Annotated in this window: 62 protein-coding genes and 1 pseudogene (2 of these 63 running past the window's edge); 40 read left to right on the top strand and 23 right to left on the bottom strand. The window is 32.8% G+C overall.

Annotation, left to right across the window (positions count from 1 at the left end; all coding sequences use genetic code 11):
* From ACIQ2J_RS07330 to rsfS, 3 genes are all read right to left on the bottom strand, one after another.
* Window positions 1-13, bottom strand: the start of a protein-coding gene (locus ACIQ2J_RS07330) for an LUD domain-containing protein (RefSeq protein WP_396168064.1). The gene continues 587 nt to the left of window position 1, outside the view; only the first 13 of its 600 coding nucleotides appear in the window; its start codon is at window positions 11-13; its stop codon lies beyond the left edge, outside the window.
* Between the two features lie 113 nt (window positions 14-126).
* On the bottom strand, window positions 127-2,052 hold the full coding sequence (gene ftsH / locus ACIQ2J_RS07335; RefSeq protein WP_396168068.1) for an ATP-dependent zinc metalloprotease FtsH: 1,926 nt from the start codon (window positions 2,050-2,052) through the stop codon (window positions 127-129).
* Between the two features lie 15 nt (window positions 2,053-2,067).
* Window positions 2,068-2,439, bottom strand: coding sequence for a ribosome silencing factor (gene rsfS / locus ACIQ2J_RS07340; RefSeq protein WP_396168071.1), 372 nt, complete (start codon window positions 2,437-2,439; stop codon window positions 2,068-2,070).
* A 93-nt stretch (window positions 2,440-2,532) separates the two neighbouring features.
* Here rsfS and ACIQ2J_RS07345 point away from each other — a divergent pair, with 93 nt between their 5' ends.
* On the top strand, window positions 2,533-3,264 hold the full coding sequence (locus ACIQ2J_RS07345; protein ID WP_396168073.1) for a biotin--[acetyl-CoA-carboxylase] ligase: 732 nt from the start codon (window positions 2,533-2,535) through the stop codon (window positions 3,262-3,264).
* A 93-nt stretch (window positions 3,265-3,357) separates the two neighbouring features.
* Here ACIQ2J_RS07345 and ACIQ2J_RS07350 read toward each other — a convergent pair whose 3' ends face one another.
* A complete protein-coding gene (locus tag ACIQ2J_RS07350; protein ID WP_396168075.1) occupies window positions 3,358-3,750 on the bottom strand; it encodes an SRPBCC family protein in 393 nt (130 codons plus the stop codon).
* Window positions 3,751-3,788: 38 nt separating this feature from the next.
* The gene (pyrE, locus tag ACIQ2J_RS07355; RefSeq protein WP_396168077.1) at window positions 3,789-4,430 is read right to left on the bottom strand and encodes an orotate phosphoribosyltransferase; all 642 of its coding nucleotides are present in this window, start codon (window positions 4,428-4,430) and stop codon (window positions 3,789-3,791) included.
* A gap of 7 nt (window positions 4,431-4,437) precedes the next feature.
* Here pyrE and ACIQ2J_RS07360 point away from each other — a divergent pair, with 7 nt between their 5' ends.
* On the top strand, window positions 4,438-5,022 hold the full coding sequence (locus tag ACIQ2J_RS07360; RefSeq protein ID WP_396168080.1) for an NUDIX hydrolase: 585 nt from the start codon (window positions 4,438-4,440) through the stop codon (window positions 5,020-5,022).
* Here ACIQ2J_RS07360 and ACIQ2J_RS07365 read toward each other — a convergent pair whose 3' ends face one another.
* Window positions 5,023-6,888, bottom strand: a complete 1,866-nt coding sequence (locus tag ACIQ2J_RS07365; RefSeq protein ID WP_396168081.1) for an ABC-F family ATP-binding cassette domain-containing protein — start codon at window positions 6,886-6,888, stop codon at window positions 5,023-5,025.
* Between the two features lie 273 nt (window positions 6,889-7,161).
* Between ACIQ2J_RS07365 and ACIQ2J_RS07370 the strand changes: the two genes are divergently transcribed.
* The 17 genes from ACIQ2J_RS07370 to ACIQ2J_RS07450 all read left to right on the top strand — a co-directional run bounded on the left by ACIQ2J_RS07370 (window position 7,162) and on the right by ACIQ2J_RS07450 (window position 17,896).
* Window positions 7,162-7,410: a hypothetical protein gene (locus ACIQ2J_RS07370; protein WP_396168083.1), complete on the top strand. Its 249-nt coding sequence runs from the start codon at window positions 7,162-7,164 to the stop codon at window positions 7,408-7,410.
* Window positions 7,400-7,699: a type II toxin-antitoxin system RelE/ParE family toxin gene (locus tag ACIQ2J_RS07375; RefSeq protein WP_396168085.1), complete on the top strand. Its 300-nt coding sequence runs from the start codon at window positions 7,400-7,402 to the stop codon at window positions 7,697-7,699. Before ACIQ2J_RS07370 ends, ACIQ2J_RS07375 begins: the two co-directional genes overlap by 11 nt.
* A gap of 41 nt (window positions 7,700-7,740) precedes the next feature.
* A complete protein-coding gene (locus tag ACIQ2J_RS07380) occupies window positions 7,741-7,962 on the top strand; it encodes a hypothetical protein (protein ID WP_396168087.1) in 222 nt (73 codons plus the stop codon).
* Window positions 7,963-8,280 (top strand): type II toxin-antitoxin system RelE/ParE family toxin, encoded by a 318-nt coding sequence (locus tag ACIQ2J_RS07385; RefSeq protein ID WP_396168089.1) that lies wholly within the window; start codon window positions 7,963-7,965, stop codon window positions 8,278-8,280.
* Between the two features lie 13 nt (window positions 8,281-8,293).
* Window positions 8,294-9,454, top strand: coding sequence for a glycosyltransferase family 2 protein (locus ACIQ2J_RS07390; protein ID WP_396168091.1), 1,161 nt, complete (start codon window positions 8,294-8,296; stop codon window positions 9,452-9,454).
* A gap of 95 nt (window positions 9,455-9,549) precedes the next feature.
* Window positions 9,550-10,902 (top strand): dihydrolipoamide acetyltransferase family protein, encoded by a 1,353-nt coding sequence (locus ACIQ2J_RS07395; protein ID WP_396168093.1) that lies wholly within the window; start codon window positions 9,550-9,552, stop codon window positions 10,900-10,902.
* A gap of 143 nt (window positions 10,903-11,045) precedes the next feature.
* Window positions 11,046-11,816, top strand: coding sequence for an exonuclease domain-containing protein (locus tag ACIQ2J_RS07400; protein ID WP_396168095.1), 771 nt, complete (start codon window positions 11,046-11,048; stop codon window positions 11,814-11,816).
* Entirely contained in the window at window positions 11,816-11,992 is a 177-nt protein-coding gene (locus ACIQ2J_RS07405; protein WP_396168097.1) for a hypothetical protein, read from the top strand. The genes ACIQ2J_RS07400 and ACIQ2J_RS07405 overlap by 1 nt, the downstream gene beginning before the upstream one ends.
* A gap of 115 nt (window positions 11,993-12,107) precedes the next feature.
* Window positions 12,108-12,719, top strand: a complete 612-nt coding sequence (locus tag ACIQ2J_RS07410) for a fumarylacetoacetate hydrolase family protein (protein ID WP_396168100.1) — start codon at window positions 12,108-12,110, stop codon at window positions 12,717-12,719.
* Entirely contained in the window at window positions 12,719-13,063 is a 345-nt protein-coding gene (locus tag ACIQ2J_RS07415; RefSeq protein ID WP_396168102.1) for an Hpt domain-containing protein, read from the top strand. Before ACIQ2J_RS07410 ends, ACIQ2J_RS07415 begins: the two co-directional genes overlap by 1 nt.
* A gap of 227 nt (window positions 13,064-13,290) precedes the next feature.
* Window positions 13,291-14,541, top strand: a complete 1,251-nt coding sequence (locus ACIQ2J_RS07420) for a CinA family nicotinamide mononucleotide deamidase-related protein (RefSeq protein WP_396168104.1) — start codon at window positions 13,291-13,293, stop codon at window positions 14,539-14,541.
* A gap of 74 nt (window positions 14,542-14,615) precedes the next feature.
* A complete protein-coding gene (rpmB, locus tag ACIQ2J_RS07425) occupies window positions 14,616-14,852 on the top strand; it encodes a 50S ribosomal protein L28 (RefSeq protein WP_396168107.1) in 237 nt (78 codons plus the stop codon).
* A gap of 27 nt (window positions 14,853-14,879) precedes the next feature.
* Window positions 14,880-15,062 carry a 50S ribosomal protein L33 gene (rpmG, locus tag ACIQ2J_RS07430; protein WP_035126304.1) on the top strand — a complete coding sequence of 61 codons (183 nt, stop codon included), beginning with the start codon at window positions 14,880-14,882 and terminating at the stop codon, window positions 15,060-15,062.
* A 45-nt stretch (window positions 15,063-15,107) separates the two neighbouring features.
* On the top strand, window positions 15,108-15,260 hold the full coding sequence (locus tag ACIQ2J_RS07435; protein ID WP_396168109.1) for a DUF4295 domain-containing protein: 153 nt from the start codon (window positions 15,108-15,110) through the stop codon (window positions 15,258-15,260).
* A gap of 116 nt (window positions 15,261-15,376) precedes the next feature.
* Complete coding sequence (gene ftsY, locus ACIQ2J_RS07440; protein WP_396168111.1) at window positions 15,377-16,357, top strand: signal recognition particle-docking protein FtsY; 981 nt, start codon at window positions 15,377-15,379, stop codon at window positions 16,355-16,357.
* Between the two features lie 34 nt (window positions 16,358-16,391).
* Window positions 16,392-17,624: a hypothetical protein gene (locus ACIQ2J_RS07445; protein ID WP_396168113.1), complete on the top strand. Its 1,233-nt coding sequence runs from the start codon at window positions 16,392-16,394 to the stop codon at window positions 17,622-17,624.
* A gap of 83 nt (window positions 17,625-17,707) precedes the next feature.
* Window positions 17,708-17,896, top strand: coding sequence for a hypothetical protein (locus tag ACIQ2J_RS07450; protein WP_396168115.1), 189 nt, complete (start codon window positions 17,708-17,710; stop codon window positions 17,894-17,896).
* 9 nt (window positions 17,897-17,905) lie between these two features.
* On the opposite strand, the gene ACIQ2J_RS07455 is transcribed toward ACIQ2J_RS07450, so the two are convergent.
* Entirely contained in the window at window positions 17,906-18,994 is a 1,089-nt protein-coding gene (locus tag ACIQ2J_RS07455; protein WP_396168117.1) for a serine hydrolase domain-containing protein, read from the bottom strand.
* Window positions 18,995-19,097: 103 nt separating this feature from the next.
* Between ACIQ2J_RS07455 and ACIQ2J_RS07460 the strand changes: the two genes are divergently transcribed.
* Complete coding sequence (locus ACIQ2J_RS07460) at window positions 19,098-19,517, top strand: hypothetical protein (protein ID WP_396168120.1); 420 nt, start codon at window positions 19,098-19,100, stop codon at window positions 19,515-19,517.
* Window positions 19,517-19,813: a DUF721 domain-containing protein gene (locus ACIQ2J_RS07465; protein WP_396168122.1), complete on the top strand. Its 297-nt coding sequence runs from the start codon at window positions 19,517-19,519 to the stop codon at window positions 19,811-19,813. The genes ACIQ2J_RS07460 and ACIQ2J_RS07465 overlap by 1 nt, the downstream gene beginning before the upstream one ends.
* A gap of 158 nt (window positions 19,814-19,971) precedes the next feature.
* Here ACIQ2J_RS07465 and ACIQ2J_RS07470 read toward each other — a convergent pair whose 3' ends face one another.
* From ACIQ2J_RS07470 to ACIQ2J_RS07480, 3 genes are all read right to left on the bottom strand, one after another.
* Entirely contained in the window at window positions 19,972-20,391 is a 420-nt protein-coding gene (locus ACIQ2J_RS07470; RefSeq protein ID WP_396168124.1) for a nucleoside-diphosphate kinase, read from the bottom strand.
* A 66-nt stretch (window positions 20,392-20,457) separates the two neighbouring features.
* Complete coding sequence (gene bshC / locus ACIQ2J_RS07475) at window positions 20,458-22,047, bottom strand: bacillithiol biosynthesis cysteine-adding enzyme BshC (protein WP_396168126.1); 1,590 nt, start codon at window positions 22,045-22,047, stop codon at window positions 20,458-20,460.
* 50 nt (window positions 22,048-22,097) lie between these two features.
* Window positions 22,098-25,643 carry a T9SS type B sorting domain-containing protein gene (locus ACIQ2J_RS07480; RefSeq protein WP_396168128.1) on the bottom strand — a complete coding sequence of 1,182 codons (3,546 nt, stop codon included), beginning with the start codon at window positions 25,641-25,643 and terminating at the stop codon, window positions 22,098-22,100.
* A 167-nt stretch (window positions 25,644-25,810) separates the two neighbouring features.
* On the opposite strand from ACIQ2J_RS07480, the gene ACIQ2J_RS07485 reads away from it, so the two are divergent.
* The 11 genes from ACIQ2J_RS07485 to ACIQ2J_RS07535 all read left to right on the top strand — a co-directional run bounded on the left by ACIQ2J_RS07485 (window position 25,811) and on the right by ACIQ2J_RS07535 (window position 37,077).
* On the top strand, window positions 25,811-27,991 hold the full coding sequence (locus tag ACIQ2J_RS07485; protein WP_396168130.1) for a B12-binding domain-containing radical SAM protein: 2,181 nt from the start codon (window positions 25,811-25,813) through the stop codon (window positions 27,989-27,991).
* Between the two features lie 80 nt (window positions 27,992-28,071).
* Window positions 28,072-28,587 carry an ankyrin repeat domain-containing protein gene (locus tag ACIQ2J_RS07490; protein WP_396168133.1) on the top strand — a complete coding sequence of 172 codons (516 nt, stop codon included), beginning with the start codon at window positions 28,072-28,074 and terminating at the stop codon, window positions 28,585-28,587.
* A gap of 5 nt (window positions 28,588-28,592) precedes the next feature.
* Window positions 28,593-29,357: a T9SS type A sorting domain-containing protein gene (locus ACIQ2J_RS07495; RefSeq protein WP_396168135.1), complete on the top strand. Its 765-nt coding sequence runs from the start codon at window positions 28,593-28,595 to the stop codon at window positions 29,355-29,357.
* Between the two features lie 111 nt (window positions 29,358-29,468).
* Window positions 29,469-29,873, top strand: coding sequence for a hypothetical protein (locus tag ACIQ2J_RS07500; RefSeq protein ID WP_396168137.1), 405 nt, complete (start codon window positions 29,469-29,471; stop codon window positions 29,871-29,873).
* 7 nt (window positions 29,874-29,880) lie between these two features.
* Complete coding sequence (locus tag ACIQ2J_RS07505) at window positions 29,881-30,753, top strand: DUF5777 family beta-barrel protein (RefSeq protein ID WP_396168139.1); 873 nt, start codon at window positions 29,881-29,883, stop codon at window positions 30,751-30,753.
* A gap of 13 nt (window positions 30,754-30,766) precedes the next feature.
* Entirely contained in the window at window positions 30,767-31,108 is a 342-nt protein-coding gene (locus ACIQ2J_RS07510; protein WP_396168141.1) for a hypothetical protein, read from the top strand.
* Window positions 31,109-31,134: 26 nt separating this feature from the next.
* Window positions 31,135-31,668, top strand: a complete 534-nt coding sequence (locus ACIQ2J_RS07515) for a YceI family protein (RefSeq protein ID WP_396168143.1) — start codon at window positions 31,135-31,137, stop codon at window positions 31,666-31,668.
* A 341-nt stretch (window positions 31,669-32,009) separates the two neighbouring features.
* Complete coding sequence (locus tag ACIQ2J_RS07520) at window positions 32,010-32,495, top strand: biotin/lipoyl-containing protein (RefSeq protein WP_396168146.1); 486 nt, start codon at window positions 32,010-32,012, stop codon at window positions 32,493-32,495.
* Between the two features lie 95 nt (window positions 32,496-32,590).
* Entirely contained in the window at window positions 32,591-34,033 is a 1,443-nt protein-coding gene (locus ACIQ2J_RS07525) for an acetyl/propionyl/methylcrotonyl-CoA carboxylase subunit alpha (protein WP_396168212.1), read from the top strand.
* A 138-nt stretch (window positions 34,034-34,171) separates the two neighbouring features.
* Window positions 34,172-35,713, top strand: coding sequence for an acyl-CoA carboxylase subunit beta (locus ACIQ2J_RS07530; protein WP_396168148.1), 1,542 nt, complete (start codon window positions 34,172-34,174; stop codon window positions 35,711-35,713).
* A 185-nt stretch (window positions 35,714-35,898) separates the two neighbouring features.
* Window positions 35,899-37,077 carry a LysM peptidoglycan-binding domain-containing protein gene (locus ACIQ2J_RS07535; RefSeq protein ID WP_396168150.1) on the top strand — a complete coding sequence of 393 codons (1,179 nt, stop codon included), beginning with the start codon at window positions 35,899-35,901 and terminating at the stop codon, window positions 37,075-37,077.
* Here ACIQ2J_RS07535 and ACIQ2J_RS07540 read toward each other — a convergent pair.
* Both ACIQ2J_RS07540 and ACIQ2J_RS07545 read right to left on the bottom strand, forming a co-directional pair.
* Window positions 37,055-37,765 (bottom strand): response regulator transcription factor, encoded by a 711-nt coding sequence (locus tag ACIQ2J_RS07540; RefSeq protein WP_396168152.1) that lies wholly within the window; start codon window positions 37,763-37,765, stop codon window positions 37,055-37,057. The genes ACIQ2J_RS07535 and ACIQ2J_RS07540 overlap by 23 nt on opposite strands.
* An 18-nt stretch (window positions 37,766-37,783) precedes the next feature.
* Complete coding sequence (locus ACIQ2J_RS07545; RefSeq protein ID WP_396168154.1) at window positions 37,784-39,037, bottom strand: sensor histidine kinase; 1,254 nt, start codon at window positions 39,035-39,037, stop codon at window positions 37,784-37,786.
* Window positions 39,038-39,261: 224 nt separating this feature from the next.
* Here ACIQ2J_RS07545 and ACIQ2J_RS07550 point away from each other — a divergent pair, with 224 nt between their 5' ends.
* Window positions 39,262-39,675 (top strand): DUF1573 domain-containing protein, encoded by a 414-nt coding sequence (locus ACIQ2J_RS07550; protein WP_396168156.1) that lies wholly within the window; start codon window positions 39,262-39,264, stop codon window positions 39,673-39,675.
* Between the two features lie 77 nt (window positions 39,676-39,752).
* Here the strand turns inward: ACIQ2J_RS07550 and ACIQ2J_RS07555 are convergent, their stop codons facing one another.
* Entirely contained in the window at window positions 39,753-40,247 is a 495-nt protein-coding gene (locus tag ACIQ2J_RS07555) for a hypothetical protein (protein ID WP_396168159.1), read from the bottom strand.
* A 43-nt stretch (window positions 40,248-40,290) separates the two neighbouring features.
* On the bottom strand, window positions 40,291-41,592 hold the full coding sequence (rimO, locus tag ACIQ2J_RS07560) for a 30S ribosomal protein S12 methylthiotransferase RimO (RefSeq protein WP_396168161.1): 1,302 nt from the start codon (window positions 41,590-41,592) through the stop codon (window positions 40,291-40,293).
* A gap of 280 nt (window positions 41,593-41,872) precedes the next feature.
* On the opposite strand from rimO, the gene ACIQ2J_RS07565 reads away from it, so the two are divergent.
* A complete protein-coding gene (locus ACIQ2J_RS07565) occupies window positions 41,873-43,177 on the top strand; it encodes an NAD(P)/FAD-dependent oxidoreductase (RefSeq protein WP_396168164.1) in 1,305 nt (434 codons plus the stop codon).
* 131 nt (window positions 43,178-43,308) lie between these two features.
* On the opposite strand, the gene ACIQ2J_RS07570 is transcribed toward ACIQ2J_RS07565, so the two are convergent.
* Window positions 43,309-44,373, bottom strand: a complete 1,065-nt coding sequence (locus ACIQ2J_RS07570; RefSeq protein ID WP_396168166.1) for a DUF3810 domain-containing protein — start codon at window positions 44,371-44,373, stop codon at window positions 43,309-43,311.
* Between the two features lie 85 nt (window positions 44,374-44,458).
* Here ACIQ2J_RS07570 and ACIQ2J_RS07575 point away from each other — a divergent pair, with 85 nt between their 5' ends.
* The 3 genes from ACIQ2J_RS07575 to ACIQ2J_RS07585 are packed head-to-tail and all read left to right on the top strand — an operon-like array spanning window position 44,459 to window position 46,532.
* Complete coding sequence (locus ACIQ2J_RS07575; RefSeq protein ID WP_396168168.1) at window positions 44,459-44,692, top strand: DUF433 domain-containing protein; 234 nt, start codon at window positions 44,459-44,461, stop codon at window positions 44,690-44,692.
* Window positions 44,692-45,033, top strand: coding sequence for a DUF5615 family PIN-like protein (locus tag ACIQ2J_RS07580; RefSeq protein WP_396168170.1), 342 nt, complete (start codon window positions 44,692-44,694; stop codon window positions 45,031-45,033). The genes ACIQ2J_RS07575 and ACIQ2J_RS07580 overlap by 1 nt, the downstream gene beginning before the upstream one ends.
* A gap of 35 nt (window positions 45,034-45,068) precedes the next feature.
* Window positions 45,069-46,532, top strand: coding sequence for an aminoacyl-histidine dipeptidase (locus tag ACIQ2J_RS07585; protein ID WP_396168172.1), 1,464 nt, complete (start codon window positions 45,069-45,071; stop codon window positions 46,530-46,532).
* A 234-nt stretch (window positions 46,533-46,766) separates the two neighbouring features.
* Here the strand turns inward: ACIQ2J_RS07585 and ACIQ2J_RS07590 are convergent.
* The 6 genes and pseudogenes from ACIQ2J_RS07590 to ACIQ2J_RS07615 form a co-directional block, all read right to left on the bottom strand.
* Window positions 46,767-47,066: pseudogene (locus ACIQ2J_RS07590) on the bottom strand (type II toxin-antitoxin system RelE/ParE family toxin).
* The gene (locus tag ACIQ2J_RS07595) at window positions 47,059-47,307 is read right to left on the bottom strand and encodes a type II toxin-antitoxin system ParD family antitoxin (RefSeq protein ID WP_396168174.1); all 249 of its coding nucleotides are present in this window, start codon (window positions 47,305-47,307) and stop codon (window positions 47,059-47,061) included. Before ACIQ2J_RS07595 ends, ACIQ2J_RS07590 begins: the two are co-directional and overlap by 8 nt.
* 270 nt (window positions 47,308-47,577) lie before the next feature.
* The gene (locus ACIQ2J_RS07600) at window positions 47,578-48,105 is read right to left on the bottom strand and encodes a hypothetical protein (RefSeq protein WP_396168176.1); all 528 of its coding nucleotides are present in this window, start codon (window positions 48,103-48,105) and stop codon (window positions 47,578-47,580) included.
* 93 nt (window positions 48,106-48,198) lie between these two features.
* Window positions 48,199-48,747, bottom strand: a complete 549-nt coding sequence (locus ACIQ2J_RS07605; protein ID WP_396168178.1) for a PepSY-associated TM helix domain-containing protein — start codon at window positions 48,745-48,747, stop codon at window positions 48,199-48,201.
* Between the two features lie 4 nt (window positions 48,748-48,751).
* A complete protein-coding gene (locus tag ACIQ2J_RS07610) occupies window positions 48,752-50,938 on the bottom strand; it encodes a TonB-dependent siderophore receptor (protein WP_396168180.1) in 2,187 nt (728 codons plus the stop codon).
* A 538-nt stretch (window positions 50,939-51,476) separates the two neighbouring features.
* The gene (locus ACIQ2J_RS07615) at window positions 51,477-52,310 is read right to left on the bottom strand and encodes a DUF6929 family protein (protein WP_396168182.1); all 834 of its coding nucleotides are present in this window, start codon (window positions 52,308-52,310) and stop codon (window positions 51,477-51,479) included.
* Window positions 52,311-52,605: 295 nt separating this feature from the next.
* Between ACIQ2J_RS07615 and ACIQ2J_RS07620 the strand changes: the two genes are divergently transcribed.
* The 3 genes from ACIQ2J_RS07620 to ACIQ2J_RS07630 are packed head-to-tail and all read left to right on the top strand — an operon-like array spanning window position 52,606 to window position 55,224.
* Window positions 52,606-53,997: an MATE family efflux transporter gene (locus ACIQ2J_RS07620; RefSeq protein ID WP_396168214.1), complete on the top strand. Its 1,392-nt coding sequence runs from the start codon at window positions 52,606-52,608 to the stop codon at window positions 53,995-53,997.
* 48 nt (window positions 53,998-54,045) lie between these two features.
* A complete protein-coding gene (locus tag ACIQ2J_RS07625; RefSeq protein ID WP_396168185.1) occupies window positions 54,046-54,951 on the top strand; it encodes a prohibitin family protein in 906 nt (301 codons plus the stop codon).
* Between the two features lie 45 nt (window positions 54,952-54,996).
* A complete protein-coding gene (locus tag ACIQ2J_RS07630) occupies window positions 54,997-55,224 on the top strand; it encodes a hypothetical protein (protein WP_396168187.1) in 228 nt (75 codons plus the stop codon).
* Window positions 55,225-55,257: 33 nt separating this feature from the next.
* Here the strand turns inward: ACIQ2J_RS07630 and ACIQ2J_RS07635 are convergent, their stop codons facing one another.
* Window positions 55,258-56,022, bottom strand: a complete 765-nt coding sequence (locus tag ACIQ2J_RS07635) for a CDP-alcohol phosphatidyltransferase family protein (protein WP_396168189.1) — start codon at window positions 56,020-56,022, stop codon at window positions 55,258-55,260.
* A 93-nt stretch (window positions 56,023-56,115) separates the two neighbouring features.
* A protein-coding gene (locus ACIQ2J_RS07640; RefSeq protein WP_396168191.1) for a COX15/CtaA family protein crosses the window boundary here: on the bottom strand, window positions 56,116-56,427 show its 3' end. The gene runs 708 nt beyond the window's last position; only the last 312 of its 1,020 coding nucleotides appear in the window; its start codon lies off the right edge, out of view; it ends in the stop codon at window positions 56,116-56,118.

Here is a 56,427-nt window from a genome sequence, read left to right on the forward strand (position 1 = left end):
TAAAAAGACTCATAATAGTATATAAAATTCTTTATTTTTCACTTGAAAACTTTCAAAGATAAAAAAATCTTAATTCAAAAGCATTTTTTGAATTAAGATTTTTAATAATTTATTATTTTATATAAATTAAAGCTTAGTATCTAGATTTTCTTCCTGAGCTATTTGATAGGGTCTTTTACCGAAAATGGTTTCTAAATCGTCTTTAAAAATCACTTCTTTTTCAATAAGAATATCGGCAAGAAGCAATAATTTGTCTTTATTTTCTTTAAGGATTTCAATAGCTCGTTGGTATTGTCCTTCAATTAAAATAGAAATTTCTTTATCAATTGTCATCGCAGTATCCTCTGAATAAGGTTTGTTAAAATTATACTCTCCTTGACCAGACGAGTCATAATAAGTAACGTTTCCTAATTTTTCATTCAAACCATAAATGGTTACCATTGCACGTGCTTGTTTGGTTACTTTTTCTAAATCGGATAAAGCTCCAGTTGAAATAGTGTCAAATACTACTTTTTCGGCAGCACGACCACCCATAGTAGCACACATTTCGTCCAACATTTGATCTGGACGAACAATTAAGCGTTCTTCTGGCAAATACCATGCGGCACCTAAACTTTGTCCTCTAGGAACAATTGTAACCTTAATAAGCGGCGCTGCGTGTTCTAGCATCCAACTTACAGTTGCGTGTCCCGCTTCATGAACAGCAATAGCTCTTTTTTCGGCTGGAGTAACAATTTTATTTTTCTTTTCTAATCCACCAACAATACGGTCAACGGCATCCAGAAAATCTTGTTTATCTACAGCAGTTTTGTTATGACGAGCAGCAATTAAAGCGGCTTCGTTACAAACATTTGCAATATCTGCACCAGAGAAACCAGGAGTTTGTTTGGCTAAGAAATCAGTATCCAAACCTTCTACTTTTTTAAGTGGAGCTAAATGTACTTCAAAAATCTCTTTACGTTCTCTAATATCTGGAAGATCTACATAAATTTGTCTATCAAAACGTCCTGCACGCATCAGAGCTTTGTCTAAAACATCGGCTCTATTGGTAGCAGCAATTACAATTACGTGGGTGTTGGTTCCAAAACCGTCCATTTCAGTAAGTAATTGGTTCAGCGTATTTTCGCGTTCGTCATTACCGCCCGACATACTATTTTTCCCTCTAGCACGACCAACCGCATCAATCTCATCAATAAAGATGATAGATGGCGATTTTTCTTTGGCTTGCTTGAATAAATCTCTAACACGAGAAGCACCAACACCAACGAACATTTCCACAAAATCAGAACCGGATAAAGAGAAAAAAGGCACTTTAGCTTCACCAGCAACTGCTTTAGCTAGTAAGGTTTTCCCGGTTCCTGGAGGTCCCACTAAAAGTGCTCCTTTAGGGATTTTACCTCCTAAAACAGTATATTTTTCAGGGTTTTTAAGAAATTCTACAATTTCTTGTACTTCTTCTTTAGCACCTTCTAATCCAGCAACATCTTTAAAAGTAGTTTTAACTTCTGCTTTTTCGTCAAACAGTTTCGCTCTTGATTTTCCGATGTTGAAAATTTGACCACCACCACCAGCGCCACCAGACATTCTTCGCATAAAATACAGCCAAACACCAATTAATAGGAGCATTGGAAGAAATCCTACAAGCAACTCCGACCAATCACTTTTAAGTTTAAAATCGTAGTCTTTCAGTTTACTATCCGTTTTGGCTTTAATTAATTTGTTTTCAAAATTTTGCGCATCGGCAATTTCAAAAGTATAATGAGGTCCTTTATTTACTCCGCCAAAAAGAGGGTCCTTAGCAACTTTACTATTAGATTTATCTTTTAAAGCAGCAGCAGTAAGATAAGCTTCTGCTTGCACTTTATTAAAAACAATTACTTTCTCAATTTGACCACTATTTAATAGTTCATCAAATTTGGAAGATGAAATTTTTGTAGGATCTTGTAAATTAGTGCTACCAAATATGTTTAAGAGTATAAACATAAAAATAATAGCTCCAGAGATCCACCATGGACTAAATTTCAAACCACTTGGTTTTTTGTTGTCTGACATTATTTGCTTTGCTTTTTAGTTTTTATTTTCTATCGAAGTAATTTTAGCATCTCCCCATAGACCTTCAATATTGTAGTATTCGCGAATTTCTTTTTGAAACACATGTACTACAATACTTACATAATCCATCAATACCCATTCGGCATTTCCGGTACCTTCAATGTGCCAAGGTTTGTCTTTAAGTTCTTTGGAAACTGTTTTTTGAATCGAGTTCACGATTGCATTTACTTGTGTGTTGGAAGTACCGCTGCAGATTACAAAATAATCACATACGGCATTGTTGATAGCTCTTAAATCAAGAATTTCAATATCATTTCCCTTTACTTCTTCTATTCCTTTTATGATGTTTGTTAACAATACATCAGTACTCACAGTCTTTTTTGTCATCTAAATTTTATATAATTTGCAAAGGTATCAAAAAATGTGCTTATTTTTGATGCTTAACATAAGTTTAAGTACCAATTTAATAAAATACCTCGCATGTCAATAATCAAACTCAATGCCATAGATTCTACAAATGATTTTTTGAAGGATCTTTCCCGAAATCAGTTATTAGATAATTTCACCACTGTTGTTGCACAAAAGCAAACCAAAGGCAAGGGTCAAATGGGAGCTACTTGGGATTCAGAAGAGGGTAAAAACTTAATTATGAGTATTTTGGTGAAGGATATTTTACAAAATGTAGATGAAATTTTCCATCTCAATGTTGCCATTGCTTTGTCTGTTCTTCAAGTTTTACAAAATTGTAAAGTACCTAATTTAAGCGTGAAATGGCCTAACGACATAATGTCAGACCACAAAAAAATCTGTGGCATATTGATTGAAAACAGTTTTAAATCGGACACAAAAATAGAATCGATAGTAGGAATAGGTTTAAATGTGAACCAACAACAATTCGAAAATCTCCCAAAAGCTTCTTCAATGTTGGTAATAACCAATGCCGAATTTGATTTGGATATTATTTTAAATAAAATTATTTTTCAAATTAAGAAAAATTGCAGTTGGATACTCTCTAACCAATCGGATAAATTATGGCAAGAATACCACCAGCATTTATTTAAAATTAATGTACCGATGGCTTTTGAAGATGCTAATTTAAACAAATTTATGGGAATTATTAAAGGCGTTTCCCCTGAGGGAAGATTAGAAGTTGCAGTAGAAGATGATTCGGTGAAAAGTTTTGGTATTAAAGAAGTTCAAATTTTGTTTTAAGTATGATTTTAGTTAGATAGAAAAACCTCGTAATTATTAAATTACGAGGTTTTTTTGTATGAAATTGGGTTGTTATTACAAAGCAATCACAACTTATAATTTATGCATATTTTCCGCCAAAGTTTCAATAAATTTAGAAATTGGACCTTTAATCATCATTGCCATCATCGGATTAAAATCCCCCTCAAAATCTAATTTCACTTCGCTAGAATTTTCTGAAATAGCATCTATAGAAGCAATTAATGAAAAAGGTAGTTTTTCGCTAGCAGCATTCAAAACCACTTTCGAATTTGGAATTCCTTCTTTCATTCGCAATTTAATTTCGGGCATACCTTTCAATCCAAAATTGAAAATGTCTTCTCCAAGAACTTCAAATTTAGCAATGTTTTCAGGCATTAATTTTTCAAAATTCTTTACATCAGACAAAGCATTATATAAATATTCTGCCGATTTTTCAACGGTAACTTTTGGGCTTTCTAAGTTCATTTTTTATGTCTTAATTCTTAATACTTTTATCTTGATACTTAAACATTCCAAGTGGATGGACTTTTACGCCATTCTTGTAAGGTTACTTGTTCTTCTTCGGTAATGTATTTTTTTTCTACAGCTAATTCCAATAGATGCTCGTAATTACTTAAAGTATTCAAAGTTACATTAGCATTTTTAAAGTTTTCATCGGCTACTGCAAATCCGTAAGAGAAAATAGCAATCATTCCTTTTACATTGGCTCCTGCTTCTTTCAAAGCTTCTACAGCCATCAAGCTGCTATTTCCTGTAGAAATTAAATCTTCAACAACGACAACATTTTGACCTTTCTGTAAAAAACCTTCTACTTGATTTTGTCTTCCGTGCTTTTTTGCTTCCGGTCTAACATACACAAAAGGTAGCCCTAATTCTTCTGCAACGAGTATTCCTATACCTATTGCACCTGTTGCAACGCCAGCAATAACGTCGGGTTTTCCATAAATTTCAGTTATTTGTTTAGAAAATTCATCGCGGATGTAATTTCTAATCGCTGGAAATGAAAGAGTTAAACGGTTGTCGCAATAAATAGGGGAGTTCCAACCTGAAGCCCACTTAAAAGGATTTGACGGATTCAATTTAATTGCATTTATTTGTAAAAGCAATTCGGCTGTTTTTTCGGCTGTTTTTTTATTAAAAATCATACTGCAAATGTATAAAGTTTTTGTGAATGACAAACCACTTTTTTTAACAAATGAAGTCGCTAAAGAAACCGACTTTCAATTGTTCTTACTTGAAAGTGTCGATATTGAACAACTTATTGTTAAAATGTTCAATAATAAGATTAAAAAAGCCTATTTGTATTATCCGGATGAAAAGGAAATTCTTAATAAAGTAAAAGAAAAAATTCCTGTTAAAAAAGCTGGAGGAGGCTTGGTTTACAACCAAAAGCGGGAAGTATTATTCATTTTTAGAAACGGAAAATGGGATTTACCCAAAGGCGGATGCGACAAAGGTGAAATTATTGAAGATTGTTCTATTCGTGAAGTAGAAGAAGAAACCGGGGTTCAAAATTTAATAATCACCAAAAAACTCCAAAAAACCTATCATGTTTTTAAGCGATATGGCGTTTACAGACTCAAGATAACCCATTGGTTTGAAATGACAACCACATTTGAGGGAACTCCAATTCCGCAAGAAAATGAAGGTATTGAAAAAGTTGCCTGGCTCAATCCAGAAGAAATTAAGCAAGCTTTGAAAAATTCGTACGAAAACATCAAGTTGTTGTTTGAATAATTACTCCATTTTAGAACTCAATTCAAACCAACGTTCTTCTTTTTCTTCTTTCAAATGAATTACTTTTTGCAATTCAATTGCTTTGGCTTCAATTTCATTATCCGCCACTTTACCATCCGAAAATAATTGTTCGATTTGTTTCTTTTGGAATTCTAAATCTTTAATTTCCTTTTCAATTTTGTTGAATTCTTTTTGCTCATTAAAATTCAATCCAGCCGAAATGGTTTTGGCTTGCTTCCAATTTGTCTTTGCGAGGGACGAAGCAATCTCTTTATTTGCAGGCTCAGCCGAATCTTCGTAGGCTCTAAAATCAGAATAATTTCCCGGGAAATTTTCTATAATTCCGTCGCCTCTAAAAACAAATAAATCATCTACAATTTTATCCATAAAATATCTGTCGTGCGAAACCACAAGCAAGCATCCAGGAAAATCCAATAAGAAACTTTCTAATACATTCAAGGTCACAATATCCAAATCGTTGGTTGGCTCATCCAGAATCAAGAAATTCGGATTCTGAATCAAAACCGTACATAAATACAACCGTTTCAATTCGCCACCACTCAATTTCTCAACATAATCGTATTGTTTTTTGCTATCAAAAAGAAAACGCTCTAACAATTGCGAAGCTGAAATCAATTTTCCTTTCATCAACGGAATATATTCTCCGTATTCTTTAATAATATCAATGACACGTTGTCCTGGTTTTGGATTGATACCGCTTTGGGTGTAATAGCCAATTTTAATTGTATCTCCCGTAATCACTTTTCCAGAATCGGTAGGAATGGTTTGCGTCAATAAATTTAAGAAAGTCGATTTTCCGGTTCCGTTTTTACCGATAATTCCAATACGTGCACCACGTTGAAAATCAAAACTAAAGTTCTCTAAAATCTTTTTATCGCCAAACTTTTTCGAAATCTTATGCAATTCAATAATCTTGCTTCCAAGCCGTTCCATGTTGATTTCCAGTTCCACCACATTTTCTTTTCTTCTACTTTCTGCTTTTTCTTTAATCACATAAAAATCATCTTGACGCGATTTCGATTTGGTCGTTCTTGCCTTAGGTTGACGTCGCATCCAAGCCAATTCCTTAACAAAAAGGTTTTGTGCCTTGTCTACACTGGCATTTTCGGAGGCTATTCGTTCTTCTTTTTTCTCTAAATAATACGAATAATTTCCTTTGTAACTGTATAATTTTCCGTTGTCCAATTCGATGATTTCGTTACAAACACGTTCCAAAAAGAAACGGTCGTGCGTGACCATAAACAACGTAATATTTTCTTTTGCAAAATAACTTTCCAACCATTCAATCATCTCCAAATCCAAGTGGTTGGTAGGTTCATCCAAGATCAATAACTCTGGCCGATTGATTAAAATAATGGCTAACGAAAGGCGTTTTTTCTGTCCACCCGACATATTTTTGACCTTCAATTTGAAATCTTCCAATTTCAATTTGAATAAAATTTGCTTGAATTGGGTCTCAAAATCCCAAGCATTTAATCGATCCATATCGTCAAAAGCCAACTGATAGGCCTCGCTGTCGTCTGGGTTTTCTAGTGCTTTTTCATAGCGTTCAATAACATGAAGAATCTCATTATCACTTGCAAAAATACTTTCCTCCACCGTCAATTCATCCTGCAATTGCGGCACCTGCGATAGAAACGCCATCTTAATTTCCTTCCGCATCACCACTTGCCCAGAATCGGGTTCGTCTTCCCCGTTAATGATTTTCATAATACAGGTTTTCCCCGAACCATTTTTGGCAATAAAAGCAATTTTTTGGTCTTTATTAATTCCAAACGAAATGTCCTTAAACAAAGTTCTCTCGCCAAAGGATTTCGATATATTTTCTACTGAAAGGTAATTCACAAGTGTAATTTTTTTGCAAAAGTAGGTCATTGCGAGGTACGAAGCAATCTTTTCTAATTTTACCTCTTTTTGAAGCGAATGGCTTGGGCTTTATTTGTAAAGGCAATTCCCGCTTTCCGTTTCAATCTGTCATTGCGAGCTTGCGAAGCAATCTCACAATACCAGGATTTCCACTGCAATCGGGGCTAGCAGGAAAGGTTGTTGCTTTTTTGTTATAATTTCCAAAACACAAAACAATAAAATTTGTATATTTGATTATCAAATTCATTTGCAATGGAAAATTCTAATAAAAAATACCCAAAAACAGATTTTATTTCTAAAGTGGAAGAGCCTGCTTTGGAATATTTTAAGATTGAAAAATTAGTACCATCCTCTTCCAATGAAGAATGGGATGCTTTGCCTGAGGTTTTAAAAAAACTACTAGAAAAAGGTTTAAAAGAATCGGACCAAGATTTAGGAATTTCTCATGAAGAGATGATGAAAAAAGTTAAAGCAAAATATCCTTTAATTGATGGAATATAAGATCAAATGGTTAAGCAATGCTTCTTTAACTTATTTCGATGAAATTGATTTTATTTTTGAAAAATGGAACTACAAAGAAGTTCAAAAATTCATTCTTTTAGTAGAGGATAATCTAAAAAGATTATCTGTTAATCCCAAAATTGGAATTCCCATAAAAAATATGTTTAGACTTGTTTTGTCAAAACAAACTACTCTTTTCTATACTATTCAAGAAAAAGAAAAAAGAATTGACTTGATTATTTTCTGGAACAATTCGAAAAATCCTGATGGCTTAGTTAGGTTGCTTTAATACTATAAAATTTGTATATTTGACTATCAAATTCAATTGCAATGGAAAATTCTAATAAAAAATACCAAAAACCAGATTCTATTTCTAAAGTAGAGGAGCCTGCAACTGCTTATAATTTAGAAAGTAAAACAGTAGAGGATTTTGAATTACATCCAGTTTTAGTGAAATTAATTGAAATTGGAAAAGCACAAAGTGAACAAGGTTTAGGCAAACCTCATGCTCAAGTAATGAAAGAAATGAAAAAAAGATATAATCTATCTTAAATGGAGTATTTGATTAATTGGTTGCCATCTTCTGAATATACTTACATTAAAGAAATGGAATTTATTTTAGAAAAATGGAATTTAAAAGAGGTTGATAAATTCACTGATTTAGTTGAAAGAACTATCCTTAAACTAAGTAAAAATCCTAAAATTGGTATTTATAGAAAAGATATGAATACCTATTCATTAGTTATTTCCAAACAAACAACTTTGTTTTATGACATCCTTGAAAATAAATCTCAAATTGACTTAATAGCCTTTTGGAATAATAAACAAAACCCAAAATATTTTGACACTTTTATTAAGTTAAATCTTTGATTATATTTGTCCAATGCAATTATCCGTAATCATTCTTAATTATAATGTGCGCTATTTTTTAGAGCAATGCGTTTTAAGTGTCCAAAAGGCACTCGAAGGGATTGATGGCGAAATAATTGTAATTGATAATAATTCGTCCGATGCTAGTTGCGCCATGATGCAACAGCGATTTCCTAATGTGAAACTCATAGCAAACAAAGAAAACCTAGGCTTCCCAAAAGGAAATAATATAGGAGTAGCCCTAGCCAAAGGCGAATATATTTGCATTTTAAATCCCGATACGGTTGTTGCTGAAGATACTTTTCAAAAAATATTAAAATTTGCTAACCAAAAAATAGTTAGTCAAACTCTCCCTTCGGGGGATGGGGGGCTTGGAATAATTGGTTGCAAATTAATCGATGGCACTGGAAATTTTTTACCCGAAAGCAAACGCGGCATCCCAACACCCTGGGTTGCTTTTACCAAAATTTTTGGATTGTATAAAATTTCTCCTTTTTTTGGAAAATATTATGTCCAACATTTATCTGAAAATGAATCGGGAGAAGTAGAAATTCTTGTTGGTGCTTTAATGCTGATGAAACGCGAATTGTATAATAAAATTGGCGGCTTCGACGAAAACTGCTTTATGTATTCCGACGATATTGATTTAAGTTATAGAGTGCTGCAAGAAGGAAAATCCAATTACTATTTCCACGAAACTACTGTAATTCATTATAAAGGAGAAAGCACCGTTAGGGACGGAACGTATATGAACCGCTTTCAAGAAGCGATGAATTTCTTTTATAAAAAACACTTTAAAGTTTCGGTTTTCTTTTCGATTTTCATGAAAATTGGAATCGTTTTCTTTTCCTTTGTGAAAATGTTTCAAGGAAAAGTAAAAGAAAAAGGAAATCCTGAAAATTATAGTCTAGTTTCGGAAAGTTCTAGTAAATCAGAATTAATCCATCGATTAGAAAAGAAACTAAATAGTAAATTTACTGATACCATAATAGAGGGAAAACGAACCGAATTTGTAATCGACTTAAATTCAGTCTCCTTCCAACAAGCAATTCATTTCATGGAAACCAATAAGAAAAAAAATTATACATTTAAATTGCTTCCGCCAAATTCTAATTTCATTATTGGAAGTAATAGCAGTAATGATAGAGGAGAAGTAATATTAGTGAAAGAATAAAAAAATAGCGAAAAATTATATAATTCTTGATTAAACCTAAAAATAATCATTAATTTTGCAAACCAAATAACGAAACACAACTTTAGTTTAAAGATATGGCAAAGTTCGAATTGAAATTACCCAAAATGGGAGAAAGCGTTGCAGAAGCAACCATTACCAACTGGTTAAAAAAAGTAGGTGAATCTATTGCTGCTGACGAAGCCGTTCTAGAAATCGCTACTGACAAAGTAGATAGTGAAGTGCCAAGTGAAGTTTCTGGAACTTTAGTCGAAATTTTATTCCAAGTGGATGATGTGGTTAAAGTGGGTCAAACCATTGCTATTATTGAAACTGAAAGCCCTTCAACACCCGAAGCGGGAGCCCAAAGCGACGTAAAATTGAACGTTTCTGAATCGGTAAAAAATATAGAAAGTATAGATGCAAGATCTTCTGAAGTTGTTTCTGCTACCCCTTTGGGGGCTGGGGGGCTTCCAGCCGATTTCTCTGCATCCGATAAATTCTTTTCACCATTAGTAAAAAACATTGCTAAAGAAGAAGGCGTTTCTATTGCCGAATTAGAAAGTATTTCTGGTTCTGGAAAAGAGGGTCGTGTTACTAAAGAAGATATATTAAAATTTGTTGAAAGTCGAAAGTCGAAAGTCGAAAGTCAACCCTCCCAACCTAATACCCAAAACCCAAAACCTAATAGCCAAAGCGAACAACCTACAACCTCTAAAGCCCAACCCATTTCTGTAAATGGTGGCGATGAAATTGTAGAAATGGACCGTATGCGTAAGTTGATTTCAGGCTATATGGTGGCTTCCGTACAAACCTCGGCGCACGTTCAATCGTTTATTGAGGTGGATGTTACGAATATTGTAAAATGGAGAGATAAAGTTAAAACTGCTTTTGAAAAACGCGAAGGTGAAAAATTAACTTACACGCCAATTTTCATGGAAGCAGTTGCCAAAGCATTAAAAGATTTCCCAGGAATGAATATTTCGGTAGAGGGCGATTATATCATCAAAAAGAAAAATATCAATTTAGGAATGGCTGCAGCATTGCCAAATGGAAATTTAATTGTTCCTGTAATTAAAAATGCCGATCAATTGAACTTGGTTGGAATGGCTAAAGCCGTGAACGACTTGGGAAATCGCGCTAAATTAGGTAAATTAAAACCAGACGATACCCAAGGCGGAACTTACACAGTTACTAACGTTGGAACTTTCGGGTCGGTTTTTGGAACGCCAATTATCAACCAACCACAAGTAGGTATTCTTGCGCTTGGTGCTATCCGTAAAGTGCCAGCAGTGATTGAAACTCCAGAAGGAGACTTCATCGGAATCCGTCAAAAAATGTTCTTGTCGCACAGTTACGACCATCGAGTTGTTGATGGCGCACTTGGAGGAAGTTTTGTAAAACGTGTTGCCGAATATCTTGAAGCATTTGATGCAAATAGAGAATATTAATTCTGATAAACCAGAATAATTCATTATAAATCAACCCTTTCAATTTTTTGAAAGGGTTTTTCTTTTTTTGTTAAAATAAAAAACCAAAAAATCGATTATCCGTAACCACAATATTTTATATTTGTGACTAAATTATTTTTAAAATGGAATTAAAATTAAACCGACCTATTTGTTTTTTTGACTTGGAAACGACAGGAATTGAAGTAGCAAAAGATAGAATTGTAGAAATCTCTATTTTCAAAGTTTTTCCTAACGGAACTACCGAAAGCAAAACTTGGTTAGTAAATCCAACCATCCCAATTCCGCCTCAAACAACCGCTGTGCATGGTATTACTGATGAAAAAGTAGCCAACGAACCAACCTTTAAAGAATTGGCTTCCCAAGTGCACAACATGATAAAAGACTCCGATTTAGGAGGCTATAATTCCGATAGATTTGACATCCCGCTTTTGGCCGAAGAACTCCTTCGTGCTGAGGTAGATTTTGATATGAAAAACCGAGTTTCGGTAGATGTGCAAACTATTTTTCATAAAAAAGAAGAACGCACTCTTAGTGCTGCCTTGAAATTTTATTGCGGAACTAACCTTGAAAATGCGCATTCTGCCGAAGCCGATACCATGGCAACTTATGAAATTTTAAAAGCGCAATTAGACCGTTACGACGATTTAGATAACGATATGAAATGGCTTTCAGAATATACAACCCGTAAAAAATCAGTTGATTTTGCTGGGTTTATCGCCTTAAATAAGGAAGGAAAAGAAATTTTCACCTTCGGAAAAAACAAAGGACAATTAGTAGAAGACATTCTTGAAAAAGAACCCGGATATTATGGTTGGATTCAAGGAGCTGATTTTCCGTTGTACACCAAAAAAGTTTTAACAGCTATTAAATTAAGAAAACTAAACACGAAATAGTGGAAAGCAGGAAGTTGGAAGAGGGGAGTTGGAAGAGGGGAGTTGGAAGATGGAAGATGGAAGATGGAAGATGGAAGATGGAAGATGGAAGATGGAAGATGGAAGATGGAAGATGGAAGACAGGAAAAAGGTCGAAAGCATTAAGCAAAACCCAAAACCTAACACCCAACACCTAGCATCAAGGACCTAAAACCTAGAACCAAGAACCTAACACCCAAAACCTAGCACCAAGGACCTAAAACCTAGAACCTAAAACCTAGAACCTAAAACCTAGAACCTAACACCTACAAAATGAAAATCATCTGCATCGGTAGAAATTACGTGAAGCATATCGAAGAACTTCAAAACGAACGCCCAGAAGAACCGGTCGTTTTTTTGAAGCCCGATTCGGCAATTCTTTTAAAACAGCATCCGTTTGTAATTCCAGAATTCAGCAATGATGTGCACCACGAGGTGGAAATTTTAGTCAAAATAAATAAAGTAGGAAAATATATTGAATCCAAATTCGCACATAATTATTACGATGAAATCGGACTAGGAATTGACTTTACAGCCCGCGATTTACAAGCCAAATTAAAAGAAAAAGGACTTCCTTGGGAAAAAGCCAAAGCCTTTGACGGCTCGGCAGTTATAGGTGATTTCTATCCTAAAAACGACTACGATTCGCTAGAAAATATGGAATTCAAATTAGTTAAAAACGGAGAAATTGTGCAGTTAGGAAACACGAGCCACATGCTCTGGAAAATAGACGAATTAATCGCGCATATTTCACAGTTTTTCACCCTTAAAAAAGGCGATATTATTTTTACAGGAACACCCGAAGGCGTTAGTGCTGTTAAGCCAAACGACATCCTAGAAGGATTTATAGAAGACAAAAAATCATTTAGAATACAAGTGAAATAATGGCAATAAATTACAACCTTTCTAAAGTTCATGCAATTTCCGATAATGACCCCGATTTTGTATTGGAAATTGTGCAGTTATTTGTAACCGAAATTCCCAAAGATTTCAAACAAATGGAATTGGGAATTAAAGAAAAAGACTACAAACAAGCCTATGCTTTTGCTCATAAAATCAAGCCATCCCTAGATTTATTAGGCATGTTAATTGCTTATGATGAAATTCTTCAGGTGGAAGCCTGGACTAAAGCCAAAGGCAAAAGAAGAGAAATTGAAGCAACCTGCGAAAGCATTAAAAAGCAATTAGAAAAAGCCATAAAAGAAATAAAAAAAGATTTCGAAGTTTAATTATTTGAAGCGAATGGTTCGGGATTTATCAGTAAACCATTTTCCTGCCGCCGTTGCAATCTGCCATTGCGAGGAACAATGCAATAAGATACACTTTTTTGTTTTCGCAATGTCAGGATTTCCACTCTAGCAGGGCTAGGCAGCAAACCACTTTTATATTTGTTTTAATTAAACCACAACTAAATCATAGTAACTTAGCGCCTCCGCTACTTAGCATCTAAAAAAAAATGAAAGCAACTATAGTAACCATTGGCGACGAAATTCTAATCGGACAAATTATTGATACCAATTCGGGGTTCATAGCCAAAGCTTTAGATCGAATTGGAGTCCAAACCCACGAATTGCTTTCTATTAGCGATGACAAGCAACACATCTTAGACACTTTTGCATCTTTGCAAAACAAAGTCGACTTTGTGATAATAACAGGTGGCTTAGGGCCTACCAAAGACGATATCACCAAACACACCTTTTGCGAATATTTCAACGATACTTTGGTAATCAATAAAGAAGTAGAAACCCATGTAATTGAACTAATTGAATCGGTTATGAAGCGACCGGCTTCGCAGATGAATAAAGATCAAGCGTTGGTTCCTTCCAAATGCCAAGTACTTTTTAATAAATTTGGCACCGCACCTGGTATGTGGATGAAAAAAGAAAATACCGTTTATATTTCGTTACCCGGAGTTCCTTATGAAATGAAGTATATCGTGGAGAACGAAATTATCCCAAAAATTGTAAACGAATACAAGCGGCCTTATATTTTGCATAAAACCATAATGACTTACGGGCAAGGAGAAAGTTTGGTTGCCGAGCGTATTGAAGATTGGGAAAATAGTCTTCCAGAATACATAAAACTAGCCTATTTGCCAGCACCAGGAAGAGTACGTTTGCGCTTAACAGGAAGAGGAACAAACAAAGAACTCCTCGAAAATACCATAAAAGACAAGGTGCAATCATTAGCCAAAATCATTGGCGATATCATTGTTGGATTTAATGAAGATGAAACTATTGAAGTAGTTTTAGGTCGATTATTATCCCAACAAGGAAAAACCATTGCCACTGCCGAAAGTTGCTCAGGAGGTAAAATTGCACAAGAATTAACTTCGGTTACAGGTGCTTCCAATTATTTTAGAGGAGGCGTAGTGACTTATGCTACAGATACAAAGGTTTCGATTTTAGGAGTTTCGCCAAAAACTATCGAAGAATTTTCGGTAGTAAGTGCAGAAGTTGCCACCGAAATGGCATTAGGTGTACAAAAACTGATGAAATCCGACTATGCAATTGCCACAACTGGCAACGCAGGACCTTCCAAAGGAGACGCAGATGCAACCCTTGGAACCGTTTTTATTGCATTAGCAACTCCAAACGGTATTTTAGTGGAAGAATTTAATTTTGGCCAACCACGTGAAAAAGTGATAGATAGAACTGTAAATAAAGCATTTGAACTATTACAAAAAGAAATTTTAAAAAATGTCTAATATTTTTTTGGCTATAAGGTTTCTTTTTTGTTTCTTTGCACCCTCGATTTGAATAACGATAAAAGATAAGCATAATGTCAAGAGTTTGTGACCTTACAGGTAAAAGAGCGATGGTAGGAAATAATGTTTCTCACGCAATGAACAAAACTAAGAGAAAATTTTCTGTAAACTTAGTTAAAAAACGTTTCTTTCTTGCTGAAGAAGACAGATGGGTTACTTTAAGAGTAGCTGCTTCTACAATTAAAACAATTAATAAAAATGGATTAGCTGCTGTGTTGAAAACTGCAAAAGCTAATGGATTTATAAAATAATTCCAAATCCAATTAAAATAAAGTAAGATGGCTAAGAAAGGTAATAGAATTCAAGTAATTTTAGAATGTACTGAGCACAAAGGAACTGGTCTTCCAGGAACTTCTCGTTACATTACAAACAAAAACAAAAAAAACACTCCAGACAGATTAGAGATTAAGAAATTTAATCCAATCTTAAAGAGAATGACTGTTCATAAAGAAATTAAATAATTAGACATTTTTACATTTGTAAAAATTTCAATACTCATTTGAATCATGGCAAAAAAGACCGTTGCAACGTTACAGACAGCTTCTAAGAGATTAACAAAAGCTATTAAGATGGTGAAATCTCCTAAAACAGGTGCATATACTTTCGTAGAAAGCATTATGACTCCAGAAGAAGTGGATACTTTCTTACAAAAGAAATAATTCCAATAAATAAATTATATCTAAGCTGCTTTCTAACGGAAGTAGCTTTTTTATTTTTATATTTGTAACTAGTTTTATCCAACAGTAATTATATCATTAAACCATAAACTACTATTATGAGTTTTTTTAAAAAAATATTTTCTTCCGAAAAGAAAGAAACTGCCATTACCGAGCAGGCTAAAGAGACTTTAGATAAAGGTTTAGAGAAAACTAAAACTTCCTTTTTTTCTAAACTTACCAAGGCTATTGCTGGGAAATCTAAAGTAGATGATGAGGTTTTAGATAATCTAGAGGAAATTCTGGTTTCTTCAGATGTTGGCGTAGCAACTACTTTAAAAATCATAAAACGAATTGAAGAACGAGTTTCTACCGATAAATATTTAGGAACAGACGAACTGAATTTGATTCTTAGAGAAGAAATTTCAGGGCTTTTATCCGAAACTAAATCGGGAGAAGAATCCGAATTTAAGATACCAGCTGATAAAAAACCATACGTTATAATGGTCGTTGGAGTTAATGGCGTTGGAAAAACTACTACCATTGGAAAATTAGCCTACCAATTTAAAAAAGCCGGATATAATGTGGTTCTTGGTGCTGCCGATACGTTTCGTGCCGCCGCCATAGATCAATTACAAATATGGGCAGATAGAGTAGGCGTGCCAATTGTAAAACAACAAATGGGTTCTGACCCTGCATCGGTTGCATTTGATACGTTGCAAAGTGCGGTTTCTCAAAATGCCGATGTGGTAATTATTGATACCGCTGGAAGGTTGCATAATAAAGTTGGCTTGATGGGGGAATTGTCTAAAGTGAAACGTGTGATGCAAAAAGTGACTCACGATGCCCCTCACGACGTTCTTTTAGTTTTGGATGGTTCTACTGGGCAAAATGCTTTTGAACAAGCAAAACAATTTACTGCAGCAACTGAAGTTTCGTGTTTAGCAGTAACTAAACTAGACGGAACCGCTAAAGGCGGTGTGGTTATTGGAATTTCCGATCAATTTCAAATTCCGGTAAAATATATTGGTGTTGGTGAAGGAATTGAAGATTTACAAGTGTTTAACAAATATGAGTTTGTAGATAGTTTCTTTAAATAGAAACGAATAGGTTATTTAATTAAATATAAAAATTATGAAATATTGTTTTTTTTTACTTTCTTTTTTTGTGTCTTATTCTCAAATTAATTACAAACCGTCTTATTATGTTTCTAAGGATGGAAAAAAAATAGAAGGATACGTTTTAGATTCCAATATTATTGGTAACGACTTTATATTATTTAAAAAAGCTATTTCAGACATTGAATCTAAGATTAATATTGTGGATTTTTCTGAATTGGTTGTAGATAATCAAGAAAAATATATTTCCACTAATATTGATTATACTATTAATAGATTAAATGAATCATCGCTTACTATCAATGAAGATATGCAGCCAAAATATGCTAGTAAATTTCTTCTATTAAGGGTTTTAGTAGAAGGTGAAGTTTCTTTATATACGACAGAAATTCAGGAATCTGCTTTTTTTTATGTTAAGGAAATTAATTCGGAAAAATTAATTAATTTAGTATATTATAAATACAGAAATAGTGATAATGAAATTGATGAATATAATCCTTTTAAAAGACAATTGTTTAAATTAGCAAATTGTGGTCCTGATTCAAGTTTTGTTAGATTTAATTCTTTAAAATATTTTGAAAAGGATTTAATTAAAATAATCAATGATTTTAATGTTTGTAAACAAGGAATTACTAACGATTATTCTATTAAAATAAAGAAAAATAAATTAAAATATTACTTTTTAGCGGGTGTTAAGAGAAAAAATATTTCCTTTGATAAATCAACAAACTTTTTAGGACAAATCCCAGAAAACACATTTTATTCTCCTACTATTGGTTTTGAAACTTCTATATTATTACCAACTAAAAGTAATCAATTTGAAATATTTTTTAGAGTAGAATTTGATAGGATTAATTATAATTCAAGAACAGAAACCCCTTATCCTAATTCAAATTTAACAATATTATATGAAGAAATAAAGTTTAAATCCAATTTTATTGGATTTATTGTTGGTACAAGATATTCTTTTAATAAATCTATTTTTATTAAAGGAGCTACTGGTCTTTCCGTTCCTTTTTCGGATGATTTTCGTTATTTTTCGGTGACTGTACCTGTTTGGGATACTTATAAAAAATTGGATTTAAATTCCTCACTAAATTTCAATTTGGGTTTAGGATATTTAATAAATAAAAAATATTCATTAGAATTTAGTTATTCATCTGCTTCTAGTTATTTAAATTTTACTAATTTCAATAATAAAGTCTCTAGTTTGGATCTTATTTTTAGATATTCTTTGAATAATAAATAGAGTTTTTTTACTATTGTATTAATTTCTATATATTAGGGTTTTACTATTTATAGGTTCAGTAAATTTATTTTAAATAATAGACTATGAATAAATTTTTATCTTTTTTTAAGACGGCTTCTCCGTTGCTTTTACTTTTAATAAGTGCTGGAGTTGAGGTTTTAGCCAAAATCATTGAAACTAAATTTCCAACAATTGCTATGGGTTTGCAATTGCTTACTTTTATGGTTTTTATTTATGCCTTAATAAAGTTTTTCAACTCTAAGTTTCAATAGATATAATACTTATTGGTACAAAGCATTTATTTTTTGCCAAAGCATGTCGTCAAAATCAGAAAGCGCCATATTTGAGGCATCTGCAGGATTTCCCATTCGAATAACAACCATTTTCCGACTTGGAACTACATAGATTTTCTGATCATCTTTTCCTAAAGCCATAAACATATCGGTAGGCCCATGCGGAATAATACTTCCGTTAAATTGGTATTGACTTTGCGGTAAATGGTAACTCGATTTCCCGTTCAACCACCATAAATACCCATACGATTGGTTGATAGTTTGAGAAGTTGATGTGGCAGAATTAAAATAGGTTTCATTTATTATGGTAGTTCCATTCCATTTCCCATTATTTAGAGCTAATAAACCAAAACGCGCCATACTTCGAGTTGTACTGAAATAAACCTTCAAACCCAAATTTACACTTGTTCCAGTATACCAAAATCCCGAAGTTTCCATTCCTATTTTATCTCGTAACTTGGTATTGAAATAATTGTTCCAAGATTGTCCAGAAGCTTGTTCAACTACATCTTGTAGTTTTACATACACATTGTGGTATGCCCATCGTGTTCCTGCATTGGCAACATACTGAAGATTGGAAGGTGAAACATCATCTCCCAAAGTGTCATCTAAACCAGAATTCATAGACAATAGGTTTTTGCAAGAAATTAAATTTTCTTTTGCTAATGGAATGCTCGTCCATCCAGTTCCTATATAATCAGAAACTTTATTATTAATATTTAAATATCCTTCTTGTTCTGCAATACCAGTAACAGTAGATGTAAGTGTCTTTCCAGCACTATTCCATTTCCAAAGTGTTGAAGCGGTATGACCATTGAAGTAGTTTTCCATTACAATTCTACCATTTACCAATAGGATAAATGACTTTGAATTTTTTAATTGCAAATAATCCAATAGCGGTTGCACGGCAATTGCATTCCAACCCAAATCAGAAATGGATTTGGTTTCCCAAGTACTGCTTCCATCATTTGGAGGGAAATACATTGCTTCTTGTGGAGGAGAATCGCAACCACATTCTTTTTCAGCACATCCTAAAACAAAAAAGAGTAATAGTAGTAAAGGAAAATATCTTTTCATAACTTTTGGTTTCGGTTAGTACTTATCAAATTTTAAAACGTTTAATCAAAAATACTTTTTTATTCCTTAAAATTAATTGTAATTTTATATTTTATTTTTAGATATGAAAAAATTCCTTCCCCTTTTCTTTTTTAGTTTGTTGTTAGTTGCTTGTAAGCGTTCCGTTTCGGATTCGGATATTGCCAAAATAAATGGCTATTGGGAGATTCAAAAAGTCGAACTTCCGCAAGGAGGTAAGAAAGAATATAAGATTAATGAAACCATAGATTTTTTTGCTGTGAAAGACAACAAAGGCTTTCGCCAAAAAGTAATGCCGCAATTGGATGGTACTTATTTGACTAACAATATTAAAGAAAACCTTACTGTAACTAATAAAGACGGTGTTTTTTATGTAAATTACACTACCAATTTTGGTAAATGGCAAGAGGAAATAGTCGAACTAAAAGATAGTATTTTGGTCTTAAAAAACAAAGAAAATTTAGAATACCATTACAAACGCCAAATTCCTTTTTCAATAAAATAATGGCAAAAAGACAAAGTAACGAGAGTTCCATATCCGAGGTGTTACAGCATTTTATCCAACAAAATAGGCTAGAAGCTGGGATGGATAAAATTGATGTTGAGCAAGCCTGGAAAAACCTTATGGGAAACGGAGTAAATAGTTATACCCAAGAAGTAATTTTAAAAGGAAGTACATTATATGTCAAACTAACTTCGGCAGTTTTACGAGAAGAATTAGGATATGGCAAACAAAAAATCATCACCATGCTCAACGAAGAACTTCGTAAAGAAGTGGTGAAAGATATTGTTTTGAGATAGGTAGGCAGAAGATGGAAGATGGAAGATGGAAAGCAGATGGAAGAACGCAGAATAAAAATATTCATAAAAAAAAATCCCATTTCTATTAAAAAATGGGAATTTATATTTTATATAAACTGCTCACTAAAAACGGAGCACTGAGCACCGAATACTGAATACTAAAACTGCTCTCTTCCAGCAAAATGGAAAGCACCTTCGATAGCAGCATTTTCATCAGAATCAGATCCGTGAACTGCATTTTCTCCAATAGAAGTTGCGTATTTTTTACGGATAGTTCCTTCAGCAGCATCAGCAGGATTAGTAGCACCAATTAAGTTTCTAAAATCTTCAATTGCATTTTCTTTTTCAAGAATTGCAGCAACGATTGGTCCACGAGACATGAATTCAACTAATTCACCATAAAAAGGTCTTGCAGCGTGAACAGCATAAAATGCTTGAGCATCAGCAACCGTAAGTTGTGTTAATTTCAAAGAAATAATTTTGAAACCACCTTCTGTAATCATGTTTAAAATTCCACCGATGTGTCCGTTCTCAACAGCATCTGGTTTAATCATTGTAAATGTTCTATTTGTAGCCATTTTGTTTTTTGTATTAAATTCGGTGCAAAAGTAATATATTTTTTACGATTAGCAAGAGAGTAAAGGCTATAAAGTGATAACTTTAAATTCTTGGTCTAATGGTTTTAATTCGGACAGTATTTTGGTTAGAAAAGAGGTCCCATATTCTAAGTAAAATTCACTAAAATTCGCTTTGCGCTCTTGTAAACTTTGGTTCGGAAAAATCTCATTTTGCAATGCTAAAATACGTTGCAAATGATCTTTATGGATTCGTTTTTCGGCTTTTAATAATCGTTTTTCTAGATTTTCCAAACCTTTTATTTGTTTGGTTTCTTGTGCTTTTACTGATCCAGAAAAGGATTTATCAGTTTGGTTAGCAATTGCATATAATGCTTCAAATTGTTTTTTTAGAGCCTCTTTTTGTTCCGAAAAATCAATAATAAACTTTGAAAATTCTTTTGTTTTTTGGTCAAATAATTCTTGTTGGTTTGCAAACAAATCGGCATAACTCAACTCAAGTTTGTCTGCCTTTTCAGCTTGTTTAGAAGTAATTGTTACAACGGAATTCCGCAGCAACAGCATCGGAAAAGTAACGTTGTTGGCATCAAAATTTGATTTTAATTCCAACCAATACGCCAATTCGCCACCACCACCAATATAACATAAATTAGGTAAAACAACTTCTTGGTATAAAGGTCTTAAAATCACATTAGGACTAAATTTTTCTGGATGATTTTCTAATTCTGCTAGGATTTCGGTTTTTGTAAAAGTAGTATTGGTATTATTGACTTTATATATTCCGTTTTCTAAAATAATACGTTCGCGTAAGTTGTCATCTATATAAAACAGATTAATTTCACGTGGATTGACCTGTATTTTATAATCGGATAATTGGGTAGCAGTTTCAGTTACTTTCTGAAAAGAAGTTTGGTGCAGCAATTCCTCTTTTACATAGGGAATAAATGTTTTTTTCAACGCAACTGAATCCCCGTCCAAAATAACTAAACCTTCTTCTTTAAATAATTCATTGGCTAAATAGCGCGTTGCATCTGCCAAATTTTCGTGTTCAAAATAGGACTTCTCAAATAAATCATGCAAATATTTTGCGTTTTCACTTACTCCTAAATCCTTTAAGAAGTCTTTTACTGCCCCTTCTGGGGTTGGGGGGCTTAATCTTCCAACAGGACCAAAACTTTCTCTTTTCCATTGGATTTTTTTATTTTTGAAATTAAAATAATTAATCTCTTCAAAATCGTGGTCTTCGGTTGCCATCCAATAAATAGGGACGAAATCTTGATTTGGATATTCCTTTTTTAATTGCTTGCAAAGGTTTATGGTAGAAACAATTTTGTAGATAAAATACAAAGGTCCTGTAAATAAATTCAGCTGATGTCCCGTAGTTACAGTGAAAGTATTCGAATTATTTAAAAGTTTAATATGATTTTTGGTAGCATTTGAAATTTCAAAATTAGAATATTGTTTATCAAGTTCAGAAACTAAAATTGTTCTATTTTCTAGTGGAAAATTCTCTTGCTTTTTTTCAGTTTGCTCTTTAAAATTTTCCAATTTTGGAAAACGATTGTACAACGACTTTAGTTCGGACTTCTCATCCAAATAATCAACGATTAATTTGGTGAAATATCCCGATTTTTGATAGCTTATACAGTCGCTTGGCATGTTGTATTTTTTTTGTAAAAATACTCAAAATTAAATGAACTGAATTTGGTTTAACGTTTTAAAGCAAAATGCGCTCTGTGTTCTTTTCCATTTTCTCTATGTACCACAAACCAATAATCATCGGAAGGCATTTGTTTTCCATTGTAATTTCCATCCCAACCTGCAGAATTTGATTTTAAAGTGGTTATTAGTTTTCCATATCTATCCAGAATAGAAACGGTTAAATTAGGTTCTGTTTGTGAGAATTTAATTCTCCAAAAATCATTAATTCCGTCGTTATTTGGAGTAAAGTATTGTGGGTAATTTAGTAAAAACACTTCTCTTCCAACTATTCCACAACCATTTTTATCCCGAATAAAAATAGTATAGATTCCAACTGTTAGGTTTGTAAAAGTATTACTATCTTGAAAATGGACTCCGTCAATTGAATATTCCCATACACCAATTCCTGTAACATTTGCAGTAATAATATTTTCATCATTAGTCCAGTCAAATGTTTCAATACTAGTAATTGTAGCATAGTTAGATAAAAATATGGTAAAATTTTTGGTAGTGGAACAAATCAATCCAGCGGAATGGTTTTCTGTAACTGTAACCCAATAATTTCCAGGTTGATTGATTGTAATATGTTCTGTTGTTTGTCCTGTTGACCATAAATAACTTGCAAAACCAACGCCAGCATAAATAATAACATTTTTATCCACACACAAAGGATAATTGTTTTCCATTTGAATTATTGGTGAATTTATTAAGTTAATTTTTAATTGTGCTACTTTATAACATCCAGCCGCCGATATTACTCTAACGAAAACTGTAGTATTTGTATTCAAGATTGAATAAGATGCAAAATTTGCTATCTGGTTGGCAAATATTTGATTTTCAGCTCCCGATAAAGTCGTGTAATATTCAAAAGTATAATTGGTTGATGTAGAAATTAAATTATCATTATATTGAGTCAAATCAATATTTTCTTTACCGTCATTTAGATCGTCACATTCCGTTGTTTGATAATCACTTGGTGTTGGAATTGGTAAAAAAGTATTATAAATATAAGCCGTATTTATATTTGTGATACAACTTGGATTTTTCTTTACAACGATGTCATAATTTTCACCACCAATTAAATTTGCCAAAACATTATTCGAAGACCACGTTACACCACCATCAAAACTGAATAAATCTCCTGGAGTATCAATAGTAATTGATCCATATTTCCCACAGCCAGGTTGATCTATGGTGTATTCTGGATATAAAGAAGAGAAGTCTTGTAAATACAGAAATACATAATTTGACTCACAATTTATTCCATTTCTGACCTTAATATAAAAGTATCCAGAACTTAGATTACTCAATGTAGGATTTGTAGTCCAACTTGAACCGCCATCAAAACTAAACTCTGTTGCCGAACTAGTTATTGTTATACTTCCATTATTTGCACATTCTGGATTTGTAAAAATAAATATTGGATCGGGCAATACCACATAATCAAGGTTGACATAAATATAATTAGAAGTGCAACCTAAGCTACTTTTAATCATTACATAATAGGTTCCAGAATTCAAATTGCTAAATGTTGGGCTTGTTTGCCAAGTATAGCCGCCATCATAACTATATTCATCAGCTACTGTTGTAATTGTTATTTCTCCAGTTGTTCCACAAAGTGGTTGAATCACGGTAAAAATTGGATCTGGTAAATAATAGGTATCTAAAAAAACATATTCTGGTAACGAATTACAATTTACGGCATTTCTAAACATAATAATATAATATCCAGAAGGTAAATTTATAGTTGGACTATTTTGCCATGTTATACCATTATCAAAGCTATATTCATTTGCAACAGTAGTTATTGATATACTTCCATCTACACCACAAGTAGGATTTACTTTGGTGTAAGTAGGTGATTGATTGAGTGAAAAAGTATTAATGTATACATATTGACTGTAGGATTCACAGCTAAAAGATTCTCTAATTTTTATAATGTAATAACCTGGAGTAAGATTTGTTGCAGTTGGATTGGTAGTCCATGTTGTGCCATCATCAAAACTATATTCAGATGCTGTTGTTGTAATAGTAATAGAACCATTTGTTCCGCAAGTAGGTTGAACAGTTTTATAGGCAGGATAATCAAGATAAACAGGATTAATATATACCGTTTGTGACGCCGATTGACAACCAACAGCATCTTTTATTTTAATTTGATAATAACCAGGAGTTAAATTATTTGCTGTAGGATTTGTAGACCAACTAGCACCACCATCAAAACTATATTGTGTTGCAATTGGTGAAGTTATTGTAATAGAACCCATCATGGTACATGTTGTTGGTTGTGTTACTACATAATTGGAACCATTTAAAAGCTGGGGTAGGGATAATAATATACCATTAGCAGAAGAAATACAACCATTTGGGGATTTAATTTTAATTAAATAAGAACCCACTGGCAATAGCGATTTTATTGGGGATGTTTGCCATGTAACGCCATTATCAAAACTATATTCTAATGCAGGAGTAGTTATAGTTATTGTTCCAGTTGATGTTATGCAATTGGGTTGAATAGTTGTATAATCTGGTGGAGGAATTGTATTGTTTACAGTTATTCTAGAACTAATAAAACAGTTTGCGCCGTCAGTTACTTTTACTGAATATTGACCTAAATTGGAAGCAAACGATTGCACACTATAAGTACTATTTGTAGCTCCTACAATTGCAATTCCATTAAAATACCATTGGTAAGTTATTGCAGGGCTAAAAGTTGTTGTTAAGTTAGCAGTTAGAACTAAATTATTATCACAAAAAAATCCAGCTTGACTAATATTTACTCCAAATGCAGCCGATTTATTTAGCAATAAATTATCAAAATAAAAAAAAGGAGCATAACTTCCATTATCCCAATTGTAATTTGGTGGTAATTGGCATGGACTACCCAAAATTATAGTGTTTATATTTGCTGTTGGAGTGAAAAATATATTTAATACACCCCAATTTCCAATAGGTGTATAATTTGCTTTTCCTAAAATTATCCAGCTAGAGTCATAATTTGTTGGACAACCAGTTGTTGACAATGGAAAAGTGGTACACACTTGTCTTCCATACAAAACAATGTCAATGGGGCCATAATCAATAACACCACCATTTCCTAAACTAACATTATCAGTTGCTGGTTTAGAAGCAATATTGAAAGTCAACTGATAGTTAGTTCCAGCAATCATGGGAGTGGTAAGACAGGCTCCAAGATATTCTTGCCACCCTTCGGCGAAAAATGTTCCTACGGCAGCATTTCCATCTGGAAACGGAGTCATTCCGGCATTATTCAAATAGCCACAGGAATTGAAATAATCTGTTGTTGGAGTTGTTGCTTGTTGCCATTGCGAAGAGTTGTTTAATTGTGAAATATTAGTAGGACAAAAAGTATAGTTTTCAAAGGATGGATTGGGTATAATTGATGGAATAGAAGTACTTGGTCCGCAACTGCAATCAGGATCGTTTAAATCAATTTTACCGTCACCGTCATCATCGATTCCGTTGTTGCAATTCTCTTGTGCAAATGCAATAAAACTTATAAAAAATAAGGAAATTAGTAATAGTTTTTTCAAGGTTGTTAAATATAAAGATTTTTTGTTTTATAATTTTAAGTATATAAATTTATAAAAAGTTGGTAAACCATACAAATAATCTTTCATGTATAATTGAAGCTATTTAATAACCAAGAAATAAATTTAAAATAAATTTTAAAAAAACTTACTTTTGTAAAAACATTTAATTGAAAGACATCCTTTTATTAACGCCACCCTTCACCCAATTGAATACTCCTTATCCGGCTACGGCATATATTAAAGGGTTTTTGAAAACAATAAATGTTTCTGCTTTTCAAATGGATTTAGGCATAGGAGTTATCTTACAATTGTTTTCTAAAAAGGGAATAAGTACCTTAATTCCAAAAGAGGAAATTGAACATTACTCTACAAATAGCCAACGAATTTTTGCATTAAAAGACGAATATATAAAAACAATTGATTCGGTGATTTCTTTTTTGCAAGGAAAAAATCCGTCTATGGCGCGTCAAATATGTAGTGGAAATTTTCTTCCAGAAGCTTCTCGGTTTGCACAACTTGACGATATGGAATGGGCATTTGGAACTATGGGAATGCAAGATAAAGCCAAACATTTGGCTACTTTATATCTTGAAGATTTATCCGATTTTATTGTAGAATGTGTTGATGAGAACTTTGGTTTCAGTCGTTATGCCGAACGTTTGGGTAGAAGTGCTAACTCGTTTGACGAATTGTATTCCCATTTGCAAAAAGAACCTACCTATATTGACAGAATTACTTTAGAAATTCTAAACGAACGAGTGGCAGAAATTCAACCCAAATTGGTGTGTATTTCGGTTCCTTTTCCAGGAAATTTATATAGCTCTTTTCGTTGTGCACAATTTATAAAAACTAATTTTCCAAATATTAAAATCGCTATGGGTGGCGGTTTTCCTAATACTGAGCTCAGGGAATTAAAAGACGAACGCGTTTTTGAATTTTTTGATTTTATTTCTTTAGACGATGGAGAACTTCCATTAGAGTTGCTAATTTCTAATGTTCAAAATCCAAATTCCAATGAATTCAAGAGAACTTTTATCTTGGAAAATGGAAAAGTTACTTACAAAAATAATTCCACCAAACCCGATTACAAACAAAGCGAAGTAGGCACTCCCGATTATTCGGATTTGCTTTTGGATAAATACATTTCAGTTATTGAAATAGCCAACCCTATGCATAGTTTGTGGAGTGATGGCAGATGGAATAAACTCACTATGGCTCATGGATGTTATTGGGGAAAGTGCACTTTTTGTGATATTTCTTTAGATTATATCAAATTATACGAACCTATTGCTGCTAAAACTTTAGTAGATAGAATGGAAGAAATGATTGTGCAAACGGGCGAAAATGGATTTCATTTTGTAGATGAAGCAGCACCTCCAGCCTTAATGCGGGAAGTTGCTTTAGAAATTATCCGACGAAAATTAGTGGTTACTTGGTGGACCAACATTCGATTTGAAAAAAGTTTCACTGCTGATTTATGTGTTTTACTGAAAGCATCCGGTTGTATTGCCGTTTCAGGTGGATTGGAAGTTGCTTCCGACCGACTTTTGAATTTAATTAAAAAAGGGGTTACCGTAGAGCAAGTTGCTCAAGTTACCAGAAACTTCACCGAAAGTGGCATTATGGTGCATGCCTACTTAATGTATGGTTATCCTACCCAAACCATTCAAGAGACTATAGACAGTTTGGAAATGGTGCGTCAAATGTTTGAATTAGGAATCCTACAATCGGGATTTTGGCATCAATTTGCAATGACAGCGCATTCTCCTGTTGGAATGTTTCCCGAAGAATTTGGTGTAATTCCAGAAAAAAACAAGATTACTTTTGCTAATAATGACATTAATTTTAAAGATAAAACAGGAATTGATCATGATAAATTTAGTTTTGGATTAAAAAAATCGTTGTTCAATTTTATGCACGGAATCTGTTTGGATTATCCGTTGCAAGATTGGTTTGAATTTAAAATTCCGAATACTAGAGTTCTTCCCGATTATATTGTTTCTTGTTTAGAAAAAGAATCCGATTTCAATATAAAACCTTCCGCTAAAATTATTTGGATGGGAGGTAAGCCAACTATTACTACCTTTACAAAATCTAAAAAAGGGCAATCCTGGCAAATGATGCAACTAACTTTTCAGACTAAATTAGACACTTTTGAAATTTCTGTAGATACAGAAAAAGGTCTTTGGTTGTTAAAAATGTTAGAATTTCTTTCTGTGAATAATGAAAATTCTTACACGTTTTCTAGGCTAAAAATCAATTTCGAAACTAATTTTGAAGACTTCGAATTGTTCTGGTATTCCAAGCCAGTATTGCTTTTGCAACAACATGGTTTATTGGTTTTGTAATAAATCAACCAAAAAAAACTAATTTTTTTTTTGATAAATTGTATTTTTTATTTATTTTTATACACGTTAATCCATAAAAAATGAAGTACATTATTATTATTATTTTTATTCTTAATTCTAATGCGATAATTTCGCAACAAAAGAATTGTTTTGATATTGCAAGAAAAGGAACGCTTAACGAAATGATTATAGAGTATAATAAAAACAATAAAGTTATTGATTCTGTGGATACTAATTCTTCTAGTATGTTGATTCTTGCTTGTTATAGAGGCAATGATGATGTTGCGAAGTTTATGGTACAGAAAAAAGCTAATTTAGATTATAGTAGTGATAATGGAACAGCTTTGATGGCTTGTGTTGTTAAAGGAAATCTTGTAATGTTGGAGTTTTTGTTAAAAAATAAAGCTAACCCTAATTTAACAGATGCTAATGGAATTACAGCACTAATGTATGCAGTACAGTTTCAAAATAAGGAAATAGTTAAATTACTATTAGAAAATAATGCAAATAAAAACTCTAAAGATAAACAAGGTAAAACAGCTTTCGAATATGCTGTTTTTTCAAAAAACGAATTAATTATTAATCTTTTAAAATAAAAACTATGAAAAAAATTACCATTTTATTATTGTCGCTTGTTTGTTTTTCGGGAGTCTCCCAAAGTAAGTCAACAGGAGTTATTAATTTAACGACTAATATGACTGCCAATTTCACACTAAACAATACCACATCCAAAGTAAGTTTAGTACTAACCGGACCTTCCGATAGATGGTTTTCAATAGGATTAGGTGTTTCTTTAGGTTTTGGAATGGGTAGTGGAGATTTACTAGTTTATACTACAACATTAACAGATAGAAATTATGTTGGGACTATAACTCCTGCAACCGATGCAAGTCAAGATTGGACTACTGTTTCAGATGTTGTACTTTCTGGAGTGCGAACATTAACGTTAGAACGTTCCTTAACGAATACTGATATGAACGATTTTCAATTGCCTTATGCAACAACTAATTCTATAAATTTAGCTTGGGCTCGTTCAAGTGGAGTATCTACATCACTAGCAAACCACGGAGGTACAAATAGAGGATTTGCTTCAGGAACATTTACAGTATTGGGTTCGGATAAATTTTCTCTAGAGTCTTCAACTATTTTTCCAAATCCTTCCAATGGAAGTTTCACCATAAAAACTAATTCTAGTTTATCAAAAGTAAATGTTTACACGCAAACAGGTGCTTTTGTAAAAACAATTGAAGTAAGTAACGATTCAAAAGATATTGACGTAAGTATTAGTGGTCTTTCAACTGGAGTTTATTTATTAGAATTGAAAAATGATTCTGAAAAGTCTTGGAAGAAAGTTATTATAAATTAAAAAACAGTTTTATTTAAATTAAGTTAAAATTTATTTTAACTTTTTAAAATTTTATTAAATTTGGCGTGTAAACGCCATTTTTATTTTGTATAATATTTTTAATATAAAATCATGAATAAAAAACAAAAAAAAATAATTGTACTAATTTTTTTATTGTTATTGCTATTAACTGTAGGATTTTTCTCTGCCCGTTATTATGCTTACCATGGTGGTAAAAGAGATGTTCAGACAGAACAAACTGCTTTCACATTAAAGACTAAAGATATTCTTGCAGAGTTCACAACTAATGAGGCAGCTGCTAATAAAAAATATCTCGAGAAACCAGTTGCAATTTCTGGTGTAATAACTTCGATTAATGATAAAGAAGTAATTATTGATGAAGTTGTGGTTTGTGGTTTTACAAATGCTGACGCAACTTTAAAAAAAGGACAAACCATTAGTGTTAAAGGTCGTGTTATTGGTTATGACGACTTAATGGGTGGCGTAAATATGGATCAATGTTCAATAAATAAATAAATTTAAAATGAAATTACCTAAAATCACCTTTTCCGTTTTCTTTCTTTTTTGTTTTGGATTTGCCAATGCACAAGACGATTTGATGAACGAATTAAATACTACCAAATCAGATAAAAAAGAAATTACTTCTGCTGCATTTAAAGCTTTACAAGTTGCAAACATGCAATCTACTAAGCTACCTGCTCAGGGAGATTTTTATTTTTTAGTATCCCATCGCTTTGGTGATTTAACGGATGGAATTAACAACTTTTTTGGATTGGACAACGCTTACACAAAATTAGGAGGTATTTATGGAGTTACTAATTGGTTATCTATTGGAGTTTCAAGACATACTCATGATAAATTATATGAAGTTGCTTTAAAGTATAAATTAGCGAATCAAGAAGACGATGGTTTTCCTGTAACAATTGTTGGATATAATACTATGGACATTAATAGTTCTAAATTAGAAGTTATTTATCCAGAAATTAAATTTAATAATCGTTTGGCTTATTCAAATCAACTGATTGTTTCAAGGAAATTCTCAAATACTTTTTCTGCAGAATTAACGCCAATATTTATTCATAAAAACTTATATGATGCTGATAAAGAAGCTAAAAAAAACACCTTTTTATTAGGAACAGGAGTTAGATATAAACTAACAAAAAGATTAAGTTTGAACCTTGACTATGCAGCTAGATTAAATACTCCAGAAGGTTATACTTCACCTTATCATAATCCAGCAACATTAGGATTAGATATAGAAACTGGTGGCCACGTTTTTCAATTAGTAGTATCTAATAGCCAAGCTATGAATGATGTTTCTTATTATACAACAGGAAGTGGAATAGTTGGTGGAAAACAAATTTTCTTTGGATTTAATATGTATAGAGTTTTTTAAAAAAAAATAAGTTATGAAAAATATTAAAATAATTTTAATTACCATATTCGGTGGATTTCTTTTTGTTTCCTGCGATTCCGCTACAACGCAAGATCTTTCGCCAATAGTTATAGCACCAAAATATACGGCTAATGTTAAGCCTGTTTTTTCTGCGAACTGTACAGGTTGTCATTCAGGAGGAAGTCAACCGCCAGATTTAGACTCCTACACAGCAGTTAAAGACGCAACTTTAAATGGAAATGTTGTATGTAAAATTTCGGGTTCTTGTGGGGCTATAATGCCACCAAGCGGTGCTTTGCCTCAAGCCACAATTAATTTGATTAAAACATGGAAGTCTAATGGATGTCCAGAATAATTTTTTGATTTAAAAAACAAATAACTATGAATAAAATAATTGTAACAATAGTATGTTTCGTTTTCTCATCTGTAGTGTTTTCACAAAAAATGATTACACGTTCAGGAGAAATAAAATTTGATGCAACCTATTCTGGAGCTATAGATCCAGTTATTGGAACCAACAAGACGGTTTCATCAATATTTGATAAAGCAACTGGAGAGCTTGTTATTCAAGGATTAGTAAAATCCTTTAAGTTCAAATTGCCATTAATGGAAGAGCATTTTAATGAAAACTACATGGACAGTGACAAATTTCCAAAAACTAGCTTTAAAGGAAAAGTTGTAAACTATGATGGAAAAAATGGCACTTATGATGTGGAAGGTGATTTAACCATTCATGGGGTTACGAATAAAGTAAAAACCAAGATAATAATTTCAAGTAACGGAAGTAAATTAGTAATTTCAGGAAATTTTGTAGTAAAATTAACCGATTATAAATTAGAAGTTCCTGCATTGGCTAAAAGAACTCTTTCAGAAACTGCTAAGGTGTCTATCAAATTAGAATTGGAGAATAAATAAAATTTTAAAATGAATATATTTGAAAATAAAGTTTAGTATGCTTTTCTTACTTTACCAAACCAAATTAATATTTTATAAAGAAGCCAGATAATGGCTTCTTTTTTGTTTTTATCATTTATATTATTAAAAGAAGAAGCCATATCTATTCTCCTCTGTTTAAAAGATGCTGTGGATAAGTTAAATAATTAGAGGTAACTTATATTCTAGTTTTGTTTAAAATAAATTCCACAGTTTGTTTTTAAAATTGTATTAAACTATACCAATTAAGCAAATTACTGACAATTATCAGTTACGAAAACGTTTTCTTTTGCTAGATTTGTAACAAATTAAATATTTTATTTATGAGTAATTCGTATAAACTTTCGGTTAATCAGGCTACTACTTTTGATTTTACCGAAAATGATCTAGAAAATCTCGATGCTGTAAGCGTTGGAAACGAAAAATTCCACGTGTTAAAAAACAGTGTTCCCTATAAAGCAGAAGTTGTTTCTGCAGATTTTCTTGCCAAAAAATATACCATAAAAGTCAACAACAACACTTATGAAGTTGCAATCTCCAATCCTTTAGATTTATTAATCAAAAGTATGGGTATTGAACGTGGCAGAACCAAAGTGGTAAATGCAATTAAAGCACCAATGCCTGGGTTGATTCTAGAAATTAGTGTTTCTATTGGTCAAGAAGTTAAAGAAAATGATCCTTTATTAATTTTAGAAGCGATGAAAATGGAAAATAGTTTCCTTTCTCCTCGTGATGGAATCATAAAATCTATTGCAGTTTCTATTGGAAACGCTGTAGATAAAGGACAGTTGTTGATAGAATTCGAATAGAAAATAAGTTTCAAGTTTAACAATATTAAACTTGAAACCTGAAACAAAAATTTAATACACGAGATTGCTTCGTACCTCGCAAAACCATGAAAAACATAACCAAAATATTAGTTGCCAATCGCGGTGAAATTGCCATTAGAGTAATGAAAACCGCTAAGAAAATGGGCATAAAAACCGTAGCAGTTTTTTCAACTGCCGATAGAAATGCACTTCACGTAAAATATGCGGACGAAGCTGTTTGTATTGGGGAAGCTGCCTCAAGCCAATCCTATTTGAGAGGCGATAAAATCATAGAAGTTTGTAAAGAACTTGGAGTAGATGCAGTGCATCCGGGCTATGGTTTCTTGAGTGAAAATTCCGCTTTTGCAGAAGAATGTGAACGAAACAATATCATTTTCATCGGACCAAAATCGAAAGCGATTGAAATGATGGGAAGCAAATTAGCGGCTAAAGATGCCGTTATGAAATACGATATTCCAATGGTTCCTGGTATTGACCACGCCATTACCGATATTGAAGAAGCTAAAAAATCGGCTCGGGAAGTTGGTTTTCCTATCTTGATTAAAGCTTCTGCTGGTGGTGGTGGAAAAGGAATGCGTGTAGTAGAACGCGAAGAAGATTTTGTTTCTCAAATGGATAGAGCCATTAGCGAAGCAACTTCTGCTTTTGGCGATGGTTCTGTTTTTATTGAAAAATACGTTACCAAACCGCGTCATATCGAAATTCAAATCATGGCCGACAGTCATGGAAATGTATTATATATTTTTGAAAGAGAATGCAGCATCCAACGCCGCCACCAAAAAGTGGTAGAAGAAGCACCTTCCTCTATTTTAACTCCAGAAAAACGAAAAGAAATGGGAGAAGCTGCTGTAAAAGTAGCCCGTGCATGTGATTATCTTGGCGCTGGAACCGTAGAATTTTTGATGGACGACAAACATAATTTCTATTTCCTAGAAATGAATACGCGTTTGCAAGTAGAGCATCCAGTTACCGAAATGATTTCTGGTTTGGATTTAGTTGAATTGCAAATTCGTGTTGCTCGTGGTGAAGAATTACCAATGAAACAAGAAGATTTAGTAATTCACGGTCACGCTATGGAACTTCGTGTTTATGCCGAAGATTCTATGAATGATTTCTTACCAAATGTTGGTTTCTTAAGCACCTACCAGTTGCCAGAAGGCGAAGGAATTCGCGTAGATAATGGTATTGAAGAAGGTATGGATGTGCCAATTTATTACGATCCAATGTTGTCTAAATTGGTTACCTACGGAAAAACCCGTGAAGAAGCAATTGCTTTAATGATAAGTGCGATCGATAATTATCATGTAGAAGGCGTTGCAACAACTTTACCGTTTGGAAAGTTTGTTATGGAACACGAAGCATTCCGTTCAGGTGATTTTGATACTGGTTTCGTAAAAGCATATTATGACGCTGAAAAACTTAAATCAAAATTAGACACCGAAGCCGAAATTGCAGCATTGCTTGCTTTAAAACAATATGTTGCTGATAAAAAAGTTTTGCGATTACCTATTGAGTAAAGAATATAGACAAAAGAATATAGAAAAGAGATAATAGAATAAAGAATATAGAATAAAGAATAAAGAAAAAAGACGTGATGTAACGATTTTAGAGTCTTTTTTCTTTTCTCTATTTTCTTTTTTCTTAAAAGAAAAAAAATGGAAGATAAAATTAAAATATTAAACGATAAAATTGCTCTTGCCAAATTAGGTGGGGGTGAAAAACGAATAGCATCCCACCATGCCAAAAAGAAATTAACGGCTCGTGAGCGTGTAGAATATTTAATGGATGAAGGTTCTTTTGAAGAAATAGGGATGTTGGTTACCCACCGAACTACCGATTTTGGAATGGAAAAAGAAATCTATTATGGCGATGGTGTGGTTACAGGTTACGGCACAATTAACGGTAGAGTGGTATATGTTTTTGCACAAGATTTTACCATTTTTGGAGGTTCCTTATCCGAAACCCACGCTGAAAAAATTTGCAAAGTGATGGATATGGCTCTTAAAAGCGGAGCTCCAATGATTGGATTGAACGATTCAGGTGGTGCACGTATTCAAGAAGGGGTTCGTTCACTAGGAGGTTATGCCGATATTTTTTACAGAAACGTACAATCTAGTGGAGTGATTCCACAAATATCTGCTATCATGGGGCCCTGCGCTGGTGGAGCGGTTTATTCTCCTGCCATGACCGATTTTACGATGATGGTAGAAGGCAATAGTTATATGTTTGTTACTGGTCCGAACGTGGTTAAAACCGTTACCAACGAAGAAGTAACTTCGGAAGAGTTGGGTGGTGCTAGCACGCATTCCACCAAGTCTGGAGTGGCACATATTACTTCTCCTAACGGAATCGAATGTTTGGAAGACATAAAAAAGTTATTGAGTTACATGCCTCAAAATAATAGAGAAACTACTCCAAAATTACCGTATGTAACCAAAGATGAAGTTCGGGCTAAATTAGATACTATCGTTCCAGATAATGCTAATAAACCTTACGACATGCACGATGTTATTGAAAATATTATCGACGAAGATTCCTTCTTTGAAATTCATAAAGATTTTGCAGAAAATATCATTGTAGGATTTGCTCGTTTAGGAGGAAGAAGTATCGGGATTGTGGCTAACAATCCTAAATTTTTGGCAGGTTGTTTGGATGTGAAAAGTTCTATAAAAGCAGCACGTTTCGTTCGTTTTTGCGATTGTTTCAACATTCCGTTATTGGTTCTAGAGGATGTACCAGGTTTCTTACCAGGAACCGACCAAGAATGGAACGGAATTATTGTTCATGGAGCCAAACTATTATATGCTTTTAGCGAAGCAACTGTGCCCAGAGTTACCGTTATTACTCGTAAAGCCTATGGTGGAGCGTATGATGTAATGAACTCCAAGCACATTGGTGCTGACATGAATTTTGCTTGGCCAAGTGCAGAAATTGCTGTTATGGGAGCCAAAGGTGCTTCGGAAATTATCTTCAAAAAAGAAATTAGCGAAGCAACTGATCCAACAGCAAAATTGTTAGAAAAAGAAGCAGAGTATGCCGAGTTATTTGCCAATCCTTATACTGCAGCACAACGCGGATTTATCGATGAGGTAATTTTGCCACACGATACCCGAAGAAAATTACTTAAAGCATTTAGTATGCTAGAAAATAAAGTAGTAGATACTCCAAAAAGAAAACACGGAAACATTCCGTTGTAATAACTTTTTATAAATTGAAAAACCGTCTTATTGCAAAATGTGACGGTTTTTCCATTCTTTAATACCACCGAATTCCAAGTGTTTAAATTAAAATTAAGTTAAAAAACCTACTTAAAGCCTGTTTTTTTTCGTAATTTGTACCTCCTTAAAAAGTACTCAGTAGTACTTTAGAATAAAATAGTACCATGAAACGCATCCATTTAATTTTAGTATTGAGTCTTTTTTTTAGTATATCTTCTTTTTCGCAAAAAGTAATTAAACATAAGATAAAATCAGGTGAATCTATATTGGGTTTAGCTATTAAATATGGTGTTAGTGAAAAAGATATTTACGAATTAAATCCGAAAACAAAAGGTGCCTTATTACAATTGAATCAAGAGCTTCGCATTCCGAATAAAAAAAATAAAGAAAAAGAAAAGCCTTCTAAAAAAGACAAGAAAGAACTGCTTGCAGAAAAAAATAAGAAAAAAGAAATTACTCCAGTTGTTAAAGAAATACATGAAGTGTGTGTAGATCCTGCGGATGTTACAATTACACATATTGTGCAGTCTAAAGAAACTTTATATAGCCTTTCTAAACAATATGGAATAACGATGGAGGCTATCTGTGAGCTAAACCCAGAGTTAAAAACTAGCAATTTAAAGAAGGGGGCTAAGTTGAAATTTCCAAATAAGGAGGCTGTTATTCAAAGTAATAAAGATGCTAATGCGGTTAATCAAAATGATGCAATAGTTTCTATTACCAATGTGGTGCATAAAGTGCTTGCCAAAGAAACATTATATGGCATTTCTAAAAAATATGGTGTTTCAATTGCTGATATTGAAAAATTAAATCCAGGTATTGAAAACGGACTTCCAGTTGATTACTTATTGATGATTAAAAAAGGAGTGCATAAAGCTCCCGAAGAAACCAAAGATTTTATTACAAACCTTCCTAAAGAAGAAGAGGAAGTAAAAGATATACCTGCGGGAAATGCAATTAAAGCTGATTATTTAATTCGAAAAGCATCCGAACATTTAGGTACTCGTTATCGAAGTGGAGGCACTACAAGTGCTGGATACGATTGTTCGGGCTTGATGTTTGCAACGTTTCAAAATGTAGACATGACTTTGCCAAGGTCCTCCCAAGAAATGGCTAATTACGGAATAAGAATTAACCGATCACAAGCCCAAAAAGGAGATTTAATATTTTTCGCCACTTTTGGTGGGCGAAGAGTAAGCCATGTAGGAATGGTTACCGAAGTGGTTGACGGAGTAATAAAATTCATTCATTCCTCAACCGGTTCGGGTGTTATAGTTTCTTCTCTAAACGAATCCTATTATTCTAGAACTTTTGTACAAGTTAATAGGGTTTTGTCGGAATAAATTGAGTTGGATCAACATTGAATTTAAAACCTATTCCATGAAGATTTTCAATAGATATTCCTTTTTCAGTTGCTAGAATTTTGCGTAAGCGCGAAATAAATACATCCAAACTTCTTCCCATAAAATAATCATCGTCACCCCAAAGTGATTTTAAGATTTCTTCTCGTTTTAGTACTATATTTTTATTGTCTAAGAAAAACTTTAGTAAGTCAGATTCGCGTTGGGTTAACGATATTTTTTCAGTATCGGTAAACACTAAATAATTTTTACTGTCAAATTGGTATTTGCCAACAGTATAGTTGGTATTTGGAGTGTTGCTCTTTTTGGAACGTTTTAAAAATATTTCAATTTTAAGCACTAATTCCTCAATGCTAAATGGCTTTACCAAATAATCGTCGGCACCAAGGCGTAACCCTTTAATTCGGTCTTCTTTCAAAGTTTTTGCCGATAAAAAAAGTATTGGAACTTCAGTGTTTTCTTTACGAATGTTTTCGGCAAGTTCAAAACCATCCATTTTTGGCATCATAATGTCCAAAATACAAACGTCAAAATTATCCTTTTTAAAGGTTTCTAATGTTGAATTTCCATCCGAACAATGAGTCACATTATAGAACTGCTCTAAATTGTCTTTAGTAAGAAACGCAAGGGTTTCATCGTCTTCGGCATAAAGAATTTTATATTTTATCATAGGTTTAATTTTGCCTCATTAACTTGGAATAACAATAGAAATTGTGATTCCATTTTCTTTATTATTACTAGCAAATAGTTTCCAATTGTGTTGGGTACAAATCTTTTTCACATAATATAAACCTAGTCCGAAACCATTAATTTCATTGCTCTTGGTACTCGGAATTCTATAAAATTTATCAAATATAAAACTTAAATTTTTATCAGAAATTCCAATACCATTATCACTAAATTCAATTTTTATTAGACTATTTTCTTCTTTTAGACTGATTGTTATTTGAGGATTTACATCGCAATATTTAATTGAATTATCCAATAAATTATACACAATATTTGTAAAATGAAATGCATCTGCTTGAATGGTAATGTCTTTAATAGCATTAATTTTCACATATAAATTAGGATGTTTTAATTGCATATTTTCCACCACCTCTTTTAGAATCGGAACTATTGAAATTTCTTTCAAATCCATTTTCATGGGCGTATTATCCGATTTTGCAATATTTAAAATCTGTTCAATATGACTGTTTAATTTAGTGCTTTGGTGGATTATAATTTCGGTATATTTTTTTAGTTTAGTATCCTCTATAATTGGTTTTTGTTTGTTCAAATAATTAGAAGCGAGTAGGATAGAGGATAAAGGCGTTTTAAATTCATGTGTCATGTTATTGATAAAATCCCGTTGCAATTCGGAATATTTTTTTTGTTGGATAATAGTGTAAATCGAATAAACATATACCAATAAAATTACGATTAATGCAAATGAAAGAACGAACCAAAACCGTAAAGAACTAAATAGGTAAGTGATTTCGTTTGGAAAACGAACGGCAAAATAATAAACAAGATTTTTATGCTTAGGAAAATAAACCGTTCTTTTTTCTGGCGATTTCTCGGTAAAAGAAATGTAGTTGCCATAGACCATTTCGTCACTTTGACAGTTGTACATTGCATATTCAAAATCGGTGGTGATATTGAATTTTGCGAATTCTGTTTTTAGATAGTATTCTAGAATTTTTGGTTCAAAATCATTTTCAACATTTACAATATAATAATCATTAGCAATTTTCTTAATAGGATTTTCAGAGGGTAATTCACTATTAGTTCCTTGATACAGTTTTTTAACTACTTCCAATAAAGCAATATGCGTTTTTTGAGAAAACTTTTTCTCCTCTAAATTAAAAGCTTCTTTAGTCCATAATAATTGTGCAATTAAGATTCCTATAGTTGCTACAAGTCCTAAAACAATTATAATGTTGAGTTTTTTAGTTTTCATGTTTTTGCGTGGCACAAATAAATCTAGTCATTAATTTAAGATAGTTATTGTAATTTCACCATGTAATATTACTAAAAAAAAGTTTAAAATTAAGCCATTAACAAGTCGTTAACAAACATTGGATACCGCTTAACAAAGGTGTAGTTGGTATTGATTTACTTTTGTATTGTTCCAATCGGTGAACACAATCAATAAACGAATAGTAATTAAAAAAAATCAAAATTATGAAAAATTTAAAAATTTCAATCTTGGCATTAACTTTAGGTTTAATGTCTTTTTCAGTGGTTCCAAATCACAAAAATACTACTGTAAAAACAGTTATTACCTCTCCAATTTCTTGGAAAATTGAAACTATTGATGTTGGACAAATTCCCCAAGGGACTCCAAAACTAATTGAATTTGAATTTAAAAATACAGGTAAAACCGCAGTTAAAATAACTACTGTTCATGGTTCTTGTGGTTGTACAGCAACCGATTATACTAAAGAAGCTATTGCTCCGGGAAAAACTGCCATAATAAAAGCAACTTATAATGCAGCAAATATGGGTGTTTTTACCAAAACAGTTACCGTTACATCCAGTGCAGAAGAAACTCCAAAAGTTTTGACTTTTAAAGGAACGGTGGTTGCCAAAGCATAAATAATAAAAGGTTGTTTCAACAAAAAAAACTCCTAAACAATTAAGATTAGGAGTTTTTTAATTTCATAGAAAAAATATTAATTTCTATTCGACATTCTGTATTTTTCCATTCGTTCTTTCCTGTCATCAATATATTTTTTATACTTGGCTTTTTGTTCGGCATTAAGAAAAGTATTTATTGTTCTATCGGTTTTTTCGTTAATTGCATCTACTTCTTTTATTTTATCTTCATTAGAACTTTCTGCTTTCATTACAGCATAAATACTCTTTGAACTTGCTTCAATTTCTTTTCTAATAACAATAACTTGAAGATCATCTAAACTCAAGTCTTTAGTAAGTTTTTCAATGCTTTTATTAAGATTTTCAGTTCTTTCTTTTTCAATATCTTCCGGACTTTTAGTGGTAGAATTTCTGTTACCCATGCCTTGGTTGTTCATTCCGTTCATCCCACCGCCCATGCCACGATTCATTCCACTACCTCCATACATTCCACCATTACCATATTGAGCAATTGATGTAGTACATGTAAAAACAAAAAGTCCAATAAATAAGTAAAATTGTAATGTTTTCATTTTTAGTTTTTTTAAAGATATAAAAATAATAAAAAATTAATAATTAAACAGGTTCTCCGTATAAATCATATTCAGTAGCATCTGTAATTTTTACATTAACAAAATCACCAGTCTTTACATAGAATTTGGAAGCATCAATTAACACTTCATTATCCACATCGGGGCTATCAAATTCGGTTCTTCCAATAAAGTGTTCGCCTTCTTTTCGATCGATAACACATTTAAAAGTACGCCCAATTTTTTCCTGATTCAAATCCCAAGAAATCTGCGATTGCAAATCCATAATTTCAGCAGCACGCGCTTTTTTCACCTCCTCAGGAACATCATCTACTAAAGCAAAAGCGCCAGTATTTTCTTCATGCGAATAAGTAAAACAACCCAAACGTTCAAATTTCATTTCCTGTACCCAGTCGCGCATAATTTCAAAATCTTCTTGCGTTTCACCAGGATAACCCACAATCAAAGTAGTTCTTATGGTCATTCCAGGAACTGCTGCTCGAAAATCTTTCAATAATTTAGTAGTTTTTTCTTTGGTAGTTCCACGTTTCATCGATTTCAAAATTTTATCTGAAATATGTTGCAACGGAATATCAATATAATTGCAAATCTTAGGTTCGTTGCGCATCAATTCCAAAACATCCATCGGAAAACCAGTAGGGAAGGCGTAATGCAAACGAATCCACTCAATACCTTCTACTTTCACTAAGTTTTCAAGTAATTCGGCAAGATTACGTTTTTTATAAATATCCAAACCGTAATAAGTCAAATCCTGAGCGATAAGAATCAATTCTTTAACGCCATTTTTAGCCAAACCTTCAGATTCTTTTACTAATTTTTCAATAGTTTGCGAAACGTGCTTACCGCGCATTAACGGAATAGCACAAAAACTACAAGGTCTATCACAACCTTCGGCAATTTTCAAATAAGCATAATTTTTCGGAGTAGTGGTCAATCGTTCTCCAAGCAACTCGTGTTTGTAATCGGCACCAAGAGCTTTCAATAAAAGAGGCAATTCAGTAGTCCCAAAATACTGATCCACATTCGGAATTTCCTTTTCTAAATCTGGGCGATATCGTTCCGATAAACAACCAGTTACAAAAACTTTATCTACAATTCCGCGCGCCTTTTTATCGGCATATTCCAAAATAGTATTCACTGATTCTGCTTTCGCATTATCAATAAAACCACACGTATTAATCACTACAATATTCCCTTCCTGCTCGTGCACAACATCCTTACCACTAGCTTTCAATTGCCCCATCAACACCTCACTATCGTAAGTGTTTTTAGAACAGCCAAGCGTAATTACATTGATTTTATTTTTCTTTACCGATTTGGTTCTCATACCTTTATTTAATTGGGATGCAAAATTACGTTATTTATTTTAAGAAGCGAAACTTTAGGGCATTTTAGTAAAGGCAATTCCCGTTTTCCGTTCCAATCTTTTTCAACTCAGACAGAGTTAAAAAACTCTGTCGGAGTTGAAAAAGGATTTCCACTACAACCGGGGCTAAAACTGTAAACATTTAGAGAGAAATTTCAATTCAAAATAAGGTTATGTTAAATCTAGAAAATTATTAAAAAAAAGATTGCAACTTTATGGTTAAGAATAATAGCATCTCAAAATGAACATTCCACAATTAACCATTCCTCGTGTAGTTATTATTGGAGCCGGATTTGGCGGACTTGCCTTAGCCAAAAAACTCCGAAATAAAAATCTTCAAGTGGTACTTTTAGACAAACACAATTACCACAACTTTCAACCCCTTTTATACCAAGTTGCCACCGGCGGTTTAGAAGCAGGTTCTATAGCTTATCCCATCAGAAAAGTAATTCAAGAATACAAAGATTTCTATTTTCGTCTAACTTCGGTAAAAGAAATTGATACTGTAAATCAAAAAGTAATTGCCGAAATTGGCGATTTACATTACGATTACCTAGTCATTGCAACAGGTTCCAAAACCAATTTTTTTGGAAATAAAGAAATTGAACGCAATGTCATGTCAATGAAAACCATTCCACAATCGCTAAACATTAGAAGTTTAATTCTAGAAAATTTTGAACAAGCGGTTTTAACTAAAGATGAAGCCGACAGAAATTCCCTAATTAATTTTGTATTAGTAGGGGCAGGACCAACAGGAGTGGAACTTGCTGGTGCACTTGCTGAAATGAAGAAAGCCATTTTGCAAAAGGATTATCCCGATTTAGATATTTCTAAAATGGAGATTAATTTGGTTCAAAGTGGCGATAGAGTGCTCAATACCATGAGCGAAAAATCCTCCCTTGCAGCTGAAAAATTTCTAAATAATTTAGGCGTTACCATTTGGAAAAACGTTCGCGTTACCAATTACGACGGACGCACTATAACAACCAATTCCGATTTAACTTTTGAAACCGCAACCGTAATTTGGACTGCCGGAGTACAAGGTGCAATTGTCCACGGTTTGGATGCAAAATCACTTGTAGAACGAGCAGAACGTATTCGAGTAAATCCATTCAATCAAGTAGTTGGTTACAATAACATCTTTGCGTTGGGTGATATTGCTTATATGGAATCTGAAAAATACCCTCAAGGACATCCCATGATGGCGCAACCGGCTATGCAACAAGGTAATTTATTAGCCGAAAATCTGGTTAAATGTATTAACAACAAACCCATGAAACCATTTGAATACAATGACAAAGGTTCTATGGCAACCATTGGTAGAAATTTAGCAGTGGTTGATTTGCCTCACTATCATTTTAGTGGCGTTTTCGCCTGGTTTGTATGGATGTTCGTCCATCTCTTTTCCTTAATCGGATTTAAAAACAGAGCCGTAGTTTTTCTAAATTGGGTGTACAATTACATTCGTTTTGATCGCGAAGGAAGATTGATTGTTAGACCATTTAAAAAGAAAAGTTTTACCACGTTTACAAGTGATGAAGTTTAAGGTTTCAAGTCCTACAAGGTTTTAAAAACCTTGTAGGTTTAAGATTTTCATGTGTTTTATACCTACAAGGTCAAAAAAAGACCTTGCAGGAAAATAGGTAAACCCAAAACCTAGAACCTAGAACCTAGAACCTAGAACCTAGAACCCTCCTTATAGTAATTAACTAATAAATCCACAAATTTGCTATACCCCTCCATACCATCTTTTTGCTGATTCATTTTTAAGAATTGATCGTAAAAAGTGTGAAAGCCTTTATCAATAAAGGTGTCGTATTGTTTCCAAAAAGCATCACTTTCTTTATAATTTTTAATAATCCCAGGATTGATTTTTGTTTTTAAAGTATTAAATTTCGACTCATCTTCCATTGCAATATTCATCATGCAATACCGCAACGCATTGCTATACGCCGAATATTGAAAATACAAATCGTTGTTTTTTATCCCTGCCAAAAATCCAATAAAATTACATTCACTTTCACTGGCATAGCCAATTTGGTGTGCCATTTCATGACAAACCACGTTCGGAAAACTCACCATTGGCAGTTTAGCATTCACTTGCGCTTCATTGGTAAACGGATTCAAATAACCGGCAAATCCCATATAGGTTAAAGGCAAACTCAATAACGATTTCTTCTTACTCGAAATTTCATAATTAAAAAAAGCATATTCTTTTGCTAAAGCAGTATAACCATTTTGTGCCTTAACCAAAACCGAATCCTGTGAATTTGGATTTATGACTTTTAAATTTCGGTTATGCGTAAGTTCCAATTGAATGGCGTTGGTTTTAGTAATTAATTTTTCGGTAAAAACTTCCAAATCGGCATCCGAATAGTCCCGTTCAATATTCATTTTTTCAAAAAGTGGTACTCTATAATAATTAAAAGCCCACAGCAAATGAAATAGAAAATAGGCAACCGATAGGAAACTAGTAACCTTTAACACATTGTTTTTCCAGTTTAACTTCCAAGTTTTTCTAGTTTTCCAAATAGAATTAAGCACATACACAATTACCAATCCGTAAAGGATATCTCCAACAGAAAAAGGAACTTTTCCTATAACTGTCCGAGAAATTTTAGAAAGCACCACATACAATCCGTTGCTGTAAAATTTTTCCACCATTTCAGGAAAAAAGGCAAGGATTTTCAGAAATACTATCTGAACTAATAGAAATAAAGTAAGGATATATTTGCGTTTCAAACTATTAAATTTGCCATAAAAATACTTATAAATAAAGAACTCGTGCTTCTTTTTTTGTAAATTTGTGATTCTAAAATTCATTATTATGGAATATGTTACCGATAGAATTACCATTGACGATAAAATTTGCAACGGAAAACCTACTATTCGTGGTAAAAGAATTACCGTGCAAACTATTTTAGAATTTTTAAGCGCAGGCGAATCTAAAGATGAAATTTTAAAACAATACCCTTCTATTGAAGAGGAAGATATTACTGCTTGTTTGAAATTTGCTTCCCAATTAATGAATAGAAATTACACAATTAAAACAGTTGCTTAATGGCTAGTTTTTTGATTGACGCTAATTTACCTTACTATTTTTCACTTTGGAATACTTCTGCTTTCATTCATCAAAAGGATATCAATGATGAATGGACCGATGAACAAATTTGGCTTTTTGCTAAAGAAAACAACCTTACTATTATTTCAAAAGATTCCGATTTTTCCAACAAAATTATGTTGAGTATTCCTCCTCCAAGAGTAATTCATATTCGTTTTGGGAATATGAAAATGAAACCATTTTTTGATACTATCAATAAGGTTTGGAATGAAGTTGTTGAAATGAATAAAGAACATAAATTAGTAAATGTTTTTACAGATAGAATTGAAGGAATTGAATAATTATAAATAAAATACAATAACAAACTAAATATACAATGAGCCAAGAAATTAGAAACCTAGAACCCAAAGCACTTTGGAACAAATTTGCCGATTTAAACGCGGTGCCTCGTCCTTCTAAAAAAGAAGATCGAGTAATTGAGTTTATGAAAAACTTTGGAAACAGTCTAGGATTAGAAACATTTGAAGATGAAATTCGTAACGTAATAATACGAAAACCAGCAACTCCAGGAATGGAAAATCGCAAGCCAATTGTACTTCAAGGACATTTGGATATGGTTTGTCAGAAAAACAACGATACCAATTTCGATTTTGATACCCAAGGAATTGATATGTATGTGGATGGCGACTGGGTTCGTGCGCGCGGAACCACTCTTGGTGCCGATAACGGACTTGGAGTAGCGATGATGATGGCAATTCTAGAATCGAAAGAAATTAAACATCCGGCTATCGATGCACTTTTTACTATCGATGAAGAAACTGGAATGACTGGTGCTTTAAACCTAAAAGGAGGAATCTTAAAAGGAGAAATCCTTTTAAATATGGATACCGAAGAAGACGACGAAATAGGAATTGGTTGCGCAGGTGGAATTGATGTAACAGCCAACAGAAGTTATAATGAAGAAGAAACTCCTGAAGGATCTGTTGGATATACCATTACCGTTAAAGGCTTGAATGGCGGACACTCTGGAATGGATATTCACAAAGGATTGGGTAATGCCAACAAAATCATGAACCGTTTATTGTTTGACGGTTTCGAAAATTTTGGTCTTCAAATTGCTGAAATTTCAGGTGGAAGTTTGCGTAATGCTATTCCTCGCGAAAGCAATGCCAAAGTAATTGTAGCCTCGATGTATGACGAGGCTTTTGTGTTTGATATGCAAGAAATGATTAGCGATATCCAAACCGAATTCAAAACAATGGAACCTAACTTAACTGTTGAAATCGTTAAAAGCGATTTACCTAGTAAAGTGATGGATTTAGGTGTTCAAGAAGGTTTACTTCGCGGAATTTATGCTGCGCACAATGGTGTATACAGGATGACTGCTGATATTAAAGATTTGGTAGAAACTTCTAATAATATTGCCCGTGTAATTGTAAAAGAGGGTGAAATCACCATTCAAAATTTAACGCGTTCGTCTGTAGAAAGTTCTAAATTTGATTTAGCAAATGCGTTGCGTTCGGCATACGAATTGTTTGGTTGCGAAGTAACTCTAGCAGGAAGTTATCCAGGATGGACTCCAAATGTAAATTCCGAAATATTAGACCTTTTGGTTACTATTTATGAAAAACAAAATGGAACTAAACCAAACGTTGCTGCTTGTCACGCAGGATTAGAATGTGGAATTCTAGGGACTAATTACCCAGATATGGACATGATTTCTTTCGGACCAACCATTCACGGTGCACACAGCCCAGATGAAAGAGCATGTATTTCTTCTTCCCAAAAATTCTGGAAATTTGTATTGGAAATTTTAGAGAATATTCCGGTTAAGAATTAAGAAAATAAAAAAAATGTTAAAAATTAAATCCCGCTCTTCAGCGGGATTTTTTTTGATTTATACTTTCAAAAAGGCGAGTAGCCATAAACAACTTTTGAGTTATTTTTTAACGTTTCGCAGTTTTAGTAGTGGAGATGAACCAAGACCAATAATTAAAACTTTAAATTAAAACCTTTCCATTTTAAATAAATTCCGAGCCTCGCCATTTTATGGGAGTGTTGCTAACTTCAGGTTTTATTCTTGAATTCTATTTTTCAAATCCATACGAGAATGTAAAAATCTCGTAATTTCAATTTCTTTCTCGCTCAGCTTTCTGTAAAATATTATATGTTGACCAGATTTATAACCAAAAATTTCAAGGCTAATCTCGTCATAGTTTTTTCCGTAGTTTTGATTGTCAGCTAATGTTTGACAATCTTATAGAAGTTCATAATAATATTTGTCAGCTTGATTTTCCGACCAAACTTCATATGTGTAATCCCAAATTTTGGTTAAATCGTCAACAGCTTTGTTGGTTAGGATATATTTAGCCATTTCTTTTTTTGGCTTTTAGCAATTCAAGATGTTTTTTTGGATCAAAATTTTTTGCTATTCCGCTTTCAATTCCCTCGTTTATAGCATTTTTCAGAGCAATAATTTTACTCTCTTCTTCTTCCAATAATCTCAATCCAGCTCGAATAACTTCGCTTGCGTTTTTGAATCTACCTTCCGAAACTCTGCTATCGACAAAATTTTCAAAATGGTTTCCTAGTGAAACTGATGTATTGCGTCCCATAATTTTATTATTTATTTGTAAAGTTACCAATATTTGGTAACAATCAAAGAAAATTTTGATTTTTTGTGGATGTAAAATTTTAGTTAACGTTATGCCAATTTTAGATGACTTGAAGTTCATAACCGCTCAATTTTCGGCTAAACGAAATCGTGATGCGGAACGGTAATTCCACTAAATTCCAGCTAGCTCAAAATGGCGGTTACCACACGTTTTTATTTTCAATTTCTTAATTATAAGGGTTTTCAGAATCCAATTCTCCTTTATGATAAATTAAAAATTTAGCCTTTTTTTATTAAATTCGACGGTTTCAACTTTATAGATTCCTCTTAAACATTTATTACTATCATAAATTAGTTCTTTGTCAAATATTATAAATTTAGATGTTGTCAATCGTATAATTTCTCCACAAGCTAAAAAGCCTTCACGACTTACTACTATATCTGCATCATCATTTACTTTATACCGCCCTAAATTTTCGTAACAAAATTGAAAATAAAAACTACATAAAATTAATGGAATTAAAACTACAATCGAAATTACCTTTTGAGTTGTATTTTTATTAATTGCAAAATATAGAAGGCTTGTTAGAATAAAAATAAGTCCAACTATTAAGTTTGAGTATATTCCTTTCAGTTTTATTCCGTTAAATGATAATACCATCAGAATTAGAAAAGTAATTGTTATATAAATTAATAAGCTTTCGATTAGTTTTTCCGTTTTTGGAAATCTTTTTTTTGTCAACCCTGGAATTAAGTTGAAGCCAATAATTATTAATATGAAAATTATAATAGCTATCATTTTTTTAAATGTGTAGTAACTCTCAGATATGCGCTAATTTGTAACGCTTTATCAAAAATATAAAAAATATTTTATGAATCGTCAAAAGTTTTTTTATACAAACAACAAAACCAGCAACGGAATAATTATTCCTGCCAAAGCCAATTTCCAGCCTCGTTTTTTGAAAGTAAATTTTCCTGCAGGAATCATAAAGACACCCGTTAAGGCAATGGTTATTAAGGATAATCCAAAAACATCCGAATAATAAATCCACCAGTTGGAAGTTGTTTTGTGCAATTTCATGGCTTGACTGATGATGGGTGTTTTCTTAAAAGATACAATTTCGCCTTTACCAGTTTTTAGGTCAATTTCTACATCGTGTTTTTCAAACGAAATTTTGAATGTCCCTTTTTTTATATTGTGACGACGTATTTTATCCTCAATTCCTAAAGTTTTGCCTAGCTCTTCGGCATATTTTTCATTTATGTTTTCTTCAGCAGGAAGTTTAACCGAAATAGCTTTAGTTTCTACAGTATATTTTTCTGGATGCCAACTATCGCGGTGGTTCATCAAAATTCCTGAAAAGGCAAACGAAATAATTAATCCGATGTAGAAATAACCTAAATCTCGGTGAAGGTTTCTTGCTTTTAATGGTGAAATCATGGTTTTAAAATTTATATTTTAGTGAGGTTATTACTTGTCTTGGTGCTATAGGATTAACACTATAGTTTTCATGAACCGTGTAATTCAATTCGTTAGTACTATTGGACAATTTACATAACAATGAAAACTTTTTCCAGATATATCCTAAAGAAAAATCAATAGTGGTGTAGCCTTTCAATGGAATTTCTCTTTCCCAAATTCCCTCAGGTTTTGTATTATCGTATTGATTGTTCCAGCCAGCAACTCTAGTTCCAATGTAATTTCCAATTGCTCCAACAGATAAACCTTTGAAAACACCAGATTGTAAAGTGTAAAAGAAACTTAAGTTAGCTGTATTTGCTGGAGTTCTTGCAACTCGGTCACCTTCAATAAAACTTCCGTTCAAACCAGAAGTTTTTGTAAATCTCATGTCGTTATAACTATATCCAGCCATAATATTCAAAGCTTCTGTTGGTTTAACTATGATGTCAAATTCAATACCCTTGCTTGTCGTTTCTCCACTTAATGTTTTCACGTTGGTATTAGTATTGATTGTGCCATTTGCATTAAATTCAGCCGTTTGAGCCAAGTTACTATTAATTATTTGATAAATAGTTACATTAGTACATAAATTTCCATTCCAAAATTCTTTTTTTACACCAACTTCATATTGATCGATAATAGATGGTTTTATCGCTTCATTTAAAATGGTTATGCCTGTATTTGGGTTGAAGGAGTTCGAATAACTAGTAAATAAGGAAATGCTTTTGGTAGGTTGGTAAATTAACCCAACTTTTGGAGAAAAAGCACGATCGTTTCTAATCGTTTCCTCTACAATAGCAGAACCAATCAAATCATAAGTGACAGGTTTCGTTTCTTGAATAGAATATCGAATTCCTGCCAAAACTTTGAATTTATTGGTTAACGAAATTAAATCTTGCGCATAAACGCCATATCTATTGGTTTCTGTTTTTACGATTTTGGTATTTGTTGCTTGCGGAATTGCTGTTCCTTGAGGATATAAATCTAAATTAAAGATATTGATTAAATCGTAATTGGCAGGATTAAAGACAAAAGTATAAGCATCTGCATAGGAATTTTCAACATCCATTCCGGTAAATAATTGGTGTTTCATTTTACCTGTAGTTACATTTCCTTGAAGACTTATTTGTTGGCTGTAAATTTCTTCTACCGCTTTGTTTTTTCCTAATGGTCTGCTCCAATCTCCATTTGTAGCAGGTAAGACACGCTCGGTTCCTTCAGATGTTCTATTGTAATTCTGGTACGAACTATTAAAATTCAATTTCCATTTGGCATTAAATTGATAGTTTACTAATGCCGAAACAGTTGCTTGTTTCGTATTTCCGTTGGACCATTTTGCACCTAAATAGGTGTTTCTTGGAAGATCTACCACGTTTTGTCCAATGGATCCTGTACCAAAATCGGGTGTCCAATCATCATTTAGGTAATCACCTTGAAGAATTATTTCGGTTTTATTAGTAACCTTAAAAAGAAAAGATGGATTTACATAATAGCGTTCTTTTTTTACCACATCCCTAAAACTTTCTGAGTTTTCATAGGTTCCAATAAAACGATATGCAATGCTTCGACTCAATGGACCGTAAAAATCTATAGACGGTTTATAAAAATTATAACTACCGGCTTGCAGGCTTATTTCTAAACCTTTCTTGAAAGAAGGAGTTTTGGTAACCATATTCAAAATTCCACCAGGTGCAACATTGCCATATAAAAGTGCCGAACTTCCTTTTAAAATTTCCACTTTTTCCAATGAAGCAACTTCTGGAATAGAACCACTATTAAATCGGAAGCCATTTTTAAACATATTGTTTGCAGACATATCATAACCTCGTGACCAAAAAGATTCTTGAGCACCACCACGAGCGGAACCAACATAAACTCCATTGGCATTTTTTATCACATCGCTTAGTCTTATGGATTGTTGTTGTTCAATCACTTCACTTCCAATTTCTTGAATGCTTTGTGGTAAATCCATTGGTTTAATTCCGGAACGGGTAACAGTTGCTTCGTTTTTTTGCTTCGTTAAAATGATAACTTCATTAAGAATTTTCCCTTTTTTATTTTTTATAGTATCATTTATCGCATAAAGGTTGTTCGTGTTTTTGATTTCTTGTGCGAAACTTTGTGCAGTCATACTGAGGGCTAAAGCAGAATAGTAAAAATAATTTATCATTTATTTAGATTTAATAAAAATAATTATGCAAATATATATAGTCATTTTTAATTCACAAAGTTTATTTAGACTTAATATGAATAATATTTTTAAGAAGTTGATTTTGTTATTAATACAAACGGAAAAAACTTGCCGTGGAGCAAGTTTTAAATACAAATTGAGCTGTTTTATTATTAAATTCCAAAAATTAAATATTCAAAGGGCCTTTTTTTGGATGAAAATCAAAATAAAAGTAAAATAAAAGTAAAATAAAAGCTGTCTCAATTTAAATTAGGAGACAGCTTTATTTTTTATTAATAATATATTTCGCCTTTCGGCTAATTGTAAACCTTTTATACTCCAAATATAGAAATAACTTAAATGCAAAAGTCTTAAATTTATATTAAAGTTTAAAACATATTACATTTAAGTTATTTTTTGTTGCATTATCATAACTTAGTTACAATTTTCATCAGCGCTCACTCGAAATAGGTTACTATTTTAACTTTTTGCATCGCATTTTTTCTAAATAATGTTTAGTTTGTTATTAGTTGTAAAGTTAATTTTTTACAATTAGTTTGTAGATACTAGATTCCAAAACATCGGTGTCTTTATCCTCACATACCAAAAACACAATAGAATCTTTGGTTTTTTGGAAAAGAGTTATGCCTTCTAATTTATAATTACCTTCTATTTTTTTAGTGAAATCTAATTGCATGGTATTAATATCTATCCGGCCAATAATGCTTCCAAGAATTTCGCCATCATCATAAGTAGATTCTGTATTTTCGGCAGTGGCTATGAAATATATTTTGTCTTCTACTAAAACTGCATCGGTAAAACTAGTTCGCACTCCCTTTATTTTTGGGAGTTTGTACGCGTTGGATAAAATTCGGAAATCAGTAGTGAAGTTTTTACCTGTGATGGTGAAAACAACATTTTTATGATTTTTCCCATTGCCACGATTGAAAAGAAACCAATTTTCGCCATTGTAAATTGCGCCTTCCAAATTAAAATCTTCGGGTTTTATTTCACCAAAAGATTGTAGGGCAAGGTACAAATCGGAAACATCATTGGCAGCAAGAACTTTTTTGGAAGTGGTATCTACTTGCAGCATTTTAGTTCTGTTTTCGGTAGAACCAGAACCAAAAATATAGAGGCTGTCTTGGTATTTTGTGATAGCTTCAAGATCTTGTTTTTGCTTTTTTGGAATGTTTTCTTGGGCATTGTCTGTCAATGGATGGCGGTCTAGTTTTGCAGAATCTATATGGTATTCATACAAATAGGTGCTGTTGTCGCCAATTGCTAAGATAGTATTGTTGTGGTAGATTAATCCGGAGGCCGAACCAAGACCAATGATTTTAAATAAAAACGAAAGTTGGAGTTTTTCCATAAGTTTGCCGATAAGTTTAGCCTGATTATCTCACATTAAATTAATTTTTAAAGGAGTTCGATGAATTCCATTTGCAACGGAAATCCTTTTCTTTTTTTTCTTTAAAAAAAGAAAAGATTGCAGTTTAAAGCGGGAATTGCTCCTCAAAAATACTATTTTTAGTTTTATAAACAGAATTAGATTAATAATCAATACCAAAAGTTAATGTTTAATTTTGATTTTTATCCTTGCAATTGATTTTTGCCATTGCTAATGCCATTGAATTCCTTACTTTTGCTAATTGAAAAAACGCACCGTGAATTTATCCCAGTATACTAAAGAGTTTCGATACAATATGCAGTTGGCATATCCCGTAATTTTGGGTATGTTAGGGCATACCTTAATTATGATTGTAGACAATATCATGGTTGGAAAACTTGGTTCTACTGAGTTGGCCGCAGTTTCTCTTGGAAACAGTATGGTTTTTGTGGCACTGTCTTTAGGAATAGGTTTTTCAACAGCAATAACTCCAATTGTTGGGGAAGCCGATGCCGAAAAAAATACCGATAAAATTCGTTCGGTTTTTCATAATGGATTGTTTTTATGCGTTATTTTGGGCTTTGCACTTTTCGGATTAATTGTGTTAGGTAAACCCATAATGGAAATGCTGCACCAACCTAAAGAGGTAATTGCTTTGGCAAAACCCTATTTAGACTGGGTGGGATTTTCTTTAGTGCCGCTAATAATTTACCAAGGATACAAGCAGTTTGCCGATGGCTTATCAATGACTAAATACTCGATGTATGCTATTGTTATGGCGAATATTTTGCATGTAATTGTGAACTATTTTTTAATTTATGGTTTTTGGATTTTTCCTAAAATGGGAATTCTTGGTGCAGGACTAGGTACGGTTATCTCCAGAATTGCAATGGTAGTTTTTATGCATATAATATTATCGCGACAAGAACAATTGAAAACGTATTTTCAAAACTTTAGTTTTGCCGAAATCAAAAAAGAAACCATCCGCAAAATTGTAAGGTTAGGAATTCCTTCTGCTATGCAAATGCTATTTGAAGTGGTTTTATTTACAGCAGGAATTTGGCTTTGTGGCAACATTGGTAAAACCAGTCAGGCTGCCAATCAAATCGCGCTGAGTTTGGCCTCAATGACCTTCATGTTTGCTATGGGATTAAGTGTGGTTTCTATGATTCGAGTGAGTAATCAAAAAGGATTGCAAGATTATAAAAACCTGGTGGTGGTGGCTCGTTCCATTTTTTTATTGGCAATTCTTATTGAAATTGTTTTTGCTTTATTGTTTATTCTTTTACATCAAATAGTACCTCCGTTATTTTTAGACATGAGCGATACTACACAACTTTTAGACAACCAAGAAGTGGTTACTATCGCAGCAAAATTACTTTTGGTGGCAGCCGTTTTTCAAATTTCGGATGGAATTCAGGTAGTAGTTTTAGGCGCTTTACGCGGATTGCAAGATGTGAAAATACCTATGTACATTACTTTTGTGGCCTATTGGGTTATTGGTTTTCCAATATCCTATTATCTTGGCGAATATACGGAACTAAAAGCAGTTGGTGTTTGGATTGGATTACTTGCCGGATTAACCGCAGCGGCAGTTTTCCTATTTATCCGATTCCATTATTTAACCAAAAAATTGATAGTTGAAAATCCAGAACTACCTGTTTTGTAACAATTATTCAAAACCTACGTATAACCTATAAATTAAAACATTTAATAAATGATACTATTAATTATTCTTGGAATTATTTTGGTTGTAACGGGTATAACTTTAAAGGACAATGCTAATCCTTTATCTAAATTTTCGGGATCCATCCGAATTGTTGGGTTTTTGGTTATTGCATTGGGCGTATTTTCATCCATGTTCAAACAAATAGATGCCGGAAAAGTAGGCGTAAAATCATTGTACGGAAATGTACAACCCGATGTATTAGAAAGTGGTTTGCATGTGATAAATCCTTTATTGGATATTACAATTTTTGATACCCAAACTCAAAACTATACCATGTCGGCAGTGCACTCAGAGGGTGCTCAAGAAGGAGATGATGCCATTCGAGTTTTGTCTAACGATGGGCTAGAGGTTGTAATTGACTTAACCGTTTTGTATCGTGTTTTACCTGGAGATGCACCAAAAATCCTTAAAGGAATTGGAGAAAATTATATTGATAAGATTGTACGTCCAATAACTAGAACGCGTATTCGGGACAATGCTGTTTATTATGATGCAGTAGCTTTGTACTCTACCAAAAGAAACGAATTCCAACAAAGAATTTTCAAATCTATTGAAGACGATTTTAAGAAAAGAGGTTTGGTTTTAGAGCAATTGTTGATTAGAAACATCAATCTTCCAACTTCAGTAAAAGCATCAATTGAAAGTAAAATTAATGCTGAACAAGATGCTCAAAAAATGCAATTTGTTTTACAAAAAGAAAAACAAGAAGCCGAACGTAAACGAGTAGAAGCGCAAGGTATTGCTGATTACCAAAGAATTATTTCGGTAAATCTGACCGATAAACAATTACAATACGAGCAAATAAAAGCCCAAAAAGAGTTAGCGGCTTCCCCAAATACCAAAATTATTTTCATGGGGAAAAACAATGGCTCGGTTATTTTATCCGATAAATAAAAAGTAAATTTGCTACAATAGAAACTATTAAACCCTAAACTAATTATGATATTACCAAAATTTGTTATAGCAGATAATTCTGATTTTCCAGAAGATATTTTCATCATACACCTTGATTTCCCTCGTTTTTTAATCAATTTAAAAGACGATGAAGTTGAGTTTCTAGAAGATTTAGAAGGAGAAGATGAAACCGAATTAGAAGCCGAAATGGAGCATTTAATTACCCTTGCAGGAGAGTTTTACGATAAAGAAATGAAACTTTTTGAAGAGTAGTTGCGATAGTTAAATTTTGCAAAAATAAATAGGTTAAAGCATTTTTCTTATTCCAATCAGTACAAAAATTAATGCTGTATATGCTATGAAGAAAGTCACAATGAATTCTATCCATCCTAAAGGTAGCATTACTGCAATAATTAATAATTGAAAGCCTAAGCCATAAAGTGAAAGTAGTGTCATAAACCAATTTGGGAAGGTTTTTACTTTATAGGCTTCAGGGTCTAAGAGGTGAATTATTTTATCAAATCCGCCATAGACAATGGTGTAAATTTTAAACAAAATATCTACTGATTTTTGTGTTTCGCCAGGTAAAGCTCTTGGCGATTTGTATTCAAATATCTTACTAGTGGTATCTCCACCAACCGATTTTGTTCTCAAAATTACATAGTAATAATTGTACAAAGTTCCTTGCAATTGAATTCCGATAAAAGCCAGAATACTCAGCCAAATTGTGGTTTTAGAAACATAGCATATTGCTATCAGAAATAAAAAATTCAGAATAATATCAAATACGCTGTCTAAATATCTTCCAACATAAGAAGGTGTATTTTTTAATCGAGCCAACTCGCCATCGGCAGCATCGATTCCAGATTTTAAAACTATAAAAAATCCAGCCAATAAAAAGTGATTGGTTACAATACAGTAAATAGCTACCAAGCCAGTAATTCCAAAGAGAATTGTAACATGAATAGGGGTGAAGCGTGTATTTTTAAGTTGGTTTGCAAGAAATCTTCCAAAAGGTCTTCCGTAGTCGGATAGGTCTAGAAATTTATCTTCGGTTGCAAGTTTAGACATTTAATGTAGGTAAGTAGAATTGTGACAATATAGTCTTGGATTTTTCAATTGCCCACGGAATAAACCGTGGGTTGTGGTTTGGTTTTTAATAATTTATTTGGATAATCGATGTAACGAATAAGTCATTGCTGCCAATAAAAAGAACGCCATGGCTTGGTGTGTAACACCCAACCACATAGGAACGCTATATAATAATGTTAAAATCCCAAGAATGAATTGCAAAAATACCAGAAAAACTAAGGCGTTCAATCCGTTTTTTTGTTCTTTAGAAAGGGAGTGTTTTTTACTTTTGAAAAACAAAAATAAAATCAAAGCTACCACTACATAAGCAATAGTTCGGTGTACAAATTGAACGCCACTTTTTCCTTCGGTAAATCGTAACAACCAAGAATCTTTTTCTATCAA

It is taken from the genome of Flavobacterium sp. (assembly GCF_044357305.1).
In the GTDB taxonomy this organism is placed as follows: Bacteria; Bacteroidota; Bacteroidia; order Flavobacteriales; family Flavobacteriaceae; genus Flavobacterium.

What these genes read in the sequence shown, in the direction of transcription:
- rpmG (WP_035126304.1), top strand. Translation starts at nt 14,880, where the DNA reads ATGGCTAAGAAAGGTAATAGAATTCAAGTAATTTTAGAATGTACTGAG.
- ACIQ2J_RS07580 (WP_396168170.1), top strand. Translation starts at nt 44,692, where the DNA reads ATGGCTAGTTTTTTGATTGACGCTAATTTACCTTACTATTTTTCACTT.
- ACIQ2J_RS07605 (WP_396168178.1), bottom strand. Translation starts at nt 48,747, where the DNA reads ATGATTTCACCATTAAAAGCAAGAAACCTTCACCGAGATTTAGGTTAT.
- ACIQ2J_RS07400 (WP_396168095.1), top strand. Translation starts at nt 11,046, where the DNA reads ATGGAATTAAAATTAAACCGACCTATTTGTTTTTTTGACTTGGAAACG.
- ACIQ2J_RS07360 (WP_396168080.1), top strand. Translation starts at nt 4,438, where the DNA reads ATGTATAAAGTTTTTGTGAATGACAAACCACTTTTTTTAACAAATGAA.
- ftsH (WP_396168068.1), bottom strand. Translation starts at nt 2,052, where the DNA reads ATGTCAGACAACAAAAAACCAAGTGGTTTGAAATTTAGTCCATGGTGG.
- ACIQ2J_RS07495 (WP_396168135.1), top strand. Translation starts at nt 28,593, where the DNA reads ATGAAAAAAATTACCATTTTATTATTGTCGCTTGTTTGTTTTTCGGGA.
- ACIQ2J_RS07610 (WP_396168180.1), bottom strand. Translation starts at nt 50,938, where the DNA reads ATGATAAATTATTTTTACTATTCTGCTTTAGCCCTCAGTATGACTGCA.
- ACIQ2J_RS07510 (WP_396168141.1), top strand. Translation starts at nt 30,767, where the DNA reads ATGAAAAATATTAAAATAATTTTAATTACCATATTCGGTGGATTTCTT.
- ACIQ2J_RS07600 (WP_396168176.1), bottom strand. Translation starts at nt 48,105, where the DNA reads ATGATAGCTATTATAATTTTCATATTAATAATTATTGGCTTCAACTTA.
- rpmB (WP_396168107.1), top strand. Translation starts at nt 14,616, where the DNA reads ATGTCAAGAGTTTGTGACCTTACAGGTAAAAGAGCGATGGTAGGAAAT.
- rimO (WP_396168161.1), bottom strand. Translation starts at nt 41,592, where the DNA reads ATGAGAACCAAATCGGTAAAGAAAAATAAAATCAATGTAATTACGCTT.
- ACIQ2J_RS07550 (WP_396168156.1), top strand. Translation starts at nt 39,262, where the DNA reads ATGAAAAATTTAAAAATTTCAATCTTGGCATTAACTTTAGGTTTAATG.
- ACIQ2J_RS07595 (WP_396168174.1), bottom strand. Translation starts at nt 47,307, where the DNA reads ATGGGACGCAATACATCAGTTTCACTAGGAAACCATTTTGAAAATTTT.
- ACIQ2J_RS07625 (WP_396168185.1), top strand. Translation starts at nt 54,046, where the DNA reads ATGATACTATTAATTATTCTTGGAATTATTTTGGTTGTAACGGGTATA.
- ACIQ2J_RS07370 (WP_396168083.1), top strand. Translation starts at nt 7,162, where the DNA reads ATGGAAAATTCTAATAAAAAATACCCAAAAACAGATTTTATTTCTAAA.
- ACIQ2J_RS07380 (WP_396168087.1), top strand. Translation starts at nt 7,741, where the DNA reads ATGGAAAATTCTAATAAAAAATACCAAAAACCAGATTCTATTTCTAAA.
- ACIQ2J_RS07460 (WP_396168120.1), top strand. Translation starts at nt 19,098, where the DNA reads ATGAAAAAATTCCTTCCCCTTTTCTTTTTTAGTTTGTTGTTAGTTGCT.
- ftsY (WP_396168111.1), top strand. Translation starts at nt 15,377, where the DNA reads ATGAGTTTTTTTAAAAAAATATTTTCTTCCGAAAAGAAAGAAACTGCC.
- ACIQ2J_RS07450 (WP_396168115.1), top strand. Translation starts at nt 17,708, where the DNA reads ATGAATAAATTTTTATCTTTTTTTAAGACGGCTTCTCCGTTGCTTTTA.
- ACIQ2J_RS07410 (WP_396168100.1), top strand. Translation starts at nt 12,108, where the DNA reads ATGAAAATCATCTGCATCGGTAGAAATTACGTGAAGCATATCGAAGAA.
- ACIQ2J_RS07445 (WP_396168113.1), top strand. Translation starts at nt 16,392, where the DNA reads ATGAAATATTGTTTTTTTTTACTTTCTTTTTTTGTGTCTTATTCTCAA.
- ACIQ2J_RS07520 (WP_396168146.1), top strand. Translation starts at nt 32,010, where the DNA reads ATGAGTAATTCGTATAAACTTTCGGTTAATCAGGCTACTACTTTTGAT.
- ACIQ2J_RS07530 (WP_396168148.1), top strand. Translation starts at nt 34,172, where the DNA reads ATGGAAGATAAAATTAAAATATTAAACGATAAAATTGCTCTTGCCAAA.
- rsfS (WP_396168071.1), bottom strand. Translation starts at nt 2,439, where the DNA reads ATGACAAAAAAGACTGTGAGTACTGATGTATTGTTAACAAACATCATA.
- ACIQ2J_RS07350 (WP_396168075.1), bottom strand. Translation starts at nt 3,750, where the DNA reads ATGAACTTAGAAAGCCCAAAAGTTACCGTTGAAAAATCGGCAGAATAT.
- ACIQ2J_RS07490 (WP_396168133.1), top strand. Translation starts at nt 28,072, where the DNA reads ATGAAGTACATTATTATTATTATTTTTATTCTTAATTCTAATGCGATA.
- ACIQ2J_RS07635 (WP_396168189.1), bottom strand. Translation starts at nt 56,022, where the DNA reads ATGTCTAAACTTGCAACCGAAGATAAATTTCTAGACCTATCCGACTAC.
- ACIQ2J_RS07540 (WP_396168152.1), bottom strand. Translation starts at nt 37,765, where the DNA reads ATGATAAAATATAAAATTCTTTATGCCGAAGACGATGAAACCCTTGCG.
- ACIQ2J_RS07385 (WP_396168089.1), top strand. Translation starts at nt 7,963, where the DNA reads ATGGAGTATTTGATTAATTGGTTGCCATCTTCTGAATATACTTACATT.
- ACIQ2J_RS07395 (WP_396168093.1), top strand. Translation starts at nt 9,550, where the DNA reads ATGGCAAAGTTCGAATTGAAATTACCCAAAATGGGAGAAAGCGTTGCA.
- ACIQ2J_RS07555 (WP_396168159.1), bottom strand. Translation starts at nt 40,247, where the DNA reads ATGAAAACATTACAATTTTACTTATTTATTGGACTTTTTGTTTTTACA.
- ACIQ2J_RS07465 (WP_396168122.1), top strand. Translation starts at nt 19,517, where the DNA reads ATGGCAAAAAGACAAAGTAACGAGAGTTCCATATCCGAGGTGTTACAG.
- pyrE (WP_396168077.1), bottom strand. Translation starts at nt 4,430, where the DNA reads ATGATTTTTAATAAAAAAACAGCCGAAAAAACAGCCGAATTGCTTTTA.
- ACIQ2J_RS07575 (WP_396168168.1), top strand. Translation starts at nt 44,459, where the DNA reads ATGGAATATGTTACCGATAGAATTACCATTGACGATAAAATTTGCAAC.
- ACIQ2J_RS07515 (WP_396168143.1), top strand. Translation starts at nt 31,135, where the DNA reads ATGAATAAAATAATTGTAACAATAGTATGTTTCGTTTTCTCATCTGTA.
- ACIQ2J_RS07470 (WP_396168124.1), bottom strand. Translation starts at nt 20,391, where the DNA reads ATGGCTACAAATAGAACATTTACAATGATTAAACCAGATGCTGTTGAG.
- ACIQ2J_RS07505 (WP_396168139.1), top strand. Translation starts at nt 29,881, where the DNA reads ATGAAATTACCTAAAATCACCTTTTCCGTTTTCTTTCTTTTTTGTTTT.
- ACIQ2J_RS07375 (WP_396168085.1), top strand. Translation starts at nt 7,400, where the DNA reads ATGGAATATAAGATCAAATGGTTAAGCAATGCTTCTTTAACTTATTTC.
- ACIQ2J_RS07585 (WP_396168172.1), top strand. Translation starts at nt 45,069, where the DNA reads ATGAGCCAAGAAATTAGAAACCTAGAACCCAAAGCACTTTGGAACAAA.
- ACIQ2J_RS07630 (WP_396168187.1), top strand. Translation starts at nt 54,997, where the DNA reads ATGATATTACCAAAATTTGTTATAGCAGATAATTCTGATTTTCCAGAA.
- ACIQ2J_RS07390 (WP_396168091.1), top strand. Translation starts at nt 8,294, where the DNA reads ATGCAATTATCCGTAATCATTCTTAATTATAATGTGCGCTATTTTTTA.
- ACIQ2J_RS07455 (WP_396168117.1), bottom strand. Translation starts at nt 18,994, where the DNA reads ATGAAAAGATATTTTCCTTTACTACTATTACTCTTTTTTGTTTTAGGA.
- bshC (WP_396168126.1), bottom strand. Translation starts at nt 22,047, where the DNA reads ATGCCAAGCGACTGTATAAGCTATCAAAAATCGGGATATTTCACCAAA.
- ACIQ2J_RS07545 (WP_396168154.1), bottom strand. Translation starts at nt 39,037, where the DNA reads ATGAAAACTAAAAAACTCAACATTATAATTGTTTTAGGACTTGTAGCA.
- ACIQ2J_RS07415 (WP_396168102.1), top strand. Translation starts at nt 12,719, where the DNA reads ATGGCAATAAATTACAACCTTTCTAAAGTTCATGCAATTTCCGATAAT.
- ACIQ2J_RS07565 (WP_396168164.1), top strand. Translation starts at nt 41,873, where the DNA reads ATGAACATTCCACAATTAACCATTCCTCGTGTAGTTATTATTGGAGCC.
- ACIQ2J_RS07345 (WP_396168073.1), top strand. Translation starts at nt 2,533, where the DNA reads ATGTCAATAATCAAACTCAATGCCATAGATTCTACAAATGATTTTTTG.
- ACIQ2J_RS07615 (WP_396168182.1), bottom strand. Translation starts at nt 52,310, where the DNA reads ATGGAAAAACTCCAACTTTCGTTTTTATTTAAAATCATTGGTCTTGGT.
- ACIQ2J_RS07420 (WP_396168104.1), top strand. Translation starts at nt 13,291, where the DNA reads ATGAAAGCAACTATAGTAACCATTGGCGACGAAATTCTAATCGGACAA.
- ACIQ2J_RS07500 (WP_396168137.1), top strand. Translation starts at nt 29,469, where the DNA reads ATGAATAAAAAACAAAAAAAAATAATTGTACTAATTTTTTTATTGTTA.
- ACIQ2J_RS07435 (WP_396168109.1), top strand. Translation starts at nt 15,108, where the DNA reads ATGGCAAAAAAGACCGTTGCAACGTTACAGACAGCTTCTAAGAGATTA.
- ACIQ2J_RS07535 (WP_396168150.1), top strand. Translation starts at nt 35,899, where the DNA reads ATGAAACGCATCCATTTAATTTTAGTATTGAGTCTTTTTTTTAGTATA.